Below are 57,671 nucleotides of genomic sequence, written 5' to 3'. Positions count from 1 at the left end.
CTCAATTCCGAAAATGCCGGCGCCGCCCAACGCGAGGCCACGACGCGGGCCGCTTTCGAGCAGGCCGGCGCAACGCTGTCGCAGAGCGAAGCCAAGCTCGCTGCGCTGACCGCCGAACGCGCCGAGGCCGCCGCCGCGCGCAATCAGATCGAACGAACGCTGCGCGAAAACGCCGAACGCCGCGATCGCTTTGCCCGCCAGCTGGCCGATGTCGACCGCGAATTGTCCGAGATTGTGTCGAAGATTGCGGGCTTGCCCGATCCCGCCGAGAAGCGCGCTCTGGTCGAGGACGCGCTCGCCCGGTTGGAGGAGGCCGAGGCCGGCGCCATTGCTGCCGAACAGGCGGTCGCCGAGGCGCGCGCCACCGAGAGTGCCGCCCGTCCGCCGCTGCAGGATGCCAGGGCCGAACTCGCCGGCATCGAGACCGAAGCCCGCACGCTGGCCAAGATCCTCAATGCCGCCAGCGGCGATCTTTTCCCGTCGGTACTGGAGCAACTCAGCGTCGAACGCGGCTATGAGACGGCCCTCGGTGCTGCGCTTGGCGAGGATCTCGACGTGCCGCTCGACCGCAGCGCGCCGGTGCATTGGGGCGAAAGCCAGGTTGAACCAGGCGATGCGGCTTTGCCGGAAGGCCTCAAGAGCCTCGCCAGCGTGGTGCGCGCGCCTTCGCAGCTTGCCCGCCGGTTGGCGCAGATCGGCATCGTCGATGCGGCGGACGGCAAACGCCTGCAGACGCTGCTTGCCCCCGGCCAGCGGCTGGTCAGCCGTGACGGCGCGCTGTGGCGTTGGGATGGCTTGACCGCCAGCGCCGATGCACCGACCGCGGCCGCGCAGAGGCTGGCGCAGAAGAACCGGCTGGCCGAGCTCGATGCCGAGGCGGTGCAGGCGACGCAGATGATGCGTGAGGCAGAGGCTGCCCTTGCCCAGGCCGAACAGGCGCTGCGTGAGGCGAGCGAGGCCGAACGCAACGCCCGCCAGGCCGGGCGCGATGCCCAGCACGGCCTGGACGCCGCCCGCAGCGCGCTGGCCGAGGCCGAAAAGGCCGGTGGCGAGCTGGCAAGCCGCCGCGCCGCCCTGGACGAGGCGCGCGCGCGAATCGTCGACAGCCATGAAGAAACGGCCGCCGCCTTCGCCGAGGCCGAAATGCTGCTGCAGGACGCCCCCGATCTCGGCGACCTGCAACTTCAGCTCGAACAGACCGCCGCCAATGTCAGCCGCGATCGCGCAACCTTGGCCGACGCGCGTGCCGTCCATGAAGGCCTGCGCCGCGAAGCCGAGGCGCGCACGCGCCGGCTCGATGCCATCGGCGCCGAGCGCAGCAACTGGCTGCAGCGGGCCGAAAACGCCTCGACGCAGATCGCCTCGCTCGGCGAGCGCAGGGCCGAGGCCGAGGCCGAGCGCGAAACGCTGGCCGACGCCCCCGACGAGATCGACGCCAGGCGCCGCGCGCTGCTGTCGCAGCTGACCGAGGCAGAGACCTTGCGCAAGGCGGCCGCCGACCGCTTGCAGGAGGCCGAGACCAAGCAGGCCGAGCTGGACAAGGCCGCCACCGCGGCGATCCAGTCGCTGGCCGATTCCCGCGAAACCCGCGTCCGCGCCGAAGAGCGATTGACCGCCGCCGACGAGCGCCGGCTCGAGGTCGAGGCGCGCATCCAGGAAACGCTGAACACGCCGCCGCATTTGGTCATCCGCCATACCGGCCTGGAAGCCGACAGCCCGATGCCGGAAATGGCCGACATCGAGCGCCAGCTCGACCGGCTGAAGGTTGAGCGCGAGCGGCTCGGCGCCGTCAATCTACGCGCCGAGGAAGAGCAGAAGGAACTGTCGGACCGGCTGGAGGCCATCGTTTCCGAGCGCGAGGACATCATCGAGGCGATCCGCAAGCTCAGGCAAGCGATCCAGAGCCTGAACCGCGAAGGCCGCGAACGGCTGCTTGCCGCTTTCGAGGTGGTCAACGGCCATTTCCAGCGGCTGTTCTCGCATCTGTTCGGTGGCGGCACGGCCGAATTGCAGCTGATCGAATCCGACGACCCGCTCGAAGCCGGGCTCGAAATCCTGGCCCGTCCGCCCGGCAAGAAGCCGCAGACCATGACGCTGCTGTCCGGCGGCGAGCAGGCGCTGACGGCGATGTCGCTTATCTTTGCGGTGTTCCTGACCAATCCGGCGCCGATCTGCGTGCTCGACGAAGTCGACGCGCCGCTCGACGATCACAATGTCGAGCGCTTCTGCAATTTGATGGACGAAATGGCCGCGACCACCGAGACGCGCTTCGTCATCATCACCCACAACCCGATCACGATGGCGCGCATGAACCGCCTGTTCGGCGTGACCATGGCCGAGCAGGGCGTCAGCCAACTGGTCTCGGTCGATCTGCAGGCCGCCGAGGCGATGCGCGAGGCGAGCTGACGCAGCATGCTTTGTTGATTTCGTCGGCGATGGCGTCGATCCGACTGTTGCAATAGGACCGTCGCCCTTGCGACCTGCTTGCGACGCGCATTCTGTAAGGTTCGAAGAGAAGGAATTTAAGCGCCACCTGAGAGCGAACGCCAAAGCCCACATGCAAAGCGCCCGGCCAACGCGAAAGCGAGGCCTACAAGGCGCAGATGGCAATAGGCTCCGACCGCAATTCAGCTGCCACGTTTATCGGAAGCCCAGGAAGCTCAGTATCGCAATCACGATAACGACTGCTCCGATGAGCCAGATTATGTTGTTCACCGTATCTCTCCCGAACTAGTTGCTGGGAGTGAACTCGTAAGAGCCTACTAATGTTCCCGCATTTTCTGCGTCGAAACAAAATGGCGGCCATCGCTTCGTCGATTGCCAGACCAAGGTCCGAACAGGGTATGACTGAAGTCCTGACGTCGGAGCCATAGGCCTGAAGGCGGGCAACCTATGCCCTCCCGATACATTGGAACCGGGCTGCCGAGCATGAGTCCCTTCATCGGTGGTCAATCGGGTGCCCGCCATTCCTGAGAGGTTAGCGGGCACCCGATTGTCGTGACACCGCCAACGGCGTGCGTTTCAATAGCGAGGCTAACAGTGACCTTTGTCCAGAGATCTGTGCGTGACGGCGCAACCCGACCCGCAAACGACAACGACAGTCCTGCGGAGGTTTCTTCCGTTCTTGACCTCATACCATCGGCTGACGACGACAAGGTCGCTGAGCTTGTCAGGCGAACAGAGCGCCTGGCAATCGCAGTGGTTATCGGAATCGCGGTTCTGCTGATCTTGGCGCCGGTGGTTTACCTTGCACTTTCTTACGGGATCTGAGACGGCCCGACTTAGGCGATCTAAGATGGCCTGATTGGTCTCGTAAATCTCACAAATTGTGCCGACGGTCTTCCTCGCAAGACGGGTGTTTCCCGTCACAGATCAGGAGATCGAACGCGACGACATAGAAGGGTCCTGTGCAGCGCTCCTTTGTCGAGTGGCGTAACCCTGGTGGTCGGCTTGAAAGAGCGCCTTTACCAGAAGTTGCCAACAGGAGCTGCTGTCGCAACTTCTTCTTTCGATACGCCGTGTTGCACGGGAGCAGCCGTCACTGATCGCGCCCGTGGACCGACGACGCTACTCGGAACCAAAGGGATGGGACGCGGTTATCCCCGCGAAGGGATAATTAGCAGGTGGAGATATTACAATGAAAACAATGATCGTGAGCGCCTTGGCGCTGTTCATTGCCATGCCGACGATAGCTCCGGCAGCCGAAGCTGACGTGGTCATCACGACCCACCATCGACATCATCACAGGAGCGTAAAGGTCATCAATGACCAGGGTCAACGCCTTCATCACCGCAGACACGGCACGGTTGCCTTCTACGACCACGGCCGCAGACATCATCGCCGGGATACGGTCATCGTGACCGGCTCGATCGAGCGCAGCCATCATCGCTATTATCGACATCATCGGCATCATCCCGTCGTCATCCAGGACGACAACGATTACTGATCCTCTCCGCACGGCCCCGGCTCTGTCAACGGAGTCGGGGTCGCGTGGGAGTCAGATAGCTCCTGACGGCAGCCATCGATAAGGTCGGTAAATCATTGATTCCAAAGGCATGTGATTTGGCTGGGGCGCCAGGATTCGAACCTGGGAATGTCGGTACCAAAAACCGATGCCTTACCACTTGGCGACGCCCCAGCAAGCGAGCTTTGCCCGTTGCGCGCGGCCTTATAGGACGAGCGGCACGAAAGCTCAATGCCGAGTTGGCCACTGTGCAAAACTGATCCACCGCTTGGCGCGGGGACGCGCTATTCGCCCCAGACCGCCAACTCGTTGCCAGCGGGATCGGTGAAATGGAACCGCCTGCCGCCCGGGAACGAGAATATCGGCTTGACGATCGTGCCGCCGGCGCTTTCGACAACGTCGAGCGTTGCTTCCAGATCCTGCGAATAGAGCACCGGCAATGGTTTCGCCGGCGCCTCCGCTGCATCGGCCTGGAAGCCGCCATCGAGCCCTTCGCCGAAGGCCGAATAGGTCGGCCCGTAATCGGTGAACGACCACGAGAAGGCGGCGCTGTAGAAAGCCTTGACGCTGTCCAGCGTCGCGCCGGTCGCGGGCAGTTCGAGATAGTCGAGTTTTCCGTTGAGTTTCATCACGCTGCTCCCAACTTGTTCCCTATATGTTCTATATCCTGGGCAGCGATCCGGCAAGTCTTTTCGACGCAGCTTTTGCTTAATCGATTGTAGTCGCCGGGCTTCGCTGCCACACCTTGCCTTTCGCACTGCAGCATAATAACGCTCGGGTCGGAACGCGGGGGAACCGGGTCTTGGCCCCGGTGTTCTATCTTCCGAGGACTTGGAGGGCGAGCATGACCAAATGGGTCTACACCTTCGGCGATGGCGCCGCGGAGGGACGTGCGGGCGACCGCAACCTTCTCGGCGGCAAAGGCGCCAATCTGGCCGAGATGTGCAGTCTTGGCCTGCCCGTGCCGCCGGGCTTCACCCTCACCACCGAAGTCTGCAACGCCTATTACGCCAACGGCAACAGCTATCCGGCCGCGTTGCAGGCCGATGTCGTCAAGGCGCTGGACCATATCGGGCAGCTGACGGGGCGCCGTTTCGGCGATCCGTCGAAGCTGCTTCTGGTCTCGGTCCGCTCCGGGGCCAGGGCCTCGATGCCGGGCATGATGGACACCGTGCTCAATCTCGGCCTCAATGACGAGACGGTCGAGGCGTTGGCAGCCGATTCCGGCGATGCCCGCTTTGCCTATGACAGCTACCGCCGCTTCATTCAGATGTATTCCGATGTCGTCATGGGTCTCGACCACGAAGTGTTCGAGGAAATCCTGGAGGACCAGAAGGCGAGCCTCGGCCACGAGCTCGACACCGAACTGACAGCGCAGGAATGGCAGAGCGTCATCGCCCTTTACAAGGCCAAGGTCGAGGAGGAACTCGACAAGCCGTTTCCGCAGGACCCGCACGAGCAGCTGTGGGGGGCGATCGGCGCGGTGTTTTCCAGCTGGATGAACAACCGCGCCATCACCTACCGGCGCCTACACGACATCCCGGAAAGCTGGGGCACGGCGGTCAATGTCCAGGCCATGGTATTCGGCAACATGGGCGAGACGTCGGCCACCGGCGTCGCCTTCACGCGCAACCCCTCGACCGGCGAAAAGATGCTCTATGGCGAATTCCTGGTGAACGCGCAGGGCGAGGATGTCGTAGCCGGCATCCGCACGCCGCAAAACATCACCGAGGCGGCGCGCATCGCCGCCGGCTCCGACAAGCCGTCGCTGCAGAAACTGATGCCGGACGCGTTCCGGTCCTTCGTCGACATCTCCGACCGCCTGGAACAGCACTACCGCGACATGCAGGATCTCGAATTCACCATCGAGCGCGGCAAATTGTGGATGCTGCAGACGCGTTCCGGCAAGCGCACCGCCAAGGCGGCGCTGAAGATTGCCGTCGAAATGGCGCGCGACAAGCTGATCACGACGGAGGAGGCGGTCGCCCGCATCGATCCCGCCTCGCTCGATCAGCTGTTGCATCCTACCATCGACCCCAAGGCCGCGCGCGATGTCATCGGCGTCGGCCTGCCGGCTTCTCCGGGCGCCGCGACCGGCGAGATCGTCTTCTCGTCCGCCGATGCCGAGGATCTGAAGACGCAAGGTCGCAAGGCAATCCTGGTGCGCATCGAAACCAGCCCCGAAGACATTCACGGCATGCATGCTTCAGAAGGCATCCTGACCACGCGCGGCGGCATGACCAGCCACGCCGCCGTGGTCGCGCGCGGCATGGGCAAGCCTTGCGTTTCGGGCGCCGGCTCGCTGCGTGTCGACTACAAGGCCGGCACGCTGATGTCGATGGGCCAGACCTTCCGCAAGGGCGACATCATCACCATCGATGGTAGCAACGGCCAGGTGCTGAAGGGCGCCGTGTCGATGCTGCAGCCGGAACTGTCGGGCGATTTCGCCGCCATCATGGAATGGGCCGATGCGGTGCGCCGCATGAAGGTGCGCACCAATGCCGAGACGCCGCTCGATGCGCGCATGGCGCGCTCCTTCGGCGCCGAAGGCATCGGCCTCTGCCGCACCGAGCACATGTTCTTCGACGGCGAGCGTATCGTCGCCATGCGCGAGATGATCCTGGCCGATACCGAGAAGGACCGCCGCACCGCGCTTGCCAAGCTGTTGCCGATGCAGCGCTCGGATTTCCTCGAACTGTTCGAGATCATGGCCGGCCTGCCGGTGACGATCCGGCTGCTCGATCCGCCGCTGCACGAATTCCTGCCCAAGACGGAAGCGGAGGTGGCGGAGGTCGCCGCCGCCATGAACGTCTCGCCCGACAAGCTCAGGCAGCGCACAGAAGCCCTGCATGAGTTCAACCCGATGCTCGGCCATCGCGGCTGCCGTCTCGCCGTCTCCTATCCCGAGATTGCCGAGATGCAGGCGCGCGCCATTTTCGAGGCAGCCGTCGAGGCCGGCAAGAAAGCCGGCGCGCTGGTCGTTCCCGAGATCATGGTGCCGCTGGTCGGCCTGGTGAAGGAGCTCGACTACGTCAAGGCGCGCATCGATGCGGTCGCCAAGGCTGTCATGGACGAGACCGGCGTCAAGATCGACTATCTCACCGGCACGATGATCGAGCTTCCGCGCGCGGCGATCCGCGCCCACGTCATCGCCGCTACGGCCGAGTTCTTCTCCTTCGGCACCAACGATCTCACCCAGACCACTTTCGGCATCTCGCGCGACGACGCAGCATCCTTCCTCGAGACCTATCGGCAGAAAGGTATCATCGAGCAGGACCCGTTCGTCTCGCTCGACATCGAGGGCGTCGGCGAACTGGTGCGCATGGCTGCCGAGAAGGGCAGGGCGACGCGGCCCGACATCAAGCTCGGCATATGCGGCGAACATGGCGGCGATCCGGCCTCGATCCGCTTCTGCGAAGAGGTCGGCCTCGACTATGTCTCGTGCTCTCCCTACCGCGTGCCGATCGCAAGATTGGCCGCAGCCCAAGCCGCGGTGCAGATTGCCAAAACAGCAGTGCCGCGCCCCAAAAAGAGCGCCGCGGCATCCTGATTTCGACACAGTCCTTTCGGTATCGATGAAACGGCCACCCCTGGGTGGCCGTTTGGCGCTAAGCTTACGATTTTGTAAGCAAATTCACGCTGATGTGCGCGCCCCAACACGCAATCCCGACATCGTTTCTTCCCAATTTCACGGCCCCCCAACCCGCCGGTGCCGAGAAAAGATGTTACAGATTTCGCCCAGACCCTTCCGCTCGATCCTGATTATCCAGACCAAGTTCATCGGCGATATTGTTCTGTCCTCCACGCTCGCCAAGAACCTGCAGCTCGAATATCCCGGTGTCAGGATCGTCTTTCTCTGCGAGGCGCGCCTCGCCAGTTTCGTCACCGCGCACGGCATCGCCGCCGAGGTCGTCAGCTTCCGCCGCGCCGCCATGCGCGGCACCCCGCTGGAGCGTGGGCGCGAGCTCTATTCTATGATCAGCAAGCTGCGCCAATTCCGTTTCGACCTGACCATCGACCTCACCGATTCAAAGACATCGCGGCTCATCGTCAGGTTCCTCAACGCCAGCACCCGCATCGGCTACAATCCTCCGGAAAGGCCGCTGCGCTGGCATGAGCGCCAGCCCGCCAATGTCTTTGCTGAGCCGTTCGGTTTTGGCGAACGTCACTATCTCTACCGCTACCTTTCGCCGCTCGAGCCGCTCGGCGTCGACCTGCGCGTGCGGGTGCCGTCGATTCGGCCATTGCCGATGGAGACGGCGAGGGCCCAGGCATTGCTGGACAAACACCATTTGCGGCCAAACGGCTTTATCGCGGTGCATGCCGGCGCAAGTTTTCACGGCCGGCGCTGGCAGCATGAACGCTTTGCCGCCGTGATCGACACGATTTCGCGCGAAACCGGACTGGATTTCGTACTCGTCGGCGGCCCTGACGAGCGCAAGCCGGCCGAGCAGATCCTCGCCAGTGCCGCGTCGATCATCAACCTCGTCGGCGCGCTGTCGCTGGAAACGCTGCTGGCGGTGTTGCAGCAGGCGCGGCTGTTTGTCGGCAATGAGAGCGGCCCCATGCACATGGCAGCAGCGGCCGGAACGCCGGTTGTCGGCCTGTTCGGCCTGACCAGCCCGACCGTCTGGGGACCGGTCGGCGTGCCCAGTCTCGCCTTGCAGCCATCCATGCCGTGCAATTGCGTGGCGGGCAGCCTGTGCAATCCGCTCGATCCCAGCAAGGCCTGCTGTGTCTGGCGCCTCGAGGTCGAACCGGTCGTCGCGGCCGTGCGCGAAGTCCTGTCACGCACGCATGTGGAACTGGAACACGCCGTCTGACGGTGCGCGGCGGTCACATTGTCGGGATATCAGCTTTCTCACGGCCACTATCCCGATTTCCGCCTTGTTGCGGGTCCTGGGATGCGGCTATGACAGCGCCGATTCTCAGACAAGACAGGCATCCCTTGCAAAAGCTGTTTTGCGCCTTGGCGCTATCTATCGTGGCCGTGTCCTCGGCCCAGGCTGCGCCGCTTGTCGAGCCGGCGCTGCATCTGAAGGCTGAGGACGGTAGCAGTGTCGGCCGCGTCGCGCTTACGCTCGACGCCTGCGGCGGCCAGACCGATACGAGGATCCTGTCGGCGCTGGTGGAGAACCGGATTCCGGCGACGATCTTCGTCACCGGTATCTGGCTGAAGCGCAACGCCGCCGCCGTCGAGATCATGCGCGCGCATCCGGACCTGTTCGAACTGGAAAACCATGGCGGCCATCACATCCCGGCCGTTGACACGCCGCGCAAGATCTACGGCATCCGCAGCGCCGGCAGCCCGGAAGCGGTGCAGGCCGAAGTCGAATCGGGCGCTGCCGCTCTCGCTGGCACCGGCGAGCCGGCGCCGAAATGGTTTCGCGGCGCGACCGCCGAATACAGCCCGTCGGCTATCGCCATGATCCGCAAGCTTGGCTTCAAGGTCGCCGGCTTTTCGATCAACGGCGATGGCGGCTCGTTGCTCGGCGCAAAAGAAACTGCCCGGCGCATCGCCGCCGCCAAGGATGGCGATGTCATCATCGCCCACATCAACCAGCCGACCCACGCTGCCGGCGAGGGCGTCGTGCAAGGTCTGCTCGCGCTGAAGGCCAAGGGGCTGATGTTCGTGCGGCTGGATGACGCCGACGGTGTCGGCAACGACGGGACGACTGATTAGGATCAGGCGGCGGCAGGCAGTTTCATCGCCTTTGGACTGACGTCGCCGACGTTTGAGATTAACCGAGGCCTCTGAGCTTCGTCATCCCAGGATGAAACAGGAGCGAAGCTCCGTCGCGAAGACCCTGGGATGACGAAGCGAGCAACGGCGGCTTGAGTCGCTTGCTCAGGCCGGTGCTGCTTCGATCGTCACCCTGTCGGGATAGAAGGCGCCGTGGTCGCGAATCTCAGCCATTTCGTCGAAGGGCTGCTCATAGCCCCACATTGCGTCCTTGCCGGTCTCGCCGGCCGGCAGCACGCTCCAGTAGCTGGCGTCGCCCTTGTAGGGGCAGTGGGTCGACAGGGTGGTTTTGCCGAGCTGGGTGAAGTCGATGTCTTCGAAGGGGATGTAGAATGCCTGGCGGTAGGGCGGTTCGGACAGAAGCTTCGCCCGCGTCGATGAGGCGATCACCGTATCGCCGGCACGCACGACCACGGTACCGCGATAGGGTTCGACGGTGATGACCTTGCCGGGATTGCTCTGAAAGCCGGGGGCGGGGTTGGTGATCTGGTCCATGCGGGGTTCTCCTTGTTCGATTGGGAGCACAGTCCGATTGAGAGCGTGCGGGATTGCTTCCCATGTCTCTAAAATGTGTCTGGAGAACCCGTTGCGCAAGCCTTCGCCAGTAGCCCAGAGCTGGCCTTCCGATCACTAAAAACGATTCCGCGTGGAATGCTCAGGCTGCGGTCTTGAACACGTCCATGAGGCCGGCATAGGCCGCGGCAATACCGGCTACCGGGTTGGTGCTTCTTGACGTCGTCTCGACCTTCAGTGGGCCGCCGCCTGTCGGCAAGGTGAGCAGCAGGAACTGGCGATTGCCGCCGTCGCCGATCGATGCGGCGGCGACATGCTGGCCTTCGCCTTCGTTCTGGACGCACATTTTGAACAGCAGCGTGCCGCCGACCGCTTCAAGGGCGCCGCCGACCACCTCGACAAATTCGTCTTCGGAGACCTTTTTGGCCTCCGGCACGAGATCGGCCAGACTTGCGGCAAGCGTGTCTTCAAGCTCTTTGTCGTCGAGTTGAATATCGTCCAACTGCACGTCTTGGGCCTCGCTGTCATCCAGCTGCCTGTCGTCGATCTGCCTGTAATCAATCTGCTTGCCGTCGATCTGCTTGTCGTCGAGCTGCGTGTCCATGCGAACCTCTTTCAGTCGCCAATCCGCACCCCTACCCCGTTAACGAACCTTAACGTCGACGATGGCCGGATTGTGGCGGTTTTCCCCGCCTTTCGATCACTGCTTGCTTCAGCCGTTAACGGTTGGAGACGTGACGACTGGACAATCCGTCCGTTCGTCCCACAATGGAACAAAAGACGGGAAAAACGAGGAAGCAATGGGAGGAACCAGATGCTCGGACTGATGCAGGAATGGCCGCTGCTCTGCCACAAGCTGATCGACAATGCCGAGCGGCAGCACGGGACGCGCGAGATCGTCTCGCGCTCGATCGAAGGTCCTGTCGTTCGCACCACCTATGCTGAAGTTCATCGCCGCGCCCTCAAGGTCGCTCAACGGTTGGAGCGCGATGGCTTTGTGCTCGGCGACCGCATCGCGACCCTGGCCTGGAACACGGCGCGCCACATAGAGGCCTGGTACGGCATCATGGGCATCGGCGCCATCTACCATACGCTTAACCCGCGTTTGTTCCCCGAGCAGATCGTCTGGATCATGAACAATGCGCAGGATAGAGGGATCTTCGTCGACCTGACCTTCATGCCGCTGCTGGAAAAGATCGCCGGCGCGGTCAAATCGCTGAAAAAGGTGATCGTCCTGACCGACAAGGCGCATCTGCCTGAAACGACGCTGCCGAATGTGGTTGCCTATGAGGACTGGTTGAACGAGGCCGATGGCGACTTCGCCTGGAAGGTTTTCGGCGAAAACACCGCAGCCGGCATGTGCTACACCTCCGGCACGACGGGCGATCCCAAAGGTGTGCTCTACAGCCACCGCTCGAATGTGCTGCATGCCATGATTGCTGCCATGCCCGACGCCATGGGCCTCTCCGCGCGGGACACGATCCTCCCCGTCGTGCCAATGTTTCATGCCAATGCTTGGGGCCTTGGGCAGAGCGCGCCGATGATCGGCGCCAAGCTGGTCATGCCCGGTTGCAAGATGGACGGCGCCTCGATCTACGAGCTGCTCGACACCGAGAAGGTGACCTTCAGCGCCGCCGTGCCGACCGTCTGGATGATGCTGCTGCAGCATCTGGAAGAGACCGGCAAGAAGCTTCCCTATCTCAGCAAAGTCGTCATCGGCGGCTCGTCCTGCCCGCGCGCCATCATCAGGAAATTCCAGGACAATTACGGTGTCGAAGTCATCCATGCCTGGGGCATGACCGAAATGTCACCGCTCGGCACGCTGTGCACTATGAAGCCGCAGTATCAAGCGCTCGAGGGCGAGGACCGGCTCGATATCCAGGGCAAGCAGGGCTACCCGCCCTTCGGGGTCGAGATGAAGGTGACGGATGACGACGACAAGGAACTGCCTTGGGACGGCAAGACCTTCGGCCGGCTGAAGGTGCGCGGTCCAGCCGTCGCCAGCGCCTATTATGGCGGCGTCGGCGCCGAGCAGTTCGACAAGGACGGCTGGTTCGACACTGGCGATGTCGCCCATATCGAGTCCGGCGGCTACATGCAGATCACCGATCGCGCCAAGGACGTCATTAAGTCGGGCGGCGAGTGGATATCGACCATCGACCTGGAGAACCTCGCCGTCGGCCATCCCGATGTCGCCGAGGCCGCGGCGATCGGCGTCCATCATTCGAAATGGGGCGAGCGGCCCTTGCTGGTCGTGGTCGCCAAGCCCGGCAAGGAGCCGAGCAAGGACGATATACTGGCGTTCATGGACGGCAAGGTGCCGAAATGGTGGGTGCCCGACGACGTCGCTTTCGTCAGTGAAATCCCGCACACCGCCACCGGCAAGATCCAGAAGATCACCTTGCGCAAGCAGTTCAGCGACTACCGCCTGCCGACGGATTGACCGGGACCGTGCGTTTCCTTGACCTTCAAGCTACCGGCGGCAAAAACCTTAGGGCAGGGGATGTTCAATTTGAGCATCCTTTGCTCTAAGCGTCTGTGCGGGTTGGGGCGGTGCTGAAGACAATGGAAATTGACGAGCGGCAGACATCGAAGGCGGCCGGCTGGTCGCGGCGCACGGGCGCTTTTGCCCTGGTCCTGCTGCTCACCGTGCTGGCCGGCCATCATTTCGAACTGGTCGAAACGCCGGCCTTCCTGTGGGTGCTGGCGATCGTCGCCTTGCTTGCCGCGTTCGCTTTGCTGTTTGCCGGCCTCGCTTTGTCCCGGCTGTGGCATTTCGGTGACCGTGGCGGCCGCGACCTCTCGGTCGGCGCCCTGCTGGCGCTGCTGGTGCTGACGCCCTACGGCTTTGCCACCTATTTGGCGGCGACCACGCCGCCCCTGAGGGACATCACGACGGACCTCGACAATCCGCCAGTGCTCGACACCAGCGACCGCACCAAGGACATGAACGTGCTCGCGCTGCCAACGCCGGGCGAAGCGCGCCTGCAGGCCGACGCCTATCCGCTGGTCACCGGGCATAGCTACAATCTGCCTTTCGAAACCGTCGTCGACGCCGTTGAAACCGTGCTCGACCGCCGCGATTGGCAACTTACTGCGCCATATCCAGTGACCGACGGTCAGGACGAGGTAACGATATCGGCCGTTGCCCGGAGCTTCGTGGTCGGCCTGCCCGCCGACGTCGCCATCCGGGTCAGCAATGACGGCGACACGATCGTCGTCGACATGCGCTCAGCCTCCCGCTACGGCCGCTACGACCTCGGCGACAATGCGGCGCGCATCGTCGGGTTCCTCGCCGAACTTGATCAGGAAGTTGCGGGCCAGGTGGGTGCGGCGCCGGCTGAGTAGTTCTACCCCACCGGCACAAAAACGCCGTCGATGGCCGGGTCACCCTGGGTAGCAACCAGGCCGCGCGCCACCAGGTCCTCGAGATGGGCAAGCACCGACAGGCCGGCGGCGCCATGCAGGCGCGGGTCGGTGTCCCTGTAGATCGCCTTGACCATGTCCGGGATTGTCCGGTCGCCGCCCCGGATGCGTTCGAGGATCGCCCGTTCGCGCATCTTGCGGTGAGTTTTCAGCCCGCGCATGAAGCTGCGCGGCGCATTCACCGGGCCGCCATGGCCGGGCAGCAGCAGGCGGTCGCCGCGCGCGATCAATTTATCCAGCGAGGCCATGTAGTCGGCCATCGCGCCGTCCGGCGGCGCCACGATCGACGTCGCCCACGCCATCACATGGTCGGCCGAAAACAGGATGCCGGTGCCTTCGAGCGCAAATGCCGCGTGATTGGCGGTGTGGCCCGGCGTCAGCACCGTCCGGATCGTCCAGCCATCGCCCTCGACCAGCGTATCGTCGGGCAAAGTGACATCCGGCACGAAACCGGTGTCGGCGCTGGCGTCGAGCGGATTGATCTCGCCGATCCGCAGCGGCCTTGCCGGGCGGTGCGGGCCTTCGGCCAGCACGGCGGCACCGGTGCGCGCTTTCAGCCGGGCGGCCAGCGGAGAATGGTCGCGATGCGTGTGACTGACGAAAATATGGCTCACCGGCCGGTTTGCGATCACCTTCAGCAACGTCTGGAAATGCGCTTCATCATCCGGACCCGGGTCGATCACCGCCAGTGTGTCGCGGCCGACAATGTAGCTGTTTGTGCCGTGAAAGGTGAATGGGCTGGGGTTTTTGGCGGTGACGCGCAAGACCTCGAGCGCGACGGTGACGCCCCGGCCATAGGCGGGATCGAAGCTGGTGTCGAATTTGAGCGCCATGGCGGTGTCGTTGAACCTCTGTTCAGGAGGACGGCAAAACTGATTGCCGCATAACACGGAAGCCAATATAGAAAAACGCAAGGCCGCGATCTGCGGCAATCCGGATTGGGGAAGACCATGGCACTTGCAACGACGATGCGCCCGCTTGTTTCTCTCGCTTTGCCCCAGGAGGGCGCGCAGCGCCTGGCAACCCAGCTTTTGCTGGCGATCGCCGGAACGCTGCTTTTGACCCTGTCGGCCAAGACGAAAGTCGTGCTCGGGCCGGTCGACATCTCGATGCAGACGCTGGCCGTCCTGCTGATCGCCACCGCATTTGGCCTGCGGCTTGGCGTCGCTACCCTGCTTCTCTACATGGCCGAAGGCGCCATGGGCTTCCCGGTCTTCCAAAGCACGCCTGAAAAGGGCATCGGCATCGCCTACATGATCGGCGGCACCGGCGGTTATCTCGCCGGCTTCGTCGTGATGGCGGCCATTGTCGGCTGGGCCGCCGACCGCGGCTGGGACCGCCACCCGATCAAGTTGTTCAACGCCATGCTGGTCGCCGAAATCGTCATGATGGCCATGGGCTTTGCCTGGCTGGCCACCCTCATCGGCGCGGAAAAGGCGTGGCAGTTCGGCGTTTTGCCGTTCGTCCTCGGCGACCTGATCAAGGTTGCGCTCGCCGCCAGCCTGGTGCCGGCGGTATGGTCGCTGCTGCCCAAGCAGCCCTGAAACCGGACAAATGAATGAGCCGGCGGGCCCAGGGCCCGCCGGCTTTTTGTTGTCACGCGTCCGCCAGCCGATGGTGCAAGCCGGTTGCCAAATCGCCACGCCCATTTGCATCGTCAGCTTGTGCCTGGTCGGTCAAATTGCCGCGAGGCTGCAGATGCGGAGCAATTCTGGCGCCGATCCACGGCCGAGATTGAATTGACAAGCCATTGCGCGAAACCTAAGCACGGGCAACTTGATTTCGAGGCGGGGGCCGGTAATTCAAGGAGAGCTTGTTGAAGGGAATAATCCTTGCAGGAGGCAGCGGGACGCGTCTGTATCCCCTTACATTAGCGATCTCTAAGCAGATTCTGCCGATATACGACAAGCCGATGATTTTTTATCCGCTGAGCGTCTTGATGCTCGCCGGTATCCGCCAGATTTTGATCATTTCGACACCTCGCGACTTGCCGGTGTTTCGGGAGTTGCTGGGCGACGGTTCGGAATTCGGGGTCGAATTCTCCTATGCCGAGCAGGCGCAGCCCAACGGGCTTGCCGAGGCCTTCATCATCGGCCGCGACTTCATCGGCAAGGATAATGTGTCGATGATTCTCGGCGACAACATCTATTTCGGCGAGGGCCTGTCGCAGCTCTGCCGCACTGCTGCGCAGCGCCAAAGCGGCGCGTCGGTGTTCGCCTACCATGTCGAGGACCCGCAGCGCTACGGCGTGGTGTCGTTCGACAAGCTCAGCGGCACGGCTTTGACGATCGAGGAGAAGCCGCGGGAGCCGAAGTCCAACTGGGCGGTCACCGGCCTCTATTTCTACGACAATGAGGTCGTCGACATCGCGTCGACGATCAAGCCCTCGGGGCGTGGCGAACTCGAGATCACGGCGGTCAACAACGTCTATCTCGAGCGCGGGAAATTGCACGTGCATCAACTCGGCCGCGGCTATGCCTGGCTCGACACCGGCACGCATGACAGCCTGCATGAAGCCTCTTCCTTCGTGCGCACGATCGAGCACCGCCAGGGGATCAAGGTCGCCTGTCCTGAAGAAATCGCTTTCGAGCAGGGCTGGCTGACCGCCGACAAGGTGCTTGAGCGCGCCACGCGCCTGGGCAAGAACGAATACGCCGCCTATCTGCGCCGGCGTGTCGCCGAGCTGACGGAGACATAGAGTGCTGGAAGTCAGGCAGCTCGGTTTGGACGGCGTGCTGGAAATCGTGCCGAAGCGGCACGGCGATGCGCGCGGTTATTTCATCGAAACCTGGAATGCCGAGGCCTTTGCCGAGGCCGGCATCGATCTGCGTTTCGTCCAGGACAATCATTCCTATTCGGCTGCCGCAGGTGTCGTGCGGGGGCTTCACTATCAACTGCCTCCACGCGCGCAGGACAAGTTGCTGCGTGTGATCCGAGGCAAGATTCTCGACGTGGCGGTCGACATCCGCCGCAGCTCGAAAACCTTCGGAAAATGGGTCGCGCTCGAAATATCGGCCGAGAGAGGCAACCAGATCCTCGTGCCGAAGGGTTTCGCGCACGGTTTCGTCACGCTCGTGCCGGACACCGAGGTTCTGTATAAGGTCACCGACACCTATTCGCCGGCGCATGATCGATCGATCCGTTTCGACGATCCTGATATCGGCATCGATTGGCCGTCGCCGGCCGGCGCCTTCGAGCTCTCGGCCAAGGACCTCAAGGCGTCGGCGCTTGCTGAGGCCGAGGTGTTCGCATGACGCGCGACGATGTGAGGAGAGCGCCATGAATTTTCTGGTGACAGGCGGTGCCGGCTTCATCGGCTCGGCCGTGTGCCGGCATTTGTGCGCCAATCCGGCCTACCATGTGACCAATCTCGACAAGCTCACCTATGCCGGCAATCTGGCCTCGCTGCGCACCATCGAGAATGCACACAACTACAAATTTGAGCAGGCCGACATCTGTGACGAGCGGGCGGTTCTCGACATCCTCCACCGCGACGAGATCGACGTCGTCATGAACCTCGCCGCCGAAAGCCATGTCGACCGCTCGATCGACGGACCCGGCGCCTTCATCGAGACCAACATCGTCGGCACCTACCGGGTGCTGAATTCGGCGCTCGAATATTGGCGCGGCCTTGACGAGGACAGGAAGGCGCGCTTCCGCTTCCACCATGTCTCGACCGACGAGGTGTTCGGCGATCTGCCCTTCGATGGCGGCATGTTCGTGGAGGAGACGCCTTACGCGCCATCCTCGCCCTATTCCGCCTCCAAGGCCGCATCCGACCATCTGGTGCGGGCCTGGCACGAGACGTACGGCCTGCCGGTCGTGCTCTCCAACTGTTCGAACAATTACGGGCCTTATCACTTCCCCGAAAAGCTGATCCCGCTGGTCATCCTCAACGCGCTCGACGAAAAGCCGCTGCCGGTCTACGGCGCTGGCGCCAATGTGCGCGACTGGCTGTTCGTCGAGGATCACGCCCGTGCTCTGGAACTGGTCGCCACAAAGGGCCAGCCCGGCGAAAGTTACAATGTCGGCGGCAATTCCGAGCGTACCAACCTTGGCGTCGTCGAGACGATCTGCGGCCTGCTCGATATCAGGCGTCCGCGCAGCGGCGGCAGGAGCTACCGCGATTTGATCAGCTTCGTCACCGATCGGCCCGGCCACGACCGCCGCTATGCAATCGATGCCTCCAAGATCGGTCGGGATCTCGGTTGGGCGCCGGCGGAGAGTTTCGACAGCGGCCTTGCAAGGACCGTCGACTGGTTCCTCGACAACAAATGGTGGTGGGGACCGATCCGCGAGCAGCGCTACGCCGGCGAGCGGCTGGGGCAAGTCCGGTCGCGCGGCCAGGTTGAAGGCAGGAAGGGCGCGGCGTGAGGCTGGTTGTCACCGGACGCGACGGTCAGGTCGCTGCCAGCCTGCTGGAGGCCGGGCAGAGGCGCGATGGCATCGAGGTCGTCACCCTCGGCCGCCCAGTGCTCGATCTGGCGCGGCCCGATACGGTGTTCGACGCACTCGCGGCAGCGCGGCCGGATATCGTGGTGTCGGCTGCCGCCTACACCGCCGTCGACCAGGCCGAGGACGAGCCCGATCTTGCCTTCGCTGTGAACGCCGTCGGCGCCGGCAAGGTCGCCGAGGCGGCCGCGAAGCTCGGCGTGCCCGTAATCCATCTGTCGACCGACTACGTCTTCGATGGCACCAAGGACGGCGCCTATGTCGAGACCGACGCCACCGCACCGCTCGGCGTCTACGGCGCCTCCAAGCTTGCCGGCGAGCTGGCCGTGGCCGCCGTCAATCCGCGCCATCTGATCCTGCGCACCGCCTGGGTCTACAGCCCGTTCGGCAAGAATTTCGTGAAAACCATGCTGCGGCTGGCCGGCGACCGCGACGAGATCGCCGTGGTCGCCGACCAATGGGGAAATCCGACATCCGCACTTGATATTGCCGACGCGATCCTGCATGCGGCGGCGGTGTTGCGCGGCGACGACAGCTTCGACGGCTATGGGATCTACCATCTCGCCGGAGCCGGAGACGTCAACTGGAGCGGCTTTGCTCGCCACATTCTGGAGGCAAGCCTGTCACATGGCGGGCCGTATGCTGCGGTACGGGATATTACGGCGCGCGACTACCCGACCAAAGCGCGTCGCCCGGCTAATTCGCGTCTTTCGACGCAAAAATTCACGGCCGCATTCGGATCGGAGGCACAGGGGTGGCAGCAATCGACGGGGCTTGTGGTGCGCCGCATCTTGCAAGCCCAGCCGACAGCATGGAAAGACGTAGCGATTGTGTCTGTTAAGCGATGAAACAGCTTGTCGCTATCTTTATGTCGGCCGAGTCGCCATATCGCGGCGCCTTCATGCCTGTCGCGGAAATTGCCAAGCCTGAGCAAGTTACACTGAAGGAAGTATCATAATGTCGGGTGTATCAATGGTTTGGCTTCGGCTCGCGCAGTTTGATATACGGCTTCGTTACCGAAATTCGACTTTCGGGCCTTTCTGGATTACGCTGAACACGGCAATATTTGCCCTTTCAGTTGGGCTTCTATATGCTGTCTTGTTTAAGCAGCCTATAAGGGAGTTCATACATCACTTGGCTACGAGTGTAGTCTTGTGGCAATTTCTATCTGGAGCAATAATTGAAGGTTCGGAAATTTTAATTGGATCTCACGATCTTCTTCTAAATACGAAGATCTCGCCGGCCTCATGCATATTTCGTTGTGTCTCTAAGAACATAATAATATTGATGCACAATGTGCTAATTATATTCATAACTCTAATTATTGCCTATCCGAACTCCGGCTTGAACATACCAATGTTCATCGTCGGAACCGCGCTGTTGGCTGCCCATGCCGCCTGGATATCGACCATCGTAGCGATTGTTTCTGTGCGATACAGAGACGTTCCGCTGATCACCGCTGCCGTTATGCAGCTTCTGTTCATGCTTTCGCCGATTATCTGGACGGCAAAGGTTCTCCCTACCAGCTCTCCGTTCCTGGTCTACAATCCTGTCGCCTACATCATCGATGCAGCGCGAACTCCACTGATGAGCGACGGCACCGACTACATGAGCGTGCTCGTGTCCGCCATTATTGCCGGCGCGGGGAGCATCGCCGCCTATCTTCTCTATCGAAGGACGGAGCACCGAATTCCGTACTGGCTTTGAATTCTGACGCCGTCACACAATTGTATTGGAAGCCCCATGTCACCGCCATCCATTCATCTGAGCGACGTCACCGTCCGAATTCCGGTCTGGTCGGCTCCGGCAAATCGTTCTCTCAAGCAAGCCGCGCTCCGTTTCACCACGGGCGGGCGTTTGCTGGCCGGTGACTCCGGCCGTTTCGAAGTCGCGGCTCTCGATGGCGTGTCGCTCGATCTTAAACCCGGCACCCGGCTGGGACTGAGCGGGCACAACGGTGCTGGCAAGACGACACTGTTGCGCGTCTTGGCAGGCATTCTCAAACCCACCAGCGGGACAGCTGTCATCAACGGGGACTCGGCCGTTCTGATAACGCCCTCCATGGGTTTATCTCCCGAACTCACGGGCCGAGAGTTCATCCGGCTTCAGAGCCTCATGACCGGTATCGCCCCCCGTGAAATCGAGCGCCAGACCGAATCGATCATCGAGTTCTCGGAACTGGGCGATTTCATAAATTTGCCGGTACGCACCTACTCGTCCGGCATGCAGACACGGCTGTCGTTTTCGGTTGTCACCGCATATCCGACCGATATCGTGCTTCTTGACGAAGGGCTGGGCACGGGCGACGCGTCATTTCAAAAGAAGGCCAGAGAGAGAATGGAGCATTGGCTCAACAATGCCGCCATCGTCGTGCTGGCATCGCATTCCGATGCCCTGATCCGGTCGATGTGCAGTTCCGCGGTGTTTCTCGAGAAAGGTCGCGTCGTGAGAGAGGAGACCTTTGGCTAATGCGTCGTCAGCTGACTGCAACGCTCGCCGGCGCCGGCGCCCGAATCTTCGGGCACCAGGATTTGAAACAATCCTACCATAAGGTCTTCGACCCCGACGTTCCCCTGCAAAGCTATAGGGGCAGGCTTGCCTATTGGTGCATGTCGGCGGCGCACCGCCTTGGCTTCCTCTCCGACCTGCAACTTTCCTACCTGTCGCAGCTGCCGCTCGTCCCGGCGGTCGCTCCGCCAAACCATGTCTATGATCACGAGTTCTTGAACCTGCGGCTGAATCGAATCTACGACATGCCGGACGTCGAGATAGACGAGCGCCGGCCGCAGACGATCAATGTCCTGGTTCCTGCTTTCGACTTCAAATCGATCTCGGCCGGGTTCTTCGGCGTCTTCCAGATGGCGCTGTTCTTGCGCAAGACGGGCATCAATGTTCGCCTCGTCCTATTTGATAATTTCTATTTCAATATCGCCGACTTCAGAGAAAAGGTTTTGAAATACCCCGGTATGGAGGGTGTCTTCGATGAACTCGAAGTCGAGTATATCGGCGAGAGGCGGAAACCTCTTGCTATATCGCGCTACGACTATGCCGTGGCAACCGTTTGGTATTCAGCCTATTTTGCAGAAAAGATTACAGCGCGCACAGAGAGCAAGAAGTTTATATACCTGATACAGGACTATGAGGCTGCATTTTATCCGGCAAATAGTCTATATGCCGTTGCAGATCGTACATACGCGATGGACTACGAGGCGATATTTTCAAGCGAAAGCCTTATGCAGTTCTTCATTTCGAATGATGTCGGCGGCATAAGGTCTCGCGGCATGTCGCATACGTTTTTCAACAACGCCTGCTCGTCCAATCTCCTGCCCAAGGACATGTTCATCCAACGCAATCTTGCAAAGAAAAAGAAGACGATCGTCTTCTATTCTCGGCCGGTGGTGGATCGGAATATGTTCGAACTTACAGCGTTAGCTCTTACGACGGCCTTCAGGCGGGGCATTTTCGACCCCGAGGAATGGGATTGCGTGGGCATGGGCTTGGGAGAAGGTGTTGTCGAGTTGCAGCCCGGGGTTCGATCGGTTTCGTTGCCAAGGATGGACCTCAGCAAATACATCGAGGAGGTCTCGGGTTTTGATATCTGTCTCACGCTGATGGCTTCTCCGCATCCGAGCATGATCCCGATGGATCTGGCCGGATCCGGCTGTGTCGTTGTGACAAATACCTTCAAGACAAAAACTGATGATTATTTGAAGGGCCTCAGCGGAAATATCATCCCGGCTGCTTCGGAATTGAATGAAATCGTTTCAGCTTTGGAGCTGGCAAAGTCAAGGAGCGGGGACCTGGAGCAGAGGTACAGATTTGCCAAGGCAATGAAGTATCCGCGGGATTGGGACCAGTCGCTCACTGCCAAACATCTGAATTTCTTCAAGCGTCGCCTGCAGGTTCGCGCGGAAAAAGCAGCAACCGGCAAACAATAACCGTCATGAATTTTTTCGATTGCCGGCGTCGCGGTCGGGCGACTGCGAACATTGGGACACTAGGAGCGTAAGACGGTGGCGATGGCTACATCACACAAGGCGGTCAGACTCGCGTTGCCGCTGGGGCCACGAACCCTGATAGTGGTCGGATGTGGCCGGGGCGGCACAAGCCTCGTCGCCGGTGCGGCCATAATCCTGGGTGTGCCCATGGGATCGTCACCCGCTTCCATCATCCATGAGGATATGGAGCTCGTTTATGCGGCCCAGGGTCGGGACATCGATGGCCGCCTGATCGATGGTTCGGCAGATAATGGCTTGAAGAAGCTGGAAGAGATCATCGAGGCGAGAAATGATGCCAATGATCTATGGGGTTGGAAAGATCCGTCTGCCGATCTTTACCTCGGGGCGATAGCGGAGGTCGTGAGGAACCCGTTCATCGTGTTCGTCAACCGCGACATGGCTGCGGTCGCCCAGTCCGAAGTCAAGCAGATGCAGTCCTCGATCGAGCAAGCCTATGACCTGGCGCTGATCAGGTACAGCAGATATTGGGAATTGCTGCAGCGATTGCAGTGGCCGACGCTCCTTGTCAGCTATGAGCGTTCGCTGTTGAACCCGGAGTCACTGTTGTGCGAGATCGCAGATTTTATTGGACTTGAGCCCCCCAGCGAAAGACAGCGCGATTTCATCAAGCAGTTCGCTTCCGGGCGGGATTATCAGCAACTGGACTTGGCAAACGCCGCTGTCTAGGCTTCCTTGATGGCTTGCCGGGCACTTTCGTCGGGGGGCGAGAGACAGTGGTGACAAGGACGTAACCTTGGCATGGGGGCGCATGCATTGGACCAGCCTGTGTTGGGTTTCATCGTTGGTGGGGTGCAGAAGTCCGGCACGACCAGCCTGTTCGGCTATCTCAGCCAACACCCACAGCTGGCGACGCCGTCCGTCAAGGAGATGCATTTCTTTGACGACGAGACGCAGAACTGGACGGAGCCGGACTATCGCAAATTGGGAAGCTTTTTTTCCGACGATGCTGGGAGAGGCATCGGATTTGACGTGACCCCGATCTATCTCTTCTGGCCGCCATCGCTGGAACGGATAAAGCGATACAATCCCGCAATGAAGCTTGTCTTCATTTTTCGCGATCCGATCGAGCGAGCGTGGTCGCAATGGCGTATGGAGACCGGTAACCGGTCGGAGCATCTGCCGTTTCACCTGGCGATCCGGCAAGGCCGCTGGCGACTAAAGGGGTTGGATCAGACCGATCCGGCATGGCGTGTGTATAGCTATGTCGAACGGGGCTTTTACGCACGCCAACTACGCCGGCTATTTGCCTTGTTCCCAAGGGAGAACGTTCTGCTCCTGCGTTCACTGGATTTGTTGAGGGATCACCAACCTACGCTGGATGCCGTTGCCGGGTTCCTTTCCATCCAACCGTTTCTCCCCCTTGCTCCGCGAACAGATCATCTTGGGAGACGATGTGAGAACGAGCTTCGACCGGAGGACGTAACCTATTTGCGCGAGATTTTTTACGATGACACCGTCGAATTCTCCCGACTTTCGGGGCTGTCGGTTTCCGACTGGCCGACTTTTGATTCGGGCTTGGCGGTAGAAGGCTGATGGAGCGACCCAACATCCTCTTCATCGTGGCTGACGACCTCAATTCCTGGATTGCGCCGTTGGGCCGCCATCCGGACGTCAAGACGCCTGCAATCGACCGCCTCGCATCGCGTGGAACGACGTTTCTGCGCGCCTACTGCACGGCGCCCTATTGCAATGCCAGCCGGATGTCCGTGTTTACCGGATGCCTGCCGACGACAACGGGTGTCTATCAGAACGAGCCATTCTGGGAGGCGCCGCTGCGCAGGGTCACACTGCTCGAGCGCCTGCGCGAGGCCGGGTATTTCTGCATGGGTGCGGGGAAAGTGTTCCATGGCAGTTTCGACTACGCCGATGCAGGGCGCAACAGGACGCCGTCGGCAAGATGGAGCGACATCGAGAACCGCCCAGCCTTGTGGGACGAATTCCATACGACCGCCGCCGAGCCGATGCCGTTGCATCGGCCGCTCAACCGCATGTTTGATTTTGATGATTTCCCGAACGTAGCGTCGATGAATCATCACTTCGATTGGGGCGCCATCGAATCCGCTCGCGAGCCGGAGATGCCCGATTTCAAGACCGCGGACGCGGTTTGCGCCTTCCTGCAAAAACCGCACGAGCAGCCGTTCTTTTGCGCGACGGGTTTCTACAAGCCGCATTTGCCCTGGTACGTACCGCAACGATTCCTTGATCTTTATCCTCTCGACAAGGTCAGCCTGCCCTTTGTCAAGAATGACGACCTTGACGACGTTCCCGCCATCGCAAAGGCTTGGGCTCTGTCGCCGCCTGACCACGAAACCGTCCTGAAACACGGGCAATGGCGCAACGCCGTCCAAGGCTATCTCGGGGCCATTTCCTACTGCGACAGTCAGATTGGACGTGTGCTTGACGCCCTGGATGCTTCGCCCGCCGCCGACAATACGATCGTGGTCCTTTGGGGAGACAACGGGTTCCACCTGGGCGAAAAGCTGCACTGGCGGAAATTCGTGCTGTGGGAGGAAGCAACGCGAGTGCCCTTCATTCTGGTGCCGCCACGAGGTATGGCGACATCGGCTCGCGTCGACCAGCCGATCAGTCTGGTCGACTTGTTTCCTACGCTTCTTGATCTTTGCGGGTTCGAGCCACCAGCGGACATAGACGGCCGTTCACTCATGCCTTTGGCGCGGGGCGGCAAAATGGAAGACCATTGTGCGATCATGACATGGTTGCGCGGCAATCATTCTGTGCGGTCAAGCCGCTGGCGCTACACGCGCTACTCCGACTTGTCGGAAGAACTCTATGATTTGAGCGCCGACCCTTATGAGTGGAACAATCTGGCCGGCGACGCCCGCTTTGAGCAAATGCGCATGGATCTCGGTGCGCGCCTCCCGCCCGATCGCCTGGATTGAAGGCCAGCCAAGGGAATTTCCAAAAAAATATCTGGCGATCACTACAACTCCACGCTATGCGATACAAAGCGGCGGGGCTGGGGATTGGCACTCTAAACAGGTGATCGGTGACGGGTTTCCGTCGCTCTTGCACCACGTTAGTGTCCATGTCCTTGCGCCTGGAGTTCAGTACTACCCAATGACATCCTATGTAGAGGTCGTGTCCGGACTTCGGCCGAAGATGCGGCGCGCCATTATAATGATCCAGGATCTGGTCATGGTCCTGGTCGCGGTGGCGCTGAGTCTGGGGCTTTCTCAGTCGAGACTTTCATTCGACGCGCTCTCCACGGCCGGCCTGGCGTGCTGGGCAAGTATTGTTTTTCTCAGCCATATGCTGTTTCGCTATTGCGGCCTCTACAACACCGTGTGGCGTTTCGCCTCCACGCCGGACTTCTTCAACATCCTGAAGAGCTGCGCCATCCTGACCGTCACGCTCTATGTCGTCTCGCTGGCGGTTCGATCGTTTCAGCCGGTGACCGGCCTCAACGAGCGCCAGTTCATCGTCTTTTTCCTCGTCTCCTTCACCATCATATCGGCGCCTCGGCTCTATTACCGGTTCCTGCGCGACGGGGCGAGCTGGCGAATCCTGAGCCGCAACGCAAACAATGCGGCGATCAAACAAGCGCTGTTCGTCGGCAGGCTTGGCGAAGCAGACGTCATCATCCGCTTCACACGCACGGCCGAGCCGGCCGAATATTCCATCGCCGGCATCATGGCCATCGAGAACGGCGCGCCGTTGGGCACGCAGATCCAGGGCGTTCCGGTGGTAGCCGTGCGGCCCCGCCTGGTCGAGGTCCTCGAAGAATATGCAAGAGGCACCAAAAGCCTCGACATGCTGATTTTCGGCAATGGCACCGAACGCGAGATCGAGGAATATTCGGAACTGGTCCGTGTCGCCCGTCACAGCGGTATCGCCGTCGTCCAATTCTCCGGCGTTTCGGAGCTCGGCCAAGGCGGAAAGCTGGTACTCGACGCTGTCGAGATGGAAACCATCCTGCGCCGCCCCACAGTTGCTTCCGATATTGAGCGGATCGGCGGCTTTATCGGTGGCAAGCGCGTCCTGGTCACCGGCGGCGCCGGCTCAATCGGTCGCATCCTGGTCAAGCGGTCGCTGGAACTTGGCGCCGAGGCGGTTCTGGTCGCCGATATCTCGGAGTTCGGTATTTTCCAGCTCGACCAGCAGGTTGACGAAAAGGACCATGTCCGGCTCAAGAGCCGCATCGTCGATGTCACAGACCGGCGCCAGATCACCCGCGTCGTCAGCGATTTCAAGCCCGACATCATCTTCCATGCCGCCGCGCTCAAACATGTGCCGCTGCTCGAGGAAAATTGGGAATCGGCGATCCAGACCAACATTTTGGGCACCCTCGTCTGCGCCGAGGTTGCCGCCAAATGCGGGGTGCCGCAGTTCCTGCTGATTTCCAGCGATAAGGCGGTCGATCCGACCTCGGTGCTCGGTATGACGAAACGCGCCGCCGAGCAGATCGTCTCTTCGCTGCACGAAACGCACGCCACCGGGGCCAGCGGCCGTCGCTCCGGCACCAAGTTCATCGCCGTGCGGTTCGGCAATGTCTTCGGCTCCAATGGCTCGGTCGCCACCATCTTCCAGGCGCAGATCGAGGCCGGCGGTCCGGTCACCATCACCGATCGCCGCATGACCCGCTACTTCATGACGGTGGCCGAAGCCGTCGACCTCGTCATCATGTCGGCGGCCGACGCCGAGCGGCGCCAGGGCAAGGACGACTACGCCATCTACATGCTCGACATGGGCAAGCCGGTGCCGATCCTCGAAGTCGCTGAAACCATGATCCGCATGGCCGGCAAAAGCCCCTACACCGACATTCCGATCCGTTTCACCGGGATCAGGCCGGGCGAGAAGCTTCACGAAGTGCTGCATGGCGGCAATGAGGAGATCGTCGCGCTGGATATCCCCAAGATCTTCGGCCTCAGGACCGATGTCGTGGGATGGCCCAAGGTCCAGGCGGCGCTGACATTGCTGCAGGCGGCCATGCGCGATCAGGACAAGGCCTCGGCGCTCGCCGTCATGGCCGGCCTCTATCAGGCGGAAGAGCCTCCAAGTGAGGCACGCCGGGAAACCGTTGCGAAAACAGTCGGGCAAGCTGGTTAGAGCAATTCCAAGAAAAGTGTGGAGCGGTTTTCCGTCCGGGATTGCGTCAAAACAAAGAGCCTGTCCTGATCGACCGGGATTGGCTATTGAAACCGATCCGATGGCCGTTCCCAGGCGTTTGCAGATGATTTTGAACCAGTGAGCAGACAAGATCAGCGCGTGGCCGTGCTGCTGGGCACGAAAGATGGCGCGGCTTTCCTTGACGAGCAGCTCGCGTCGCTGGCTGCGCAATCGCATCCTGTTGTCGACCTCTGGGTTTCCGACGACGGTTCGACAGACGGCACTTCGGCCATTATCGGCGCCTGGCAGAGCCGCTGGTCCAAGGGCCGGTTGACCCTGTCGAATGGTCCTCGCCAAGGCTTTGCCGCCAATTTCCGCGCGATGATCATCGATCCGCGCATCGAGGCCGACTACTACGCCTTCTGCGACCAGGACGACATCTGGGAGCCGGACAGGCTGGAGAGCGCCATTGCCTGGATGCAAGGGCACGACGCCGGAACGCCGCTGCTGTTTTGCTCCAGAACCGCGACCATGTCCGAAACCGGAGCAGCGCAAGGGTATTCGCCGCTGTTCCAGCATCCACCCGCATTTCGCAATGCGCTTGTGCAAAGCATTGCCGGCGGCAACACGATGATGATCAACCGCGCCGCGCGAAAGTTGCTGGCAAAGGCATCGGCAAGGACCGAGTTCGTCAGCCATGACTGGTGGACCTATCTGATCGTCACGGCTGCCGGCGGCATTGTCCGCTATGACCCGCGACCGCTGGTGCGCTACCGCCAGCATGAGGCAAACCTGGTCGGCGCCAACGTGTCGTGGAAGGCGAGGCTGTCGCGGCTGGGGCGCCTCTTCAGGGGCGAGTTCGCCGTCTGGACCGATCACAATCTGAGCGGCCTGGCCGTCAATCGCGACATCCTCACGAGGGATGCCGCCGCCTGTCTCGGCCTGTTCATCAGGGCGCGAAAGGGCGGTATCTTGCGACGCCTGCGCCTTCTCAGGAAAAGCGGCGTCTACCGGCAGACGCTGGCTGGGACGCTTGGGCTCTATGTGGCCTTCATCTGGCGGCGGATCTAGAGCATGCTGAGATGGCCATGAGGGGACCCAAGCGAGCTTTCGATCTCGTCGCGGCGGCGGTTCTGTTGCCGCTGACCTCGCCCGTCACCCTGCTTGCCATACTGGCAATCAGGCTGTCGTCGCCCGGACCGGCACTCCTCTCCCAAACTCGCGTCGGCCAGCACGGGGTGCTGTTTCGCTGCCACAAGTTGAGGACGATGGTTGTGGGAACGCCATCTCTGCCCTCGCATCAGGCGCCGGCAAACTCCGTCACCGCCGCCGGTAAGGTGCTGCGAAAATTCAAGATCGACGAGCTGCCGCAGCTCTGGAACGTGCTGAAGGGCGAGATGAGCCTGGTCGGGCCGCGTCCATGCCTGCCCACGCAAACCGAGTTGGTCGACCGCCGCAGGCAATTGGGTGTGCTTGCCGCACTTCCAGGCATTACCGGGCTTGCGCAGATGAGAGGCATCGACATGTCGGATCCGAAACTCTGCGCCGAAACCGATGCCGAATATCTCAGGGGAGCCTCGATCGGACTCGACGTCAAAATCCTGCTTGGCACAATCTACCGGACCTGACGGGCCTGTCGTGCAAGTTCCTCAATCCGGCCGAGCGTGTCGGTTTCCGGCATCCAGCCTTCCGAGATCAGCAGTGACGGGTCGCAAATCTGTGTCGCCATGGAAGCGTCGTACGCTGCTTTTCTGCCAAGCAGTGTGGCGAACAGCCTGAATGGCCAGGCCGGCACAGGAACGAGCCGGGTCGGAACGTCGTATCCGTGCCTGAATGCAGTCAAGATTTCGAACATCGCAACGGGGGAAGCATCGCCCAGGACATAGGTCGGGCGCGGTGGCGTGGGACGAGTCAAAAGATGCGCCACGGCGCCAGCCACCGCGTCGCGCGATATCAGCGAACGAACTGCGGTGAAAGCGCCTAAGGGCAATGGTAAGGCAATGGCGGCAGCCCGCATCATTCCACGCAGGTTTCCCTTCATGCCTTCGCCATAGACCGGCGGCAGGCGCAGCGCCGTGGCATCGGAGGGCCTGGACGCATAGGCTTCCAGTGTCTTGATCTCGCCTTCGCGTTTCGAGCGCCCGTAGGCGCATTGCGGGGCAGGGAGCGTCGCCTCGCTGATCGTTCCGCTGAAACCGGGACCGGCTACTGCCCGGATCGACGACAGATAGATGAAGCGCCCGCTTGTCCGCGAGGCGGCCGCGCGCGCCAGCTGCGCGGTCAGTGTCGCGTTGGCTGCCATGAAGTCGGCTTCGCTCGCCTTGCGGTCATTGTTGAGCGCCGCACAGTGGACGACATGGGTGATATCTCGCATCAGCGCCTGGTATGCCTGAGCCGGTGCGTCGAAGTCCGGCAACAAAACCGCATCGCTCACGGGATCGAGCCGTTCCGGGTGGCGCGATGCCATGCGCACCCCGAACCCGGCTTCGCGCAGCTGGTTGACGACCTGCCTGCCGATGAAACCCGTCGCGCCTGTGACCAGCACTTTCACGGCCGGCTTGCCTGGGGCGCCGGGGCCGGTGCCTGTTGTTCCGGCAGCATTTGTTGCCGGCCCGATGCAAGATATGTCCCGGACACCAGGAACACCATCAGTGTGGCATCGAGGATGTCGTGGCCGACCAGAATGCCGGTCAGGCCGCCGATGAGGTAGGTGATCGCAGTGACGACAATCATCGTGGCGCCGAACCGCTCGATCGCGTCCGTGCTGGTGCGCAGCACGATGGCCGCGTTTCTCGCGGCAACGAAGAACACAGCCGCGAGCGTTACGGCTCCAAGCAGCCCGGCCTCCACCAATGCAGTCAGGAAGCCATTGTGAAAATGGCTGAAGCCCGTGGACGGCATGTGGAACTGATTGTGGAATCCATCCTTTATCAGCTCACGGCTTGCAGCAATGCCGTGACCGAAAATCGGCATGTCGTGGAAGGCGCTCAGCCCAATCTGCCAAAGTGCTGCGCGCAAGCCGAGCGCGGTCGTGTGGTCGCCCTTCGTGGCGAGCGCATCCCAGTCGCTGAACAGGAAGGCCGCGCGCTCGGAAATGATGGGGAGACCAATGACCGCGATGACGATGCCGATCGCGCCCGCAATCAGCAAAAGCCGAATGGCGTTTCTGTTGTTGAGCTTGCGACGGTTGATCAGCAGGACCGCGATGCCGGCCACCAGCATCGCCAGCCAGATGATCCGCGACCCCGAATAGACAATGTCGACCGCGCCGGCCAGTGTCGCGCAGGCCAGCAACGCCCTGTTCTTTTCGACACCCGATAAGGCGCCTGCCAGGCACATCATCATGCTGAGGCAGGCGACGGTCGCGAACACGATCGGATTGCCGGCGCCGCCTTCGGCCCGTATGCCCAGCCCGTGATATTGCACGACCGCCAGCAGCAGGGCGCCAAAACAGGCGGCGGCGCTCGCCAGCACGACGATGCGCGTCAGCGTGGTTTTCTCGGTAATGCTCCAGGTCGCGTATGAGACAGGGAAAAACAGGAAGGTGATCAGCCCTGCCAGATGCGGCGCATCCCTGGCGATCGAATTGTTGACGATGGAGGCGAGCACGCTGGCTGCGCAATAGGCATAGATGGCCACCGTCATCGCGGTCATCGGCCGGTCGATGTTGAAACGCCGTCTTTTCAGCGCAAGCAGAAGCACCGACCACAGGCCGCCGCCATTGAACAAAAAGCTGACCGCCGATCCCAGTACCGGCGGGAAAAAGAAGCACAAAATGGAGAAGGTGACGTTGATCCGTGACGGCGAAACGTGCTGCTTGATGGCGGAGATCGGGGTCAATGCTCTGGTTCACAATGCGCTGGGTCGCGTGGCGACGGACAATGTTTGGCGGCGGCATTTGCGGCATGCCGCCCGGCGCAGGTTCAGGAGCCGGTATAGCGGCTGGGTGCGGTTTTCGAAAGTGCGACGAGGTCCGGCCGGCGTTTCTTTCGGTCCAGGCAAGATTTTTCCCGGCCTTTGAATGCTATCGCTCCGTCGGGCAGGAATTTCCGGATTCTAGGCTTTTCATGGAAAATTCGTTGCCGATCGGTGTGGCCGCCGGCCTTTCCAGCGTTGTTATATCAGGTGGCGATCTGCTAGAACGCCGGCACGAACCGATAGTGTCCAGCAGTGAAGCTTGAACCGGGCGGCTGAAAAGGACGCCCGATCCATCTGATGCAAGGTCTGGATTGCACGAGAGAACGCTCACAGTCCATGAACATCGCGCTTACGCACCTGCAGCGGCTCGAGGCCGAGTCCATCCACATCTTCCGTGAGGTTGCCGCCTCCTTCTCCAAGCCGGTGATGCTCTATTCCGTCGGCAAGGATTCCTCCGTGCTGATGCATCTGGCGATGAAGGCCTTCTATCCGGCCAAGCCGCCTTTCCCCTTCCTGCATGTCGACACCACCTGGAAGTTCCGCGAGATGATCGCCTTTCGCGACCAGATGGCGCAGAAGCTCGGCTTCGACCTGCTGGTCCACGTCAATGAAGACGGCGTGCGCGACGGTATCAACCCCTTTGACCATGGCTCGAACACCCACACCCATGTCATGAAGACGGTGGCGTTGCGCCAGGCGCTCGACAAATACGGCTTTGACGCTGCCTTCGGCGGGGCTCGGCGCGACGAGGAGAAGTCGCGCGCCAAGGAGCGCATCTTTTCCTTCCGCAACGCCCAGCATGTCTGGGACCCGAAGAACCAGCGGCCGGAGATGTGGAAGATCTTCAACACCCGCATCGCGCCGGGCGAATCGATCCGCGTGTTTCCGCTGTCGAACTGGACCGAGCTCGATATCTGGCAGTACATTCTGCAGGAAAACATCCCGATCGTGCCGCTCTATTTCGCCAAGGAGCGGCCGGTGGTCGAACGCGACGGCATGCTGATCATGAAGGATGACGATCGCATGCAATTGCGCCCCGGTGAGACGATGGAGAACCGTCTGGTGCGTTTCCGCACGCTCGGCTGTTATCCGCTGACCGGCGCCATCGAATCCGACGCGGACACGCTCGAAGCCATCGTCGGCGAGATGCTGACGGCGCGCACCTCCGAGCGCCAGGGCCGCCTCATCGACCGCGATGAAGCCGGCTCGATGGAAAAGAAGAAGCGCGAGGGATATTTCTGAGCATGCGCCATATCCTGGCCAAGAGCCTCGCTCCCACCGACGGCGTGCGCGAATACATGGCGGCGCAGGAGAAGAAGTCGCTGCTGCGCTTCCTCACCTGCGGCTCGGTCGACGACGGCAAGTCGACGCTGATCGGCCGTCTTCTGTCCGACACAAAGCAGATCTTCGAGGACCAGCTCGCCGCACTCGAGCGCGATTCCCGCAAGCACGGCACCACTGGCGACGACATCGACTTCGCGCTTCTGGTCGACGGCCTCGAGGCCGAGCGCGAGCAAGGCATCACCATCGACGTCGCCTACCGCTTCTTCGCCACGCCCAAGCGCAAGTTCATCGTCGCCGACACGCCCGGCCATGAACAGTACACCCGCAACATGGCGACCGGCGCATCGACTGCCGATCTCGCCATCGTGCTGATCGATGCGCGCCAGGCTGTGCTGCGCCAGACCCGGCGCCACTCGATCATCGCTTCGCTGCTCGGCATCCGCCATATCGTGCTTGCCGTCAACAAGATCGACCTCGTCGATTTCGACCAGGCGGTGTTCGACCGTATCGTCGAGGATTACCGGCAGTTCTCGCACGAGCTCGGCTTCCAGACGATCGTGCCGATCCCGATGTCGGCCCGCTATGGCGACAATGTCACCAGCCGCTCCGGAAAGACGGCGTGGTATTCCGGCCCGTCGCTGATCGAGCATCTCGAAACCATATCGGTCGACGAGGCCGCGGTCGAACTGCCGTTCCGGTTTCCGGTGCAGTATGTCAACCGGCCCAATCTCGACTTCCGCGGCTTTGCCGGCACCATCGCGTCCGGCTCCGTCGCGCAGGGCGACGAGGTGGTGGTCGCCAAATCCGGCAAGGCCTCGCGGGTCAAGCGCATCGTCGCGCAAGGCGGCGATCTTGCCCAGGCGGTGGCCGGCCAGGCCATCACCCTTGTGCTCGATGACGAGGTCGAGGTCTCCAGAGGCAACATGCTGGTGTCGCCGGCGGCACGGCCGCAGGTCGCCGACCAGTTCGCCGCCAACATCGTCTGGTTCGACGAGGCAGCGCTGCTGCCGGGACGCTCCTATATACTGCGCACCGAGACCGACCAGACCAGCGCCACCGTCACCGACCTGAAATACCGCGTCAACGTCAACGACTTCGCTCGCGAGGCGGCGAAGTCGCTCGAGATGAACGAAGTCGGCATCTGCAACATCTCGACCCGGGCGCCGATCGCCTTCGACACCTTCGCCGACAACCGCGATACCGGCGCCTTCATCCTGATCGACCGCATCACCAATGCCACGGTCGGCGCCGGCATGATCCTGCATACCTTGCGCCGCGCCGAAAACATCCATTGGCAGTCGCTCGATGTCGGCAAGCGCGGCCGCTCCGACCTCAAGAGCCAGCGCCCCGCCGTATTCTGGTTCACCGGTCTTTCCGGCTCGGGCAAGTCGACCATCGCCAATCTGCTTGAGAAGAAGCTGTTCGCTTCGGGGCGTCACACCTACATTCTCGACGGCGACAATGTCCGCCACGGCCTCAACCGCGATCTCGGCTTCACCGACGCCGATCGGGTCGAAAACATCCGCCGTGTCGCCGAAGTGGCAAAGCTGATGGCCGATGCCGGGCTGATCGTCATCGTCTCCTTCATTTCCCCCTTCAGCGCCGAGCGGCGCATGGCCAGGGAGTTGATGGCCGACGGCGAGTTCGTCGAAGTGTTCGTCGATACGCCGTTCGAGGAATGCGCCCGACGCGACCCGAAAGGCCTTTACGCACGGGCGCTGAATGGCGAGATCAAGAACTTCACCGGCGTCGATTCCCCGTATGAAGCTCCCGAAAATCCCGAAATCCATCTCAAGACACTCGGCAAGACAGCCGAGGAGATGGTAGAGGCTCTGGAACACTGGCTGAATGAGCGCGACATTGCCGAAGACCAATATGACAGCGGCGGCGGCATCTGACGACGAAGTGATGCTCGACGTGTTCGAGCGCCTGGCGCTCGAAGCCGGACGCGAGGTGATGCGGGTCTTCAAGGCCGGCTGCGCGGTCGACAGCAAGTCGGACTCCTCGCCGGTCACGGAAGCCGACCGCGAGAGCGAGACGATCATCCTCGCCGGCCTGCGTGCGGCCTATCCCGATATTCCCTGCGTGGCCGAGGAAGAGGTCGCCGAAGGCATTGTGCCGCCCGATCTGGATGGCGCCTTCTTCCTGATCGATCCGCTCGATGGAACGAAGGAATTCGTCAACCGCCGGACCGATTTCACCGTCAACATCGCGCTTGTCCGGCACGGCGTGCCGGAGATCGGCGTCGTCTTCGCACCGTGCAGCGGGCGGTTCTTCTCTGGACGGCCGGGCTGGGCCGAAGCAATCGAGGTCGATGGCGACTTCCGTATCGTCGGCCGCCGGCGGATTTTGGTTAGGAGGGCGGTCACGCCGCTGGCGGTCGTTGCCAGCCGCTCGCACAACACCCCGGAGACCGAAGCCTTCATCAAGGATCTCGGCGCCGCCGAGATCGTCTCGGTCGGCTCATCGCTGAAATTCTGCCTGCTCGCCGCAGCCGAAGCCGACATCTATCCGCGCTTCGGCCGCACCATGGAATGGGACACGGCGGCCGGCGACGCCGTACTGCGCGCCGCCGGCGGCATGACGCGCACGCTGGACGGCGAGCCGCTCACCTATGGCAAGCGCAAACAGAGCGACGACGAGGATTTCGCCAACCCGCATTTTATTGCGAGCGGGAAGGCGGCGGACGCGGCGTAACTTACGCCGCCGCTACATGCGCCGAGTTCGAGCCAATGTAGTTGCGGATCGTCTCGATGATGCGGTCCTGGTCGGCTTCGCTGAGATAGGGATGCATCGGCAGGCACAGGATGCGCTTCGGCAGTTCCTCCGAAACCGCAAGCCCGGTCGGCGTGCGCGGATAGTCGCGATAGGCGACCTGCTCGTGCAGCGGCTTCACATAATAGATCACCGAAGGGATGCCCTTTTCGCCGAGATGCGCCCTCAACCCGTCGCGCTTCGGCGTCTCGATGGCGTATTGCGCCCAGGCCGAGCGGCCACCGCCCAGATTGCGTGACGCCTTGACGATGTCGCCGAGACCTTCGGCGTAGCGCTTGGCCACCACCTGGCGGGCGACCATCTCGTCTTCGAGGATGGCGAATTTCTCAATCAGGATCGCCGCCTGGATCGTGTCGAGGCGTGAATTGATGCCGACGCGGACATTGTCATACTGCGTCTCGCCCTTACCGTGGAACGCAAACGAGCGCAGCTGGTCGGCCAGCGCGTCGTCATTGGTGAACATCGCGCCGCCATCGCCGTAGCAGCCCAGCGGCTTGGCCGGATAAAAGCTGGTCGAGCCGACATGGCCGAAGGCGCCGCACATTGTGCCGTCGGCCGAACCGCCGATCGACTGCGCCGCATCCTCGATCACCAGCAGCCCTTCGCGCTTGGCAATCGCCATGATCGCCTCGTAGTCGGCGGCAAGCCCGAACAGGTCGACGGGAATAATCGCCTTCGGCTTCAGCCGGCCTTCCTTCTTGATCATGGCGATCGCCGCCTCGAGGCTGGCGATGTCGATGTTGTAGGTCTCGGCGTCCACATCGACGAAAACCGGTTCGGCCTTGGCAAGCGCCACCACTTCCGCCGTCGCGGCAAAGGTGAAGCTCGGCACGAACACCGCGTCGCCGGGGCCGATACCGGCGGCAAACAGCGGCAACAGCAGCGCGTCGGTGCCGTTGGCGCAGGCCACGACATGCTTGGTGCCGATATAGGCTGCGAGCTTGTTTTCGAATTCGGTGACTTGCGGTCCGAGGATATAGCGGCCTTCCTCGACGACATTGTCGATCGCGGCCTTCAGCCGGTCGCGGATACGTTCGCGCTGCGCGCCAAGATCGATGAACTGCATGTCGGCCTCAAAAACGGTGTGGTGCGGGCTGCCCCGGGGACAATGACACGCACAGAAACAACAACTTAACCGGGCCGCTGGTACCAGAGTTGGGCCGGTCTAGAAAGCCGGACCGGCCGCGGGACGGGTTGTCTAGGTGTCGCAGCCTGTTACTTCAGGCTTTCCCTGCATTGCCGCAAGATGGCGGAAATCCGGGCTTCGCCGCCTATTAATCCGGCTGATTCAGCGCGTCTTTCCGGCTCGCGGAAACATAAAGTGATCGGCTGCTTGCAGCGGCTGGCGGCGGACTAAGCGTGGATCAGGCGATTTCGTGCCGCCAGGGCGGGTTGGCGCCGGCCCGCGACACGGTCACCGCCGCCGCTTTGGCGCCGAGCGCCAGCGCCTGACGGATGGCGTCCTCCGAAAGGCCGCCGATCCCGGCCTTGGTGAGCAGGCCTTGCTCGTGCAGCGAGGCCAGAATGCCGGCATTGAAAGTGTCGCCGGCGCCGACCGTGTCGACCACCTCCACCTTATGCGGCATCACCGTGACCTTGTGTTCCCTGCTGTAGCCGACGGCACCTTCGCTGCCGTGGGTAACGACGATCAGCTTCGGGCCGCGATCCAGCCAGTTGCCGATGACGTCCTCATGCGAGCCGGCCTCGCCGAACCAGTGCAGATCCTCATCCGATAGCTTCACGATGTCGGCCATCGCCATCATCGAGCGGATGCGCCGGAGGTGCTTGGCTTTGTCGGGGATGAAGTTCGGCCGGATGTTGGGGTCGAGCATCATGACGCGGCGTTGGTGCTCGCGTTTCATGAATTCTTCGTAGGCAGCACCCGCCGGATCCGAAATCAGGCTGATGGCGCCAAACAGCATGGCTTCGATCTCGGCGCCCAGTTTCGGCAGATCCTCTGTCGTCAGCATGCGCCCGGCGGTGTTTTCGTCGTAGAAAGTGTAGGTCGCCTGGCCGTTGGTGAGCCGCACGAAGGCGAGCGTGGTCGGGCGAGGGGAGGTGTGCGCATAGGTGGAGCTGACCTTGCTTGCGCCGAGCGCCTCGCGGAACTGGCCGCCGAACAGATCCGACGACAGGCCGGAAAAGAAGCCGGCGGGCGCGCCGAGGCGGCCAAGCGCGATCGCCGTGTTGAACACCGCGCCGCCGACATAGGGCGCAAAGGCCGGCTCGCCCTGTGTCGTGGTGCGCGGCAGCATGTCGATCAGGGCTTCGCCGCAGCAGAGGATCATGATTTCTTGTTCTCCGGCGGATAGATCACGCCCTTGCGGATGATGATGTTGGCGTAGAGCCGGGGTTCGCTGGTCGCGACGATCGCATATGCCGACCGGACGCGTGCATAGAAGTCGGCGCCCGCCAGCGCAACCACCTTGCGGCCCGGCGCGCGCCTGGTGCAGATCGTTTCGATTTCATGGTGGACCGGATCGGCGACCGAGGGATCGCCTTTGACCGAGGCACGAAACAGCGCTTCCGGCACGAAATCATCCACCGGCAGAACGCTCAAAATGGCGTCAAGCACCGGTATGAGGTGAAGACCGTCGGCGCGCACCAGCCGGTTTGCCTGCTCCTCCGCTGGGTAGTTGCCGTCGACAAGCGCGATCTCGTCGCCATGGCCCATGGCGCGCAATGTCGCCAGAAGCTCCGGACCGAGCAGCGACGGAATACCGATCAGCATTCAGGTGCTCCGGGAAATGGTGGTCGAACCGATGAGGAAGCGTTCGGACAGCGGCAGGCTGGCGCCGCCCAGCGCGCGGGCATGGATGCCGACGGTGCCTTCGCGCACCACCGGAAGCTTCAGCCCTTCGCCATCGATCGTACCGATCGCCTGCCTGATCGCATCGACGAGCCGGCGCCGGACAGCGAGCGGCATCCAGCCGTCGATCACCGCGGCCTCGAAATCGATCACCGATGACGCCGATACGATGGCATAGGCCAGCGCCTGAGCGGCATTGGCGATCCAGTCGTCGAGCTCGTGACCGATCTCGCCCCAATCCTCAGGCGACGTCCACAGATGCGAAGCCTCGACGCCGCGTGCGTTAAGCGCCTTTTCCAGCATGGCGATCGAGGCGACGTCGATGAGCTGCGTCGGCTTGCCGTCTGGTCCCGGCACCGGCATCGAACCCAGCGCCCCGGCATTGCCTGTCGGTCCGCCAAAAAGCCGGCCATTGAGCACGATGCCGCCGCCGGCAAAGGCGCCGATGTAGAAATAGACGAAGTCGCGCGCGCCGCCGGTCTGGCCGAACACCAGTTCGGCGCCGCAGGCCGACGTCGCGTCGTTCTGCAAATAGACCGGGAATTCGCATTGCGACTGGATGTCGGCGCGGATGTCGCGGTGGCGCCATTCGTCCATGATATCGCGCGGCGCACCTGCCGTGTCGGCCCAGTTCCACAGTTCGAACGGCATGGCGATGCCGAGCCCGGCAATGCGCTTGTCCTGCGCAGGTGTCAGTTCGGCGCGCATCGTCTTCATGCCTTCGGTGACGAACTCAACCGTCTCGCGCGGCGCCGGATAGCGATAGGAATGCTGCAGCATGGAACGCACAGTTCCGAGGAAATCGATCAGCACCAGTTCGGCGCTGCGGCGGCCGATCTTGAGGCCGATGAAGAAGGCGCCTTCGGGGTTCAGCGCCATCGGGATGGAGGGCTGGCCGATCTTGCCGCGCAACGGCGCCTGGCGCAGCAGCAGGCTGTCCTCCTCCAGTTCGCGCATGATGACCGAGACGGTCTGCGCTGAAAGCCCGGTCATGCGCGCAATGTCTGATTTGGCCAGGCTGCCATGCTGGCGAACCAACGACAGCACCAGCCGCTCATTGTGGTCGCGCATGCCGCTCTGGTTGGTGCCACGGTGGAGACGGCTGGCGGCCGCCTCGGGCGAACCGTGCCTCGCAATGCCGGTCTCCACCCTTGTTCCTCCCTTGGTTTATTCTTACTGCTTTTGCGGCAGAATGAGTGAACCACGCAAAGCTGTCAATAATAAATAAGAGTGATTTAATTATTGACAGGCGGCTCCCGCTGGTGTCATTTGAGGGCGCGTCCACACTGGGAGAACTTCAGTGGATGCGCTCGAGATGCCGGTTGGCGGCATCCGCATAGTTCCATGGGAGGAAGATCGTGACCAAAGCATTATTGAAGTCCACCGTGTTCGCCGCGGCAGGCCTCGGCCTGATGGCGTTTGCTTCGACAGCATCGGCCGCCGGCGTCGGCGCCTGCCTGATCACCAAGACCGACACCAACCCCTTCTTCGTCAAGATGAAGGAGGGCGCGACCGCCAAGGCCAAGGAACTTGGCGTCGACCTCAAGACCTATGCCGGCAAGATCGACGGCGACAGCGAGAGCCAGGTGGCGGCGGTCGAAAGCTGCATCGCCGACGGCGCCAAGGGCATCCTGATCACCGCGTCCGACACCAAGGGCATCGTGCCGACGGTGAAGAAGGCGCGTGACGCCGGCCTGCTGGTGATCGCGCTCGATACCCCGCTGGACCCGATCGATGCCGCCGACGCGACCTTCGCGACGGACAATCTGGAAGCCGGCAAGCTGATCGGCGCCTGGGCAGCCGCGACCCTCGGCGACAAGGCCAAGGACGCCAAGATCGGTTTCCTCGACCTGACCCCCTCACAGCCGACCGTGGATGTGCTGCGCGACCAGGGCTTCATGATGGGCTTCGGCATCGACGTGAAGGATCCCAACAAGATCGGCGATGAGGACGATGCCCGCATCGTCGGCCACGACGTCACCAACGGCAATGAAGAAGGCGGCCGCAAGGCGATGGAAAACCTTCTGCAGAAGGACAACTCCATCACCGTCATCCACACCATCAACGAGCCCGCCGCTGTCGGCGCCTACCAGGCGCTCAAGGCGGTCGGTCTCGAAAGCCAGGTGCTGATCGTCTCGGTCGATGGCGGCTGCCCCGGCGTGAAGTCGGTGACCGAAGGCGTCATTGGCGCCACCTCGCAGCAATACCCGCTGCAGATGGCGGCACTCGGCATCGAGGCGATCGCCGCCTTCGCCAAGGACGGCGCCAAGCCGAAGCCGACCGAAGGCAAGAACTTCTTCGACACCGGCGTCAACCTCGTCACCGACAAGCCGGCCAATGGCGTGAAGTCGATCGACACCAAGGAAGGCCTCGCCAAGTGCTGGGGCTGATGGCTGCCTGACAGCCAGCGGCAAGCTGACGGCCGGGGGCTTGATCCCCGGCCGCTTCGGGTGGACGATGCGTCACGCGAATAATCCCGGCAGCAGACCGGACAGGCGCGAGCGGGTATCGGCATGGAGCTGAAGCCCAGGGGAGGAAACATGGCTCAAGCACAGGAATTCGAGAAGGTTCTCTCGAGCAGCGACACAAGCGTTGCCGCCTTTGACGAGCACAAATCGGCCGTCAAGCGCATCCAGCATTTCCTGCACTCCACGCCGGCGGCGGTGCCGCTGATTGTGCTGGTCCTGTCGATCGTAATTTTCGGCATCGCCATTGGCGGGCGTTTCTTCTCATCCTATACGCTGACGCTGATCCTGCAGCAGATCGCCATCGTCGGCATCCTCGGTGCCGCGCAGACACTGGTCATCCTGACCGCCGGCATCGACCTGTCGATCGGCGTGATCATGGTGATTTCAGCCGTGATCATGGGCAATTGCGCGGTCAGCTACGGCATGCCGGCCGTGCTCGCAGTGCCCATCGGGCTTGCCGCCGGCGCAGCCTGCGGCCTGCTCAACGGTTTGCTGGTCGCCTACATGAAGCTGCCGCCGTTCATCGTCACGCTCGGCACCTGGAACATCGTCATGGCGACGAACTTCATCTATTCGGCTAATGAGACGATCCGCGATACCGACGTCGACGCCCAGGCGCCGCTGCTGCATCTCTTTGCCCTGAGTTTCAAGATCGGCACGGCGGTGCTCACACTGGGCGTCATCGCCACGGTCGTGCTCGTTTTGATCCTCTGGTACGTGCTCAATCACACCGCCTGGGGCCGCCATGTCTACGCCGTTGGCGATGATCAGGAGGCGGCGAAGCTGTCTGGTATCCAGACCAAGAAGGTGTTGATGACGGTCTACACCCTTGCCGGGTTGATCGCCGCTTTCGCTGCCTGGGTTTCCATCGGCCGCAACGGCTCGATCTCGCCGTCAGCCGCCGTCACCGACTACAACCTGCAGGCGATAACCGCGACGGTGATCGGCGGCATTTCACTGTTCGGCGGGCGCGGCTCAATTCTGGGCACGCTTTTCGGCGCGATGATCGTCGGCGTCGTCTCGATGGGCCTCAACATGCTGGGCGCCGATCCGCAATGGAAGGTGCTGCTCACCGGTGTGCTGATCATCGGCGCCGTGGCGATCGACCAATGGATCAGAAAGGTTTCGGCATGACCGTGGAACCCATCCTCACCGCGCGCGGCCTGATCAAGCGCTATGGCCGTGTCACCGCCCTCGACAATGCCGACTTCGACCTCTACCCCGGCGAAATCCTGGCCGTCATCGGAGACAATGGCGCCGGCAAATCATCGCTGATCAAGGCGATTTCCGGCGCCGCCGTGCCCGACGAAGGCGAGATCCGTCTTGAAGGCAAGGCTGTCGCTTTTAAATCGCCCATGGAGGCGCGCGAGGCGGGCATCGAGACGGTCTACCAAAACCTGGCTTTGTCGCCGGCCCTGTCGATCGCCGACAACATGTTCCTCGGCCGCGAGATCCGCAAACCCGGCTTCCTCGGCGACTGGCTTCGCATGCTGGACCGGCCGGCAATGGAAAAGCGCGCCCGCGACAAGCTGACCGAGCTTGGCCTGATGACCATCCAGAACATCAGCCAGGCGGTGGAAACGCTGTCGGGCGGCCAGCGTCAGGGCGTTGCGGTGGCGCGCGCCGCTGCTTTCGGCAGCCGCGTGGTGATCATGGACGAGCCGACCGCGGCACTCGGCGTCAAGGAGAGCCGCCGCGTGCTGGAACTGATCCTCGACGTCAAGAAACGAGGCCTGCCGATCGTGCTGATCTCGCACAACATGCCGCATGTCTTCGAGGTTGCCGACCGCATTCATATCCATCGGCTCGGCCGCCGTCTCTGCGTCATCGATCCCAAGCAATATACCATGTCCGACGCCGTCGCCTTCATGACGGGAGCGAAGGTTCCGCCGGAGGCTGCACTCGCTGCCTGATCCGCTCGACGGATAAATTGCCGCAGGGGAACTGGCGGCATGCGGGTCTAAATCGATTGAACGTATGTTGCGATGCACTAGGATAGGCTGGGACTGAGAGCGAAAGCCGGTATGATCGCAGCACGATCACGAGAGGCAGTATGACGCGAACAATGACAGCCAAAGCCCCCGATCTCGAAATACCCGATCCCAAGACGCTGGCCGACGAAGTCTTGCTGGCTCTCAAATACCGGGTCGGCAAAGGCACGTCCGTTGCTACGCAATATGATTGGCTGACCGCCTCGATCAAGGTCGTGCGCGACCGCATCGTCGATCACTGGATGCAGGCGACGCAGGAGGCCTACGCCCAGCAGGAAAAGCGCGTCTATTACCTGTCGCTCGAATTCCTCATCGGCCGGCTGATGCGCGATGCCTTCTCCAATCTCGGCCTGATGGACAATATGCGAGAAGCGCTCAAGTCGCTGGGCGTCGACCTGGACCTCATCGCCGGGCTCGAACCGGATGCGGCGCTCGGCAATGGCGGTCTTGGCCGGCTCGCCGCCTGCTTCATGGAAAGCATGGCGACCGTCGACATTCCGGCCCACGGCTACGGCATTCGCTACGCCAACGGTATGTTCCGCCAGGAGATCCATGACGGCTGGCAGGTCGAACTGCCCGAAACCTGGCTCGACCACGGCAACCCCTGGGAGTTCGAGCGGCGGGAGCGTGCCTTCGAGGTCGGCTTCGGCGGCTCGGTGGAATCGATCACCTCCAAGGATGGCCGGCTCGAGCGTCACGTCTGGAAGCCGACCGAGCATGTCCAGGCCGTCGCCTACGACACCCCGGTGGTCGGCTGGCGCGCCAACCGCGTCAACACGCTGCGGCTTTGGTCCGGCATGCCGGTCGATCCGATCCTGCTCGACAAGTTCAACGCCGGCGACCACATCGGCGCGCTGGCCGAAAGCAACAAGGCCGATGCCTTGTCGCGCGTGCTTTACCCCGCCGATTCCCACAAGGCCGGCCAGGAACTGCGGCTGCGGCAGGAATATTTCTTCTCCACCGCGTCGCTGCAGGACATCGTCCAGCGCCATCTCAGCCAGTATGGCGATCTCGCCTCGCTGCCCGACAAGGCGGCGATCCACCTCAATGACACCCATCCGGCGATCGCCGTGCCGGAGCTGATGCGCCTGCTGATGGACGTCCATGGCATGGATTTCGACCAGGCTTGGGACATCACCAAGCGCACCTTCGGCTACACCAACCACACGCTGCTGCCCGAGGCGCTGGAAAGCTGGCCGGTGCCGCTGTTCGAACGGCTTTTGCCGCGCCATATGCAGATCGTCTACGCCATCAATGCGCAGGTTTTGCTTGAGGCCCGCGCCACCAACCAGTTTTCCAATGAGCAGATCAGCCGCATCTCGCTGATCCAGGAAAATGGCGACCGCCGCGTGCGCATGGGTAACCTGGCCTTTGTCGGCTCGCACTCGATCAATGGCGTGTCGGCGTTGCACACCGAGCTGATGAAGGAGACGGTGTTTGCCGATCTCCACAAGCTCTATCCCGATCGCATCAACAACAAGACCAACGGAATCACGCCACGCCGCTGGCTGATCCAGTGCAATCCAGGCCTCACCGCGCTCGCCCGCGCGGCGATCGGGGACCGTTTCCTCGACGACATCGACGCCATCAAGGGGCTCGAAGCCTTTGCCGGTGACGCCGCCTTCCGCGACAAGTTCGCCGCCGTCAAGCGCTCCAACAAGATCAAGCTCGCCAATCTGGTCGCCGACCGGCTCGGCATCAAGCTCGACCCGTCGGCGCTGTTCGACATTCAGGTCAAGCGCATCCACGAATACAAGCGCCAGCTGCTCAACATCCTGGAAGCGATCGCGCTCTACGACCAGATCCGCTCGCATCCCGAACAGGACTGGATGCCGCGCGTCAAATTCTTCGGCGGCAAAGCGGCGCCCAGCTACCACAATGCCAAGCTGATCATCAAACTGGCCAACGACGTTGCCAAGGTCATCAACAGCGACCCGTCGGTGCGCGGCCTGCTGAAAGTGGTGTTCGTGCCGAACTACAATGTCAGCCTGGCCGAGGTGATGATGCCGGCCGCCGACCTGTCCGAGCAGATTTCGACTGCCGGCATGGAGGCGTCGGGCACCGGCAACATGAAGTTCGCGCTGAACGGCGCCTTGACCATCGGTACGCTCGACGGCGCCAATGTCGAGATCAAGGAATGCGTTGGCGACGACAACATCTTCATCTTCGGCCTGAGCACGGCGGAAGTCGCCGAGCGGCGCAGCAATGGCTACAACCCGCGCGCCGTGATCGAGGGCTCCCCTGAATTGGCGCAGGCTGTCGCCGCGGTATCGTCGGGCGTGTTCTCGCCCGACCAGCCGGATCGCTACCGCGAGCTGGTCGACGGTCTCTACAACAGCGACTGGTTCATGGTGGCGGCGGATTTCGACGCCTATGCCGCCGCCCAGCGCGATGTCGACGCCGTCTGGCGCAACAGCCCCGATTGGTACGCGCGCGCTATCCGCAACGTTGCCCGCGTCGGCTGGTTCTCTTCCGATCGCACGATCCGCCAATATGCGAAAGAAATCTGGAACGTGCCCGCCTGATATGATTGCATGAGGCCACGAGCAAAGGGTCTTGTGCACAAGAACTGGTTCCCAGGGAGGGACACCGCCTGATGAAGAAACCGCGCGCGACCGCGACGACGAGCGGGTCGGACGGGCTGGCGTCAGCCGGCGATGTCGCCGCAATTGTTGCAGGCACGCATGGCGATCCTTTTGCAATCCTGGGCGTGCATGATGCCGGCAAGAGCCTGGTTGCCCGCTGCTTCGTCCCCAATGCCGAGTTCGTCACCGCATACACGCTGGCCGGCAAGAACGCCGGCGAACTCACGCGGCGCGACGACGCCGGTTTCTTCGAAGGCAGACTGTCGATCAAGAAGCGTCAGCCGCTGCGCTATCACGCCAAAAATGCCGGCGGCGACTGGTGGCTGACCGATCCCTATTCCTTCGGCCCGGTGCTCGGCCCGATGGACGATTACTATATCGCGCAAGGGTCGCACCTCAGGCTGTTCGACAAGCTCGGCGCCCATCTCCTCGACCATGAAGGCGCGTCGGGCGTCCATTTCGCCGTCTGGGCGCCCAATGCAAGGCGCGTCTCCGTGGTCGGCGACTTCAACGAATGGGACGGCCGCCGCCATACGATGCGCGACCGCCGCGACACCGGCATCTGGGAGCTGTTCATTCCCGATATCGGCGCCGGCCACCCCTATAAATACGAGATCATTGCCCCGGACGGCGTGCGCCTGCCGCTCAAGGCCGATCCGTTCGCCTTCAAGTCTGAACTACGCCCGGCCACAGCATCGGTGACGGCGGTGCCGCCGGCGCATGAATGGGGCGACGAGGCGCATCGCAATTACTGGCGAAAGGCCGATCCGCGGCGCGAAGCCATATCGATCTACGAGGTCCATGCCGGTTCGTGGCAGCAGCACGATGATGGCAGCTTCCTGTCATGGGACGAACTCGCCAACCAGCTCATCCCCTATGCTGTCGAGACTGGCTTCACCCACATCGAGTTCCTGCCGATCTCCGAACATCCCTATGACCCGTCATGGGGTTATCAGACAACCGGACTTTATGCCCCCTCGGCGCGCTTCGGCGACCCCGACGGCTTCGCCCGTTTCGTCGACGGTGCGCACCGCGCCGGCGTCGGCGTCATCCTCGACTGGGTGCCGGCGCATTTCCCGGTCGACGCGCATGGCCTCGCCAATTTCGACGGCACCGCACTCTACGAGCATGCCGATCCGCGCAAGGGTTTTCATCCCGACTGGAACACCGCGATCTATAATTTCGGCCGCAGCGAGGTGGTGTCGTTCCTCGTCAACAACGCGCTGTTCTGGGCCGAGAAATACCATGTCGACGGTTTGCGCGTCGATGCGGTGGCCTCGATGCTCTACCTCGATTATTCGCGCAAGGCCGGCGAATGGATCCCCAACGAGAAGGGCGGCCGCGAAAACCTCGAAGCGGTGTCCTTCCTGCAGAAGATGAACAAGGAGGTCTACGGCCACCATCCCGGCGTGATGACCATCGCCGAGGAATCGACCTCATGGCCGAAGGTCTCGGCGCCGGTGCATGAAGGCGGGCTGGGCTTCGGCTTCAAATGGAACATGGGCTTCATGCACGACACGCTGGAGTATTTCGCCAAGGAGCCGATCTTCCGCAAGCACCACCACAACGACCTGACGTTCGGATTGACCTACGCTTTCTCCGAGAATTTCGTGCTGCCGCTGTCCCATGACGAGGTCGTGCACGGCAAGGGCACGCTGCTCGGCAAGATGGCCGGCGACGACTGGCAGAAGTTCGCGACTTTGCGCGCCTTTTACGCCTTCATGTGGGGGTATCCCGGCAAGAAGCTGTTGTTCATGGGCCAGGAATTCGCCCAGCGCCGCGAGTGGAGCGAGGCGCGCGCGCTCGACTGGAACCTGCTCGACTTCCACCCGCATCGCGGCGTCTGGCAGACGGTGCGCGACCTCAACTATCTCTATCGCTCGCGCCCAGCGCTGCATGCACGCGACTGCGAGCCGGACGGCTTCTCCTGGCTGATCGTCGACGACAAGGAAAATTCGGTCTTCGCCTGGCTGCGCAGCGCGCCCGGCGGCAACCCGATCGCCGTCATTTCCAACTTCACGCCAGTGCCGCGCGACAATTATCGCGTGCCATTGCCCAAGGTCGGCAAATGGCGCGAAATCATCAACACCGACGCTTCGGACTACGGTGGTTCGGGCAAGGGCAATGGCGGTGTGGTCGAAGCCAGGGCGGAAGGAGGAGGCATTTCGGCAACGATGCTTTTGCCGCCGCTGTCGACGATCATGCTTGAACTCGTTGCGGACTAGGTCCGTCAACTCGTTTCGGATTAGGTCCGTCGACTCGTTGCGGACCGGGCGATGCTCCAGACTGGTAATTTGGGAGGGTAAAAATGGCAGACTTGAAGAGAACCCAGCCGCTGGCGCGCGATGCCATGGCCTATGTGCTGGCCGGCGGCCGCGGCAGCCGACTCAAGGAATTGACCGACCGCCGCGCCAAGCCGGCTGTCTATTTCGGCGGCAAGACGCGCATCATCGATTTCGCGCTGTCCAATGCGCTGAATTCCGGCATTCGTCGCCTCGGTGTCGCCACCCAGTACAAGGCGCATTCGCTGATCCGCCACCTGCAGCGCGGCTGGAACTTCCTGCGCCCGGAGCGAAACGAAAGCTTCGACATCCTGCCGGCCAGCCAGCGTGTCTCGGAAACGCAGTGGTATGAAGGCACGGCCGACGCCGTCTACCAGAACATCGACATCATCGAGGCCTATGGCCCCGAATACATGGTCATCCTGGCCGGCGACCACATCTACAAGATGGACTACGAGCTGATGCTGCGCCAGCACGTCGATGCCAATGCCGATGTCACTGTCGGTTGCCTTGAAGTGCCGCGCTTGGAAGCGACCGGCTTCGGTGTCATGCATGTCGACGGCAAGGACAACATCATCGCCTTTGTCGAAAAGCCCGCCGACCCGCCCGGCATTCCCGACAAGCCGGAATTCGCGCTGGCCTCGATGGGCATCTATGTCTTCAAGACCAAGTTCCTGATGGAACAGCTGCGCCGCGATGCGGCCGAGCCGGGTTCGAGCCGCGACTTCGGCAAGGACATCATCCCCTACATCGTCCAGCACGGTAAGGCGATCGCGCACCGTTTCGCCAAGTCCTGCGTGCGCTCGACGGCCGAGAACGAAGCCTATTGGCGCGATGTCGGCACGGTCGACGCCTACTGGGAAGCCAATATCGACCTGACCGACATCACTCCCGAACTCGACCTCTACGACCGCGACTGGCCGATCTGGACCTATGCCGAATTGAAGCCGCCGGCAAAGTTCGTGCATGACGAGGATGGCCGGCGCGGTTCGGCCGTCTCCTCGCTGGTCTCAGGCGACTGCATCGTCTCGGGTGCTTCGCTGAAGCGCAGTCTGATCTTCACCGGCGCGCGCATCAACTCCTATTCGACGCTGGAAGAGGTCGTCATGCTGCCCGACGTTCATGTCGGCCGGAACGCAAAGTTGAAGCGCGTCGTCATCGACCACGGTGTAAGGATACCGGAAGGGCTGGTGGTTGGCGAAGACCCTGTTCTCGACGCCAAGCGTTTCCGGGTTTCGGAAAAGGGCATCTGCCTGGTCACGCAGGACATGATCGACAAGCTGAAGCTGTAAGACGGGGTACCATAAACGCATGCAGGTTCTGTCGGTCACGCCCGAGATATTCCCGCTGATCAAGACCGGCGGACTTGCCGACGTGACCGGCGCATTGCCGATCGCGCTGGCCGCCAGGGGCGTGACCATGCGCACGCTCATCCCCGGCTTTCCCCAGGTGATGGACGCCTTCAAGAAAAAGAAGGCTGTCTACCAATACCCGCTGCTGCAGGGCGGCAAGGCTTCGGTCCATGCCGTCAAGATCGCCGGGCTCGACCTGTTCGTGCTCGACGCGCCGCATCTCTACGATCGTCCCGGCGGCCCTTACGGCAATGCGGCCGGCGCCGATTGGCCCGACAATTGGCGGCGTTTTGCTGCGCTGAGCCAGGTCGGTGGCGATATCGCCGGCGGCGCCATTTCCGGCTACCAGCCGGATCTCGTCCACGCCCATGACTGGCAGTCGGCGATGACGCTGGCCTATATGCGCTACGGCAAGGCGGTCGGCGTGCCGTCGCTGATCACGGTTCACAACCTTGCCTTCCAGGGTCAGTTCGGCGCCGGCATTTTTGGCGAGCTCGGCTTGCCGGCCGCGGCGATGGTGCTCGACGGCGTAGAATACTATGGCGGCGTCGGCTTCCTCAAGGCCGGCCTGCAGGCGGCCTGGGCGATCACCACGGTGAGCCCCACCTATGCCCAGGAAATCCGCTCGCCGGAATTCGGCATGGGCCTCGACGGCCTGATCAACATGCGCTCTTCCGACCTCTACGGCATCGTCAACGGCATCGACACCGACATCTGGAACCCGGAGACCGACAAGCATCTGGTGTCGGCCTACTCCGCCGCGACGCTCAAGGCTCGGCTTCCCAACCGGGCGGTTGTCGAGGACCGCTTCAGCCTCGAGCGCGACGACAGTCCGATCGTCTGCGTCGTCAGCCGGCTGACCTGGCAGAAGGGCATGGACATACTGGCGGCTGTGGTCGACGGCGTCGTCGCCACCGGCGCGCGGCTGGCGATCCTCGGCTCAGGCGACGCCGGCCTGGAAGGCGCGCTGCTGGCTGCCACCGCCCGCCATCGCGGCCGTGTCGGCGTCGTCGTCGGCTATGACGAGGGGCTTTCCCACACCATGCAGGGCGGCTGCGACGCCATCGTCATCCCGTCGCGCTTCGAGCCTTGCGGGCTGACCCAGCTTTACGGCCTACGCTATGGCTGCGTGCCGGTCGTCGCCCGCACCGGCGGCCTTGCCGACACCATCATCGACGCCAATGAAGCAGCGATCTCGGCCGGTGTCGCCACCGGCTTCCAGTTCGCGCCCAATAGTGGCGGCGCCATGCTGCACGCCATCCGCCGGCTGGTCGATGCGCATTCGAGCCCGGCCGTCTGGGAACAGATCCAGCGCCAGGGCATGAAGGCCGATGTCTCCTGGGACAAGAGCGCCGACAAATACGTTGAACTCTACCGCCTGCTGCTTTCGAAAAGGGTTGCCTGAAGCATGATCCGGACCGTCGCCACCAAACCCTATCTCGACCAGAAACCCGGCACGTCCGGCCTGCGCAAGAAGGTGCCTGTCTTTCAGCAGGAGCACTATGCCGAGAACTTCATCCAGTCGATCTTCGACGCGCTGGAGGGCTTTGAGGGCAAGACGCTGGTGATCGGCGGCGACGGCCGCTTCTACAACCGCGAGGTCATCCAGAAGGCCATCGCCATGGCGGCGGCCAACGGCTTCGGCAAGGTGATGGTCGGGCAGGGCGGCATATTGTCGACGCCGGCGGCGTCGCATGTCATCCGCAAATACAAGACCTTCGGCGGCATCATCCTGTCGGCCAGTCACAATCCGGGCGGCCCGCACGAGGATTTCGGCATCAAGTACAATGCCGGCAATGGCGGCCCGGCGCCGGAAAAGCTGACCGACGCGATCTTCGAAAAGACCAAGACGATTTCGAGCTTCAAGACCGCCGACATCGACCAGATCGACATCGACAAGATCGGCACGGTGACCGCCGGCGGCATGGCGGTCGAGATTATCGACCCGGTCACCGACTATGCCGAATTGATGGAGAGCCTGTTCGACTTCGACGCCATCCGCGCCAATTTCAAATACGGCTTCCGCATGCGCTTCGACGCCATGCATGCGGTCACCGGCCCGTATGCCAAGGAAATCCTCGAGCGCCGGCTCGGCGCGGAGAATGGCACCTGCCGCAACTACAAGCCGCTGCCGGATTTTGGCGGCCATCACCCGGATCCGAACCTGGTCCACGCCAAGCATCTCTATGACGAGATGATGGGACCGGATGCGCCCGATTTCGGCGCCGCTTCCGACGGCGACGGTGACCGCAATCTCATCATCGGCAAGGGCATTTTCGTCACCCCGTCGGATTCGGTGGCCATGCTTGCCGCCAATGCGCAGTTGGCGCCCGGCTACAAGGACGGCCTCAAAGGCATCGCCCGCTCGATGCCGACCAGCGGCGCGGCCGACCGCGTCGCCGAAAAGCTCGGCATCGGCATCTACGAAACGCCGACCGGTTGGAAGTTCTTCGGCAATCTGCTCGATGCCGGCATGGCAACGATCTGCGGCGAGGAAAGCGCCGGCACCGGCTCGAACCATGTCCGTGAAAAGGACGGGCTGTGGGCGGTGCTGTTGTGGCTGAACATCCTGGCCGTGCGCGGCGAAAGCTGCAAGGACGTCGTTACCGAACATTGGGCGACCTACGGCCGCAACTACTATTCACGTCATGATTATGAGGAGGTCGAAACCGAGCGCGCCAACGCCCTGGTCGACGAGTTGCGCGCCAAGCTCGCTTCGCTGCCCGGCACCAGCGTGCGCGGACTGAAGATCGCCAATGCCGACGACTTCGCCTATCACGATCCGGTCGACGGCTCGGTGAGCAAGAACCAGGGCATCCGCATCCTGTTCGAAGGCGGCTCGCGTGTCGTGTTTCGTTTGTCTGGCACCGGCACGTCGGGTGCTACGCTGCGCGTCTACATCGAGCGTTACGAGCCGGACAGAGCGCGGCATGACCTCGACACGCAAGAGGCGCTCGCCGACCTGATTGCGGCTGCCGATGATATCGCCGGGATCAAGAGCCACACCGGACGCAACAAGCCGAGCGTGATTACTTGAGGGTGGTGGCGTCTTTACCTTCCCCCTTGTGGGGAGGGTCGATCCGCGCAGCGGATCGGGGTGGGTGGGCTCGTAAAGCGCTTTCCTCGCGCCGACCCCCACCCCGCTCACTTCGTTCGCGACCCTCCCCACATGGGGGAGGGTGGAGGATGCGCCGATGACCCAACTCGGCGCAACGGTCACTCCCGAAGGCATCGGTTTTGCCGCCTGGTCGTCCTCGGCGCGGCGGCTCTGGGTGTCGATCTTCGACGACACTGGCGCCCACGAAATCGACCGGCTCGAACTCCAGCCGGAAAGCGAGGGCATCCATGCGCTGTTCGTCGCCGGCCTTGCCGCGGGTGCGCGCTACGGCTTTCGCGCCGACGGCGAATATGCGCCGGAGCGCGGGCTGTGGTTCGATCCCGACAAGCTGCTCACCGATCCCTACGCCGTCGAGATCGACCGGCCCTACCAGCATCATTGGCGGCTTGCCGCCCGGCGCAACGAAGGCGCCGACACCGCGCCACTGATGCCGAAGACCATCGCGCGGGCTCAACCGAAGCCGCTGCCGGCCAAGCCGCCTTTGTTCCAGCCAGGCGGCCTGATCTACGAACTCAACGTCCGCTCCTTCACCAGGCTGCATCCGGACGTGCCCCAAGCGCAGCGCGGCACCATTGCGGCACTTGCGCATCCGGCCATCCTCGAACACCTCAGAAAGATCGGCGTCTCCGCCGTTGAGCTGATGCCCGTGACGGCATGGATCGATGAGCGCCATTTGCCGCCGCTGGGCCTCAGCAATGCCTGGGGCTACAACCCAGTCACCTTCATGGCGCTCGACCCGCGCCTGGCGCCCGGCGGCCTCGCCGAGTTGCGCGATACTGTGGGGGTGCTGCGCAGGGTTGGCATTGGCACCATCCTCGATCTCGTCTTCAATCATACCGGCGAAAGTGACCGGCTCGGGCCAACGCTGTCGCTGCGCGGCCTCGACAATCAAGCCTACTACCGCAGCGAGCCGGACGGCAGGTTGGCCAACGATACCGGCACCGGCAATACCATTGCCTGCGACCATCCGGTCGTTCGCGACATGGTACTCGACACGCTACGCCATTTCGTCCGCCATGCCGGCGTCGACGGTTTCCGCTTCGACCTGGCGCCGGTCCTCGGCCGCGTCGCTGGCGTATTCGATCCGGCGGCCCCGTTGCTCGAGACCATCGCTGGCGATCCTCTGCTTGCCGACAGGGTGCTGATCGCCGAGCCGTGGGACATCGGCCCGAATGGCTATCAGCTCGGCAATTTCCGGCCGCCTTACCTCGAATGGAACGACCGCTACCGCGACGACGTCAGGCGCTTCTGGCGCGGCGATGCCGGCGCGGTCGGTGCGCTGGCGACAAGGCTCGCCGGCTCCTCCGATGTGTTCGGCAGGGAGGGCCAATCCGCCAGCCGCACGGTCAACTTCATCGCCGCACACGATGGCATGACGCTGGCCGATATCGTCGCCTATGAAGCCAAGCACAACCAGGCCAATGGCGAGAAGAACCGCGACGGCCACAATGAGAACCTGTCCTGGAACAACGGCGTCGAGGGCGAAACCTCGAACAAGGCGATTGCCGAGGCCCGTTCCCATGATCGCTTCGCGCTGCTCGCCACTCTGTTCGCCTCGCGCGGCACCATCATGCTGACGGCGGGCGATGAATTCGGCCGCACGCAAGGGGGCAACAACAACGCCTATGCGCAGGACAACGCCATCACCTGGCTCGACTGGGCCGGGCGCGACGTCGGGCTGGAAGCCCATGTGTCGGCGCTCGCAGCTCTGCGCCGCGCGGTGCCGGCGCTTTCCGATACGCGCTTCCTGACCGGAGAGCCGCCGGCCGGTTCTGATGTGCCCGACGTCGCCTGGCTGACCGAGACCGGCGCGCCGCTCGGCGAAGCCGACTGGAACGATGGCTCGCGCCATCGCCTCGTCATGCTGCTCGGCGACCGCGGGGAGGGCCGCCTGGCTGTGATCGTCAATGGCGATCGCCGCCAATGCGTCTTCACGCTGCCCGCGCGGCAAGGGTTTGAATGGCAGCCGGCTGTTGAACCGCAAGCGGTCGACCTCGCGTGGCCGCTGCCCGGCCGCAGTGTCAGTTTCATGATCGAGCGCCGGACCGCAAAGGCCCGCGCCAGGAAGGGTCCGTGATGGCCGACGACAATGCCCAGCCGGGACCCGAACAGAGCGCCGACTGGTGGCGCGGCTGCGTCATCTACCAGATCTATCCTCGCTCCTTCCAGGATACCACCGGCGACGGCAGCGGCGACCTCTCAGGCATCACCTCACGGCTGGCGCACGTCGCCTTGCTCGGCGTCGACGCCGTCTGGCTGTCGCCCTTCTTCAAATCGCCAATGGCCGATATGGGCTACGACGTCTCCGACTATCAGGCGGTCGATCCGATGTTCGGCACGCTCGACGACTTTGACGCGCTGGTTGCCGAGGCGCACAGGCTCGGCCTGAAGGTGATCATCGATCAGGTGTTGTCGCACTCCTCCGACAAGCACGAATGGTTTGTAGAGAGCCGTGCCAGCAAGGATAATCCCAAGGCTGACTGGTATGTCTGGGCCGACACCAGGCCGGACGGCAACGCGCCCAACAACTGGCTGTCGGTCTTCGGCGGCCCGGCCTGGGAGTGGGACGCGACCCGCCGGCAATACTACATGCACAATTTCCTCGCCTCGCAGCCGGACCTCAACTTCCACAATCCTGAGGTTCAAGACGCGTTGTTGCAGACGGTGCGGTTCTGGCTCGAGCGCGGCGTCGACGGCTTCCGCCTGGATACGGTCAACTACTATGTCCACGACCGCTGGCTGCGCAGCAATCCGCCGCTGGCGTCGAGCGTCGCCGGCACCAATGGCGAAACCAACACCTATCTCTTCCAGGAGCATCTGTTCGACAAGACGCAACCGGAAAACCTCGGTTTCCTCAGGCGCTTCCGCGCTTTGCTCGACGAATATGACGGCCGCGCCAGTGTCGGCGAGGTCGGCGACGAAGGCCGTTCGCTGCAGACGCTGGCCGCCTACACATCCGGCGGCGACAAGCTCAACATGTGCTACACCTTCGACCTGCTCGGTCAGCAATTCTCAGCCGCCCATGTGCGCGGCTGTGTCGAGGCCTTCGAGGCAGCTGTCGCCGACGGCTGGGTCTGCTGGGCGTTCTCCAACCACGATGTCGTGCGCCATGTCAGCCGCTGGACGCGGCCGGGCGGCGATCCAGATGCGGTGGCGACATTCGCTATCGCTTTGCTCTCCTGCCTGCGGGGCTCGATCTGTCTCTACCAAGGCGAAGAGCTTGGGCTGGAGGAGGCGGAACTGACCTTCGAGGATCTGCGCGATCCTGTCGGCATCCGTTTCTGGCCGGGGGTAAAGGGCAGGGACGGCTGCCGCACACCGATGGTCTGGGAAGCGGGCGCCGACAATGCCGGTTTTTCCTCGGGAAAACCCTGGCTGCCGGTGCCGGAAAGCCACCGCGCTCGGGCGGTCGATATCCAGAACGCCGACGACAAGTCCGTGCTCGCCGGCTACCGGACGATGCTCGCCTTGCGCAAGGCGCATCTGGCGCTGGTCAAGGGCCCGATCCGCTTTCTCGATACCGACGGCGATGTCCTTGCCTTCATCCGGCAGGGCGAGGACGAGACATTGCTCTGCGTCTTCAATTTCGCCGACAAGCCGGCCGACTGGCCACTGCCGCCGGATCTCCAGCCTGTCGAGGCGATCGCTCTGGGTGGCGGTGCCGTCCTGCAGGAGGAGGGGCTGTCGCTGCAGGCCCTGGGCTGGTTTGTCGGCAAGGTAGGCTGATCTTTCAGGGACGCCGTCCGGCGTCAACAAAGATCGTGTCCGCATGCAACCATGCCGAGTGATCCGTGCAACGCCACCGGCGCCACGTTTTTCATTTTCGGGCTTCTTCGGTACTTTCGTCGGGCTTGGCCACGAACGGCATTCCTGAAATGTTCCAGATGGTTGCGCTAATGACAACTGCTGAGGGCAAAACCCAAAGTTACAGGACAACCACAAGTTGCATCCAATTGGACCTTGTAATATAGATTAGCTATGGCTGGTTTAGGGTGAGGATGCTCACTTAGCGTCAAGCAAGACTCGGTTGAAATAATATTTCCGTCTGTCTAGTCTCCTGCCACCAGCTGCCGGAACGGGAACCGGCGGCGCGCTCGAAGGGGCCAGAAATCGGTTCCGGGGCGTCAACACTCGTAAGGCGCAGCCGATGGGCAGCGCCACAGGGAGAGACTTCATGCTGAAAAATATGCTGAAGGCGACGCTTGTCGCCGCGACCATGACCTTTGCCGCAGGCACGTTCCTGACGCCGGTCCTTGCCGAGACCGTCTATAACAGAGGCAGCGCCGCCGAAGCGGAGACGGTCGATCCGCACAAGACCTCGACCGTCTACGAAGCCGATATCATACGCGACCTGTTCCAGGGACTGGTCATGCACGATCAGAAGACGAACCTCATCCCGGGCGCCGCCGAAAGCTGGACGGTATCTGATGACGGCACCGTCTACACCTTCAAGCTGCGCAAGGACGGCTTGTGGTCGGATGGCAGCCCGGTGACGGCGGACGACTTCGTCTATTCCTTCCGTAGGCTGGAGGATCCGGCGACCGCCGCCGAATACGCTTCCATGCTCTATCCCGTGAAGAACGCCGAGGAAGTCAACACCAAGAAAGGCAAGCCCGAGGACATGGGCGTCAAGGCGATCGACGCCAACACCCTGGAAGTGACGCTGAAGGCGCCGACGCCATACTTCCTGGAGATGCTGACCCACCAGGCTACCTACCCGGTCAACAAGGCCTCGATCGACAAGCTCGGCGCCGACTGGATCAAGGCGGGCAATCTCGTTTCGAACGGCGCCTATACATTGGCCGAGTGGATTCCCAACGACCACATGAAGCTGGTCAAGAATCCGAAATTCTGGGATGCCGCGACCGTCAAGATGGACGTCGTCAACTACATCCCGACCGAAGACCGCTCTTCGGCGATGAAGCGCTTCGAGGCCGGCGAACTCGACAGCTACGGCGACCTGCCGACCGAACAGCTCGCTGACCTCAAGACCAAGTTCGGCGATCAGGTCCGCGTCGGACCGTATCTCGGCACCTATTATTACGCGATCAAGACCGACAAGGCGCCCTGGGACAATGTCGAGCTGCGCAACGCCATCTCGATGGCTATCGACCGCGACTTCCTGGCCGAAAAGGTCTGGCAGAATTCCATGCTGCCTGGCTATTCGATGGTGCCTCCGGGCATCGCCGGCTACACGCCGGCAATGGCCAAATACGCCGACATGCCGCAGATCGACCGCGAGGACGCCGCCAAGAAGATCCTTGAGAAACTCGGCTATACGCCCGAGCATCCGCTGAAGATGGAGATCCGCTACAACACCTCGGAAAACCACAAGAACACCGCGGTTGCCATCCAGGAACAGTTGAAGCCGCTTGGCGTCGAGATCACGCTGCTCAACACCGATACCAAGACCCACTATTCCTTCCTCGAGCAGAAGGGCAACTACGACGTGGCGCGTGCCGCCTGGATCGCCGACTACAAGGATCCCGAGACCTTCCTCGGCATCACCCGCAAGGCCAGCGGCAACAACTATTCGAACTACGTCAGCCCGGCATATGAGGCGGCCATGGACAAGGCCGCGGCTGCCGGCGGCAAGCCGGAAGAGCGCATGAAGGACCTCACTGAGGCCGAGCGCATCCTTGTCGATGACGTCGGCAACATTCCGCTTCTCTACTACAGCTTCCACGATATCGTCTCCTCGAAGCTGCATGGCTTCGATGACAATGTGATGGACATCCATCCGTCCCGCTTCGTCTCCAAGGACTGATAATCATCCTTGACTGGACCGCCCCCCCCCCATTTGGGGGGGGGGGCGGGGGGGGGGTAGCACCCCGGCGGAAAGAGGGGGGGGTTTTTTGGCAACCCCCGGGGGAGAATTTTGCGCCGGCCGGGGGGCAAGCGGAGC

At 62.4% G+C, this 57,671-nt stretch carries 44 protein-coding genes, 1 tRNA gene and 1 pseudogene (1 of these 46 running past the window's edge); 35 read left to right on the top strand and 11 right to left on the bottom strand.

The features are described 5' to 3' along the window. Together smc and NKI64_RS08160 are read left to right on the top strand one after the other, a co-directional pair. Positions 1–2,406, top strand: partial view of a chromosome segregation protein SMC gene (smc, locus tag NKI64_RS08165; protein ID WP_352667483.1) — the 3' portion only. The gene continues 1,053 nt to the left of window position 1, outside the view; the window shows 2,406 of its 3,459 coding nt (coding positions 1,054–3,459); its start codon lies beyond the left edge, outside the window; the stop codon is at positions 2,404–2,406. Between the two features lie 1,231 nt (positions 2,407–3,637). Next, positions 3,638–3,946 (top strand): hypothetical protein, encoded by a 309-nt coding sequence (locus NKI64_RS08160; RefSeq protein WP_023670691.1) that lies wholly within the window; start codon positions 3,638–3,640, stop codon positions 3,944–3,946. A gap of 117 nt (positions 3,947–4,063) precedes the next feature. On the opposite strand, the gene NKI64_RS08155 is transcribed toward NKI64_RS08160, so the two are convergent. Together NKI64_RS08155 and NKI64_RS08150 are read right to left on the bottom strand one after the other, a co-directional pair. After that, positions 4,064–4,138: transfer RNA gene (locus NKI64_RS08155), tRNA-Gln, on the bottom strand. A gap of 110 nt (positions 4,139–4,248) precedes the next feature. Next, positions 4,249–4,593: a VOC family protein gene (locus NKI64_RS08150; RefSeq protein WP_023670692.1), complete on the bottom strand. Its 345-nt coding sequence runs from the start codon at positions 4,591–4,593 to the stop codon at positions 4,249–4,251. 215 nt (positions 4,594–4,808) lie between these two features. Between NKI64_RS08150 and ppdK the strand changes: the two genes are divergently transcribed. From ppdK to NKI64_RS08135, 3 genes are all read left to right on the top strand, one after another. Continuing rightward, on the top strand, positions 4,809–7,514 hold the full coding sequence (gene ppdK / locus NKI64_RS08145; protein WP_023830279.1) for a pyruvate, phosphate dikinase: 2,706 nt from the start codon (positions 4,809–4,811) through the stop codon (positions 7,512–7,514). A 172-nt stretch (positions 7,515–7,686) separates the two neighbouring features. Continuing rightward, positions 7,687–8,787, top strand: a complete 1,101-nt coding sequence (locus NKI64_RS08140) for a glycosyltransferase family 9 protein (RefSeq protein ID WP_352667480.1) — start codon at positions 7,687–7,689, stop codon at positions 8,785–8,787. Positions 8,788–8,876: 89 nt separating this feature from the next. Beyond that, positions 8,877–9,647 carry a polysaccharide deacetylase family protein gene (locus NKI64_RS08135; protein ID WP_050485822.1) on the top strand — a complete coding sequence of 257 codons (771 nt, stop codon included), beginning with the start codon at positions 8,877–8,879 and terminating at the stop codon, positions 9,645–9,647. Positions 9,648–9,812: 165 nt separating this feature from the next. Here the strand turns inward: NKI64_RS08135 and NKI64_RS08130 are convergent, their stop codons facing one another. Then, positions 9,813–10,202: a DUF427 domain-containing protein gene (locus NKI64_RS08130; RefSeq protein ID WP_352667477.1), complete on the bottom strand. Its 390-nt coding sequence runs from the start codon at positions 10,200–10,202 to the stop codon at positions 9,813–9,815. Between the two features lie 160 nt (positions 10,203–10,362). Continuing rightward, positions 10,363–10,722 (bottom strand): hypothetical protein, encoded by a 360-nt coding sequence (locus tag NKI64_RS08125; protein ID WP_023670697.1) that lies wholly within the window; start codon positions 10,720–10,722, stop codon positions 10,363–10,365. Positions 10,723–11,034: 312 nt separating this feature from the next. Here NKI64_RS08125 and NKI64_RS08120 point away from each other — a divergent pair, with 312 nt between their 5' ends. Both NKI64_RS08120 and NKI64_RS08115 read left to right on the top strand, forming a co-directional pair. Beyond that, entirely contained in the window at positions 11,035–12,663 is a 1,629-nt protein-coding gene (locus tag NKI64_RS08120) for a fatty-acid--CoA ligase (RefSeq protein WP_352667474.1), read from the top strand. 122 nt (positions 12,664–12,785) lie between these two features. After that, complete coding sequence (locus tag NKI64_RS08115; RefSeq protein WP_023684603.1) at positions 12,786–13,568, top strand: DUF1499 domain-containing protein; 783 nt, start codon at positions 12,786–12,788, stop codon at positions 13,566–13,568. A 2-nt stretch (positions 13,569–13,570) separates the two neighbouring features. On the opposite strand, the gene NKI64_RS08110 is transcribed toward NKI64_RS08115, so the two are convergent. Further along, the gene (locus NKI64_RS08110; RefSeq protein WP_352667471.1) at positions 13,571–14,479 is read right to left on the bottom strand and encodes an MBL fold metallo-hydrolase; all 909 of its coding nucleotides are present in this window, start codon (positions 14,477–14,479) and stop codon (positions 13,571–13,573) included. A 117-nt stretch (positions 14,480–14,596) separates the two neighbouring features. Here NKI64_RS08110 and NKI64_RS08105 point away from each other — a divergent pair, with 117 nt between their 5' ends. From NKI64_RS08105 to NKI64_RS08040, 14 genes are all read left to right on the top strand, one after another. Continuing rightward, on the top strand, positions 14,597–15,190 hold the full coding sequence (locus NKI64_RS08105; RefSeq protein ID WP_023684601.1) for a biotin transporter BioY: 594 nt from the start codon (positions 14,597–14,599) through the stop codon (positions 15,188–15,190). A 272-nt stretch (positions 15,191–15,462) separates the two neighbouring features. After that, positions 15,463–16,344: a glucose-1-phosphate thymidylyltransferase RfbA gene (gene rfbA, locus NKI64_RS08100; RefSeq protein ID WP_352667468.1), complete on the top strand. Its 882-nt coding sequence runs from the start codon at positions 15,463–15,465 to the stop codon at positions 16,342–16,344. Position 16,345: 1 nt separating this feature from the next. After that, complete coding sequence (gene rfbC, locus NKI64_RS08095) at positions 16,346–16,900, top strand: dTDP-4-dehydrorhamnose 3,5-epimerase (protein ID WP_023687179.1); 555 nt, start codon at positions 16,346–16,348, stop codon at positions 16,898–16,900. 25 nt (positions 16,901–16,925) lie between these two features. Further along, positions 16,926–18,020 carry a dTDP-glucose 4,6-dehydratase gene (gene rfbB, locus NKI64_RS08090; protein WP_352667465.1) on the top strand — a complete coding sequence of 365 codons (1,095 nt, stop codon included), beginning with the start codon at positions 16,926–16,928 and terminating at the stop codon, positions 18,018–18,020. After that, positions 18,017–18,946, top strand: a complete 930-nt coding sequence (gene rfbD, locus NKI64_RS08085) for a dTDP-4-dehydrorhamnose reductase (RefSeq protein ID WP_023687181.1) — start codon at positions 18,017–18,019, stop codon at positions 18,944–18,946. The genes rfbB and rfbD overlap by 4 nt, the downstream gene beginning before the upstream one ends. A 109-nt stretch (positions 18,947–19,055) precedes the next feature. Beyond that, positions 19,056–19,805: an ABC transporter permease gene (locus NKI64_RS08080; protein ID WP_352667461.1), complete on the top strand. Its 750-nt coding sequence runs from the start codon at positions 19,056–19,058 to the stop codon at positions 19,803–19,805. Between the two features lie 36 nt (positions 19,806–19,841). Beyond that, on the top strand, positions 19,842–20,567 hold the full coding sequence (locus tag NKI64_RS08075; protein ID WP_023687183.1) for an ABC transporter ATP-binding protein: 726 nt from the start codon (positions 19,842–19,844) through the stop codon (positions 20,565–20,567). Beyond that, entirely contained in the window at positions 20,567–22,036 is a 1,470-nt protein-coding gene (locus NKI64_RS08070; protein WP_352667458.1) for a rhamnosyltransferase WsaF family glycosyltransferase, read from the top strand. The genes NKI64_RS08075 and NKI64_RS08070 overlap by 1 nt, the downstream gene beginning before the upstream one ends. An 81-nt stretch (positions 22,037–22,117) precedes the next feature. Next, positions 22,118–22,783: a sulfotransferase gene (locus NKI64_RS08065; protein ID WP_352667455.1), complete on the top strand. Its 666-nt coding sequence runs from the start codon at positions 22,118–22,120 to the stop codon at positions 22,781–22,783. A gap of 87 nt (positions 22,784–22,870) precedes the next feature. Beyond that, on the top strand, positions 22,871–23,650 hold the full coding sequence (locus tag NKI64_RS08060) for a sulfotransferase family protein (RefSeq protein ID WP_352667452.1): 780 nt from the start codon (positions 22,871–22,873) through the stop codon (positions 23,648–23,650). Continuing rightward, the gene (locus NKI64_RS08055; protein WP_352667449.1) at positions 23,650–25,017 is read left to right on the top strand and encodes a sulfatase; all 1,368 of its coding nucleotides are present in this window, start codon (positions 23,650–23,652) and stop codon (positions 25,015–25,017) included. Before NKI64_RS08060 ends, NKI64_RS08055 begins: the two co-directional genes overlap by 1 nt. A 178-nt stretch (positions 25,018–25,195) precedes the next feature. Further along, on the top strand, positions 25,196–27,184 hold the full coding sequence (locus NKI64_RS08050) for a nucleoside-diphosphate sugar epimerase/dehydratase (protein ID WP_031197112.1): 1,989 nt from the start codon (positions 25,196–25,198) through the stop codon (positions 27,182–27,184). A 138-nt stretch (positions 27,185–27,322) separates the two neighbouring features. Beyond that, positions 27,323–28,255, top strand: a complete 933-nt coding sequence (locus tag NKI64_RS08045) for a glycosyltransferase family 2 protein (protein ID WP_023732070.1) — start codon at positions 27,323–27,325, stop codon at positions 28,253–28,255. Between the two features lie 17 nt (positions 28,256–28,272). After that, positions 28,273–28,812: a sugar transferase gene (locus tag NKI64_RS08040; RefSeq protein WP_023684586.1), complete on the top strand. Its 540-nt coding sequence runs from the start codon at positions 28,273–28,275 to the stop codon at positions 28,810–28,812. Here NKI64_RS08040 and NKI64_RS08035 read toward each other — a convergent pair. Both NKI64_RS08035 and NKI64_RS08030 read right to left on the bottom strand, forming a co-directional pair. Then, a complete protein-coding gene (locus NKI64_RS08035; RefSeq protein ID WP_023670715.1) occupies positions 28,800–29,735 on the bottom strand; it encodes an NAD-dependent epimerase/dehydratase family protein in 936 nt (311 codons plus the stop codon). The genes NKI64_RS08040 and NKI64_RS08035 overlap by 13 nt on opposite strands. Then, the gene (locus tag NKI64_RS08030) at positions 29,732–31,024 is read right to left on the bottom strand and encodes an O-antigen ligase family protein (RefSeq protein WP_031198404.1); all 1,293 of its coding nucleotides are present in this window, start codon (positions 31,022–31,024) and stop codon (positions 29,732–29,734) included. Before NKI64_RS08030 ends, NKI64_RS08035 begins: the two co-directional genes overlap by 4 nt. A 414-nt stretch (positions 31,025–31,438) precedes the next feature. Here NKI64_RS08030 and cysD point away from each other — a divergent pair, with 414 nt between their 5' ends. Genes cysD through cysQ form a run of 3 tightly spaced genes read left to right on the top strand, consistent with a single transcriptional unit; the run spans position 31,439 to position 35,083 of the window. Next, entirely contained in the window at positions 31,439–32,344 is a 906-nt protein-coding gene (gene cysD / locus NKI64_RS08025) for a sulfate adenylyltransferase subunit CysD (RefSeq protein ID WP_023670717.1), read from the top strand. Positions 32,345–32,346: 2 nt separating this feature from the next. Beyond that, positions 32,347–34,284, top strand: a complete 1,938-nt coding sequence (gene cysN / locus NKI64_RS08020) for a sulfate adenylyltransferase subunit CysN (RefSeq protein ID WP_023684584.1) — start codon at positions 32,347–32,349, stop codon at positions 34,282–34,284. Between the two features lie 10 nt (positions 34,285–34,294). Then, on the top strand, positions 34,295–35,083 hold the full coding sequence (cysQ, locus tag NKI64_RS08015) for a 3'(2'),5'-bisphosphate nucleotidase CysQ (protein ID WP_031258997.1): 789 nt from the start codon (positions 34,295–34,297) through the stop codon (positions 35,081–35,083). Position 35,084: 1 nt separating this feature from the next. On the opposite strand, the gene NKI64_RS08010 is transcribed toward cysQ, so the two are convergent. From NKI64_RS08010 to NKI64_RS07995, 4 genes are all read right to left on the bottom strand, one after another. Then, positions 35,085–36,227, bottom strand: coding sequence for a DegT/DnrJ/EryC1/StrS family aminotransferase (locus NKI64_RS08010; RefSeq protein ID WP_023829106.1), 1,143 nt, complete (start codon positions 36,225–36,227; stop codon positions 35,085–35,087). A 298-nt stretch (positions 36,228–36,525) separates the two neighbouring features. Beyond that, positions 36,526–37,449, bottom strand: a complete 924-nt coding sequence (locus NKI64_RS08005) for a carbohydrate kinase family protein (protein WP_023738518.1) — start codon at positions 37,447–37,449, stop codon at positions 36,526–36,528. Then, positions 37,446–37,892, bottom strand: coding sequence for an RbsD/FucU family protein (locus tag NKI64_RS08000; RefSeq protein ID WP_023738519.1), 447 nt, complete (start codon positions 37,890–37,892; stop codon positions 37,446–37,448). Before NKI64_RS08000 ends, NKI64_RS08005 begins: the two co-directional genes overlap by 4 nt. After that, positions 37,893–39,119, bottom strand: coding sequence for an ROK family transcriptional regulator (locus NKI64_RS07995; protein WP_023738520.1), 1,227 nt, complete (start codon positions 39,117–39,119; stop codon positions 37,893–37,895). A gap of 263 nt (positions 39,120–39,382) precedes the next feature. Here NKI64_RS07995 and NKI64_RS07990 point away from each other — a divergent pair, with 263 nt between their 5' ends. The 11 genes and pseudogenes from NKI64_RS07990 to NKI64_RS07940 form a co-directional block, all read left to right on the top strand. Next, positions 39,383–40,360, top strand: a complete 978-nt coding sequence (locus NKI64_RS07990) for a sugar ABC transporter substrate-binding protein (protein WP_084014307.1) — start codon at positions 39,383–39,385, stop codon at positions 40,358–40,360. Between the two features lie 150 nt (positions 40,361–40,510). After that, a complete protein-coding gene (locus NKI64_RS07985; protein WP_023670725.1) occupies positions 40,511–41,572 on the top strand; it encodes an ABC transporter permease in 1,062 nt (353 codons plus the stop codon). Continuing rightward, positions 41,569–42,351 (top strand): ATP-binding cassette domain-containing protein, encoded by a 783-nt coding sequence (locus tag NKI64_RS07980; protein ID WP_023670726.1) that lies wholly within the window; start codon positions 41,569–41,571, stop codon positions 42,349–42,351. The genes NKI64_RS07985 and NKI64_RS07980 overlap by 4 nt, the downstream gene beginning before the upstream one ends. Before the next feature lie 140 nt (positions 42,352–42,491). Continuing rightward, positions 42,492–44,954 carry a glycogen/starch/alpha-glucan phosphorylase gene (locus NKI64_RS07975; protein ID WP_023670727.1) on the top strand — a complete coding sequence of 821 codons (2,463 nt, stop codon included), beginning with the start codon at positions 42,492–42,494 and terminating at the stop codon, positions 44,952–44,954. 71 nt (positions 44,955–45,025) lie between these two features. After that, the gene (glgB, locus tag NKI64_RS07970) at positions 45,026–47,239 is read left to right on the top strand and encodes a 1,4-alpha-glucan branching protein GlgB (RefSeq protein WP_352667441.1); all 2,214 of its coding nucleotides are present in this window, start codon (positions 45,026–45,028) and stop codon (positions 47,237–47,239) included. Between the two features lie 83 nt (positions 47,240–47,322). Next, positions 47,323–48,588: a glucose-1-phosphate adenylyltransferase gene (glgC, locus tag NKI64_RS07965; RefSeq protein ID WP_023715696.1), complete on the top strand. Its 1,266-nt coding sequence runs from the start codon at positions 47,323–47,325 to the stop codon at positions 48,586–48,588. 19 nt (positions 48,589–48,607) lie between these two features. Beyond that, the gene (glgA, locus tag NKI64_RS07960; protein WP_023824220.1) at positions 48,608–50,053 is read left to right on the top strand and encodes a glycogen synthase GlgA; all 1,446 of its coding nucleotides are present in this window, start codon (positions 48,608–48,610) and stop codon (positions 50,051–50,053) included. A gap of 3 nt (positions 50,054–50,056) precedes the next feature. Beyond that, on the top strand, positions 50,057–51,685 hold the full coding sequence (locus NKI64_RS07955; protein WP_352512842.1) for an alpha-D-glucose phosphate-specific phosphoglucomutase: 1,629 nt from the start codon (positions 50,057–50,059) through the stop codon (positions 51,683–51,685). 157 nt (positions 51,686–51,842) lie between these two features. Continuing rightward, positions 51,843–53,843 (top strand): glycogen debranching protein GlgX, encoded by a 2,001-nt coding sequence (gene glgX / locus NKI64_RS07950; protein ID WP_352667437.1) that lies wholly within the window; start codon positions 51,843–51,845, stop codon positions 53,841–53,843. Then, a complete protein-coding gene (bglA, locus tag NKI64_RS07945) occupies positions 53,843–55,492 on the top strand; it encodes a beta-galactosidase BglA (RefSeq protein ID WP_352667434.1) in 1,650 nt (549 codons plus the stop codon). The genes glgX and bglA overlap by 1 nt, the downstream gene beginning before the upstream one ends. A 421-nt stretch (positions 55,493–55,913) precedes the next feature. Beyond that, a pseudogene (locus tag NKI64_RS07940) lies at positions 55,914–57,281 on the top strand (peptide ABC transporter substrate-binding protein); the annotation flags it as partial. Positions 57,282–57,671 lie beyond the last annotated feature (390 nt).

Origin of the sequence: Mesorhizobium sp. M0478 (assembly GCF_040321305.1) — a bacterium.
Taxonomy (GTDB): domain Bacteria; phylum Pseudomonadota; class Alphaproteobacteria; order Rhizobiales; family Rhizobiaceae; genus Mesorhizobium.
Note: the sequence above shows the minus strand (reverse complement) of the source record. Positions and strands in the feature narration are given on the sequence as shown.

Coding starts and splice junctions, on each gene's coding strand:
- NKI64_RS07990 (WP_084014307.1), top strand. CDS start 39,383: ATGGCGTTTGCTTCGACAGCATCGGCCGCCGGCGTCGGCGCCTGCCTG.
- NKI64_RS08160 (WP_023670691.1), top strand. CDS start 3,638: ATGAAAACAATGATCGTGAGCGCCTTGGCGCTGTTCATTGCCATGCCG.
- NKI64_RS08120 (WP_352667474.1), top strand. CDS start 11,035: ATGCTCGGACTGATGCAGGAATGGCCGCTGCTCTGCCACAAGCTGATC.
- NKI64_RS08005 (WP_023738518.1), bottom strand. CDS start 37,449: ATGATCCTCTGCTGCGGCGAAGCCCTGATCGACATGCTGCCGCGCACC.
- NKI64_RS08070 (WP_352667458.1), top strand. CDS start 20,567: ATGCGTCGTCAGCTGACTGCAACGCTCGCCGGCGCCGGCGCCCGAATC.
- NKI64_RS08135 (WP_050485822.1), top strand. CDS start 8,877: ATGACAGCGCCGATTCTCAGACAAGACAGGCATCCCTTGCAAAAGCTG.
- NKI64_RS08050 (WP_031197112.1), top strand. CDS start 25,196: ATGACATCCTATGTAGAGGTCGTGTCCGGACTTCGGCCGAAGATGCGG.
- NKI64_RS08150 (WP_023670692.1), bottom strand. CDS start 4,593: ATGAAACTCAACGGAAAACTCGACTATCTCGAACTGCCCGCGACCGGC.
- NKI64_RS08080 (WP_352667461.1), top strand. CDS start 19,056: ATGTCGGGTGTATCAATGGTTTGGCTTCGGCTCGCGCAGTTTGATATA.
- NKI64_RS08140 (WP_352667480.1), top strand. CDS start 7,687: ATGTTACAGATTTCGCCCAGACCCTTCCGCTCGATCCTGATTATCCAG.
- NKI64_RS08000 (WP_023738519.1), bottom strand. CDS start 37,892: ATGCTGATCGGTATTCCGTCGCTGCTCGGTCCGGAGCTTCTGGCGACA.
- glgC (WP_023715696.1), top strand. CDS start 47,323: ATGGCAGACTTGAAGAGAACCCAGCCGCTGGCGCGCGATGCCATGGCC.
- glgA (WP_023824220.1), top strand. CDS start 48,608: ATGCAGGTTCTGTCGGTCACGCCCGAGATATTCCCGCTGATCAAGACC.
- NKI64_RS08065 (WP_352667455.1), top strand. CDS start 22,118: ATGGCTACATCACACAAGGCGGTCAGACTCGCGTTGCCGCTGGGGCCA.
- glgB (WP_352667441.1), top strand. CDS start 45,026: ATGAAGAAACCGCGCGCGACCGCGACGACGAGCGGGTCGGACGGGCTG.
- NKI64_RS07980 (WP_023670726.1), top strand. CDS start 41,569: ATGACCGTGGAACCCATCCTCACCGCGCGCGGCCTGATCAAGCGCTAT.
- NKI64_RS08055 (WP_352667449.1), top strand. CDS start 23,650: ATGGAGCGACCCAACATCCTCTTCATCGTGGCTGACGACCTCAATTCC.
- NKI64_RS07975 (WP_023670727.1), top strand. CDS start 42,492: ATGACGCGAACAATGACAGCCAAAGCCCCCGATCTCGAAATACCCGAT.
- NKI64_RS08040 (WP_023684586.1), top strand. CDS start 28,273: ATGAGGGGACCCAAGCGAGCTTTCGATCTCGTCGCGGCGGCGGTTCTG.
- cysD (WP_023670717.1), top strand. CDS start 31,439: ATGAACATCGCGCTTACGCACCTGCAGCGGCTCGAGGCCGAGTCCATC.
- rfbB (WP_352667465.1), top strand. CDS start 16,926: ATGAATTTTCTGGTGACAGGCGGTGCCGGCTTCATCGGCTCGGCCGTG.
- NKI64_RS08010 (WP_023829106.1), bottom strand. CDS start 36,227: ATGCAGTTCATCGATCTTGGCGCGCAGCGCGAACGTATCCGCGACCGG.
- bglA (WP_352667434.1), top strand. CDS start 53,843: ATGGCCGACGACAATGCCCAGCCGGGACCCGAACAGAGCGCCGACTGG.
- NKI64_RS07985 (WP_023670725.1), top strand. CDS start 40,511: ATGGCTCAAGCACAGGAATTCGAGAAGGTTCTCTCGAGCAGCGACACA.
- cysN (WP_023684584.1), top strand. CDS start 32,347: ATGCGCCATATCCTGGCCAAGAGCCTCGCTCCCACCGACGGCGTGCGC.
- ppdK (WP_023830279.1), top strand. CDS start 4,809: ATGACCAAATGGGTCTACACCTTCGGCGATGGCGCCGCGGAGGGACGT.
- NKI64_RS08105 (WP_023684601.1), top strand. CDS start 14,597: ATGGCACTTGCAACGACGATGCGCCCGCTTGTTTCTCTCGCTTTGCCC.
- NKI64_RS08115 (WP_023684603.1), top strand. CDS start 12,786: ATGGAAATTGACGAGCGGCAGACATCGAAGGCGGCCGGCTGGTCGCGG.
- NKI64_RS08075 (WP_023687183.1), top strand. CDS start 19,842: ATGTCACCGCCATCCATTCATCTGAGCGACGTCACCGTCCGAATTCCG.
- NKI64_RS08130 (WP_352667477.1), bottom strand. CDS start 10,202: ATGGACCAGATCACCAACCCCGCCCCCGGCTTTCAGAGCAATCCCGGC.
- cysQ (WP_031258997.1), top strand. CDS start 34,295: ATGCTCGACGTGTTCGAGCGCCTGGCGCTCGAAGCCGGACGCGAGGTG.
- glgX (WP_352667437.1), top strand. CDS start 51,843: ATGACCCAACTCGGCGCAACGGTCACTCCCGAAGGCATCGGTTTTGCC.
- NKI64_RS08110 (WP_352667471.1), bottom strand. CDS start 14,479: ATGGCGCTCAAATTCGACACCAGCTTCGATCCCGCCTATGGCCGGGGC.
- NKI64_RS07955 (WP_352512842.1), top strand. CDS start 50,057: ATGATCCGGACCGTCGCCACCAAACCCTATCTCGACCAGAAACCCGGC.